The 57237-nt window shown below is 64.5% G+C and carries 50 protein-coding genes and 1 pseudogene (2 of these 51 cut by a window edge); 40 read left to right on the top strand and 11 right to left on the bottom strand.

Going from position 1 to position 57237, the window contains the following annotated elements:
* The 5 genes from ACYUME_RS25380 to gcvP all read left to right on the top strand — a co-directional run.
* A protein-coding gene (locus tag ACYUME_RS25380; RefSeq protein WP_460417487.1) for an extracellular solute-binding protein crosses the window boundary here: on the top strand, positions 1–305 show its 3' end. 697 nt of this gene lie to the left of the window's left edge; 305 of the gene's 1002 nt are visible here — the last part of the coding sequence; the start codon falls outside the window, past its left edge; its stop codon occupies positions 303–305.
* Positions 306–423: 118 nt separating this feature from the next.
* Entirely contained in the window at positions 424–2046 is a 1623-nt protein-coding gene (locus ACYUME_RS25375) for an ABC transporter permease (RefSeq protein ID WP_460417486.1), read from the top strand.
* Positions 2047–2170: 124 nt separating this feature from the next.
* The gene (gcvT, locus tag ACYUME_RS25370; protein WP_460417484.1) at positions 2171–3253 is read left to right on the top strand and encodes a glycine cleavage system aminomethyltransferase GcvT; all 1083 of its coding nucleotides are present in this window, start codon (positions 2171–2173) and stop codon (positions 3251–3253) included.
* 47 nt (positions 3254–3300) lie between these two features.
* Complete coding sequence (gene gcvH, locus ACYUME_RS25365; protein ID WP_460417482.1) at positions 3301–3684, top strand: glycine cleavage system protein GcvH; 384 nt, start codon at positions 3301–3303, stop codon at positions 3682–3684.
* 174 nt (positions 3685–3858) lie between these two features.
* The gene (gcvP, locus tag ACYUME_RS25360) at positions 3859–6732 is read left to right on the top strand and encodes an aminomethyl-transferring glycine dehydrogenase (RefSeq protein WP_460417480.1); all 2874 of its coding nucleotides are present in this window, start codon (positions 3859–3861) and stop codon (positions 6730–6732) included.
* A 127-nt stretch (positions 6733–6859) separates the two neighbouring features.
* Here gcvP and ACYUME_RS25355 read toward each other — a convergent pair whose 3' ends face one another.
* From ACYUME_RS25355 to ACYUME_RS25345, 3 genes are all read right to left on the bottom strand, one after another.
* Positions 6860–7174 (bottom strand): DUF2388 domain-containing protein, encoded by a 315-nt coding sequence (locus ACYUME_RS25355; protein WP_279883192.1) that lies wholly within the window; start codon positions 7172–7174, stop codon positions 6860–6862.
* 92 nt (positions 7175–7266) lie between these two features.
* Positions 7267–8949, bottom strand: a complete 1683-nt coding sequence (locus ACYUME_RS25350) for a GspE/PulE family protein (RefSeq protein ID WP_460417478.1) — start codon at positions 8947–8949, stop codon at positions 7267–7269.
* 98 nt (positions 8950–9047) lie between these two features.
* Positions 9048–9374 carry a hypothetical protein gene (locus ACYUME_RS25345; RefSeq protein ID WP_279883196.1) on the bottom strand — a complete coding sequence of 109 codons (327 nt, stop codon included), beginning with the start codon at positions 9372–9374 and terminating at the stop codon, positions 9048–9050.
* A gap of 126 nt (positions 9375–9500) precedes the next feature.
* Between ACYUME_RS25345 and ACYUME_RS25340 the strand changes: the two genes are divergently transcribed.
* Positions 9501–9971, top strand: a complete 471-nt coding sequence (locus ACYUME_RS25340; protein WP_279883198.1) for an Lrp/AsnC family transcriptional regulator — start codon at positions 9501–9503, stop codon at positions 9969–9971.
* Between the two features lie 57 nt (positions 9972–10028).
* On the opposite strand, the gene ACYUME_RS25335 is transcribed toward ACYUME_RS25340, so the two are convergent.
* Positions 10029–11408 carry a CYTH domain-containing protein gene (locus tag ACYUME_RS25335; protein WP_460417476.1) on the bottom strand — a complete coding sequence of 460 codons (1380 nt, stop codon included), beginning with the start codon at positions 11406–11408 and terminating at the stop codon, positions 10029–10031.
* Between the two features lie 218 nt (positions 11409–11626).
* On the opposite strand from ACYUME_RS25335, the gene argE reads away from it, so the two are divergent.
* Both argE and argA read left to right on the top strand, forming a co-directional pair.
* Positions 11627–12769, top strand: a complete 1143-nt coding sequence (gene argE, locus ACYUME_RS25330; protein WP_460417474.1) for an acetylornithine deacetylase — start codon at positions 11627–11629, stop codon at positions 12767–12769.
* 125 nt (positions 12770–12894) lie between these two features.
* Positions 12895–14193 carry an amino-acid N-acetyltransferase gene (gene argA / locus ACYUME_RS25325; RefSeq protein ID WP_279883204.1) on the top strand — a complete coding sequence of 433 codons (1299 nt, stop codon included), beginning with the start codon at positions 12895–12897 and terminating at the stop codon, positions 14191–14193.
* 151 nt (positions 14194–14344) lie between these two features.
* On the opposite strand, the gene ACYUME_RS25320 is transcribed toward argA, so the two are convergent.
* On the bottom strand, positions 14345–15721 hold the full coding sequence (locus ACYUME_RS25320) for a glutamine synthetase family protein (protein ID WP_279883206.1): 1377 nt from the start codon (positions 15719–15721) through the stop codon (positions 14345–14347).
* A 667-nt stretch (positions 15722–16388) separates the two neighbouring features.
* On the opposite strand from ACYUME_RS25320, the gene ACYUME_RS25315 reads away from it, so the two are divergent.
* From ACYUME_RS25315 to ACYUME_RS25285, 7 genes are all read left to right on the top strand, one after another.
* Positions 16389–17747 carry a glutamine synthetase family protein gene (locus ACYUME_RS25315; protein WP_279883208.1) on the top strand — a complete coding sequence of 453 codons (1359 nt, stop codon included), beginning with the start codon at positions 16389–16391 and terminating at the stop codon, positions 17745–17747.
* A 48-nt stretch (positions 17748–17795) separates the two neighbouring features.
* Positions 17796–19157, top strand: coding sequence for an aspartate aminotransferase family protein (locus ACYUME_RS25310; RefSeq protein WP_460417471.1), 1362 nt, complete (start codon positions 17796–17798; stop codon positions 19155–19157).
* A gap of 169 nt (positions 19158–19326) precedes the next feature.
* Entirely contained in the window at positions 19327–20424 is a 1098-nt protein-coding gene (locus tag ACYUME_RS25305) for a polyamine ABC transporter substrate-binding protein (protein WP_279883212.1), read from the top strand.
* Between the two features lie 161 nt (positions 20425–20585).
* Positions 20586–21680 carry a polyamine ABC transporter substrate-binding protein gene (locus tag ACYUME_RS25300; RefSeq protein WP_186712570.1) on the top strand — a complete coding sequence of 365 codons (1095 nt, stop codon included), beginning with the start codon at positions 20586–20588 and terminating at the stop codon, positions 21678–21680.
* Positions 21681–21737: 57 nt separating this feature from the next.
* Entirely contained in the window at positions 21738–22880 is a 1143-nt protein-coding gene (gene potA / locus ACYUME_RS25295; protein WP_279883215.1) for a polyamine ABC transporter ATP-binding protein, read from the top strand.
* The gene (locus tag ACYUME_RS25290; RefSeq protein WP_279883217.1) at positions 22877–23797 is read left to right on the top strand and encodes an ABC transporter permease subunit; all 921 of its coding nucleotides are present in this window, start codon (positions 22877–22879) and stop codon (positions 23795–23797) included. The genes potA and ACYUME_RS25290 overlap by 4 nt, the downstream gene beginning before the upstream one ends.
* Positions 23794–24687 (top strand): ABC transporter permease subunit, encoded by an 894-nt coding sequence (locus ACYUME_RS25285; RefSeq protein ID WP_279883219.1) that lies wholly within the window; start codon positions 23794–23796, stop codon positions 24685–24687. The genes ACYUME_RS25290 and ACYUME_RS25285 overlap by 4 nt, the downstream gene beginning before the upstream one ends.
* Positions 24688–24784: 97 nt before the next feature.
* On the opposite strand, the gene ACYUME_RS25280 is transcribed toward ACYUME_RS25285, so the two are convergent.
* Positions 24785–25240, bottom strand: a complete 456-nt coding sequence (locus ACYUME_RS25280) for an REP-associated tyrosine transposase (RefSeq protein ID WP_460417468.1) — start codon at positions 25238–25240, stop codon at positions 24785–24787.
* Positions 25241–25513: 273 nt separating this feature from the next.
* On the opposite strand from ACYUME_RS25280, the gene ACYUME_RS25275 reads away from it, so the two are divergent.
* The 18 genes from ACYUME_RS25275 (at position 25514) to ACYUME_RS25190 (ending at position 43784) form a co-directional block, all read left to right on the top strand.
* Positions 25514–26602 carry an efflux RND transporter periplasmic adaptor subunit gene (locus tag ACYUME_RS25275; RefSeq protein ID WP_279883223.1) on the top strand — a complete coding sequence of 363 codons (1089 nt, stop codon included), beginning with the start codon at positions 25514–25516 and terminating at the stop codon, positions 26600–26602.
* Positions 26599–27666 carry an efflux RND transporter periplasmic adaptor subunit gene (locus ACYUME_RS25270; RefSeq protein ID WP_460417466.1) on the top strand — a complete coding sequence of 356 codons (1068 nt, stop codon included), beginning with the start codon at positions 26599–26601 and terminating at the stop codon, positions 27664–27666. The genes ACYUME_RS25275 and ACYUME_RS25270 overlap by 4 nt, the downstream gene beginning before the upstream one ends.
* On the top strand, positions 27663–30728 hold the full coding sequence (locus ACYUME_RS25265) for an efflux RND transporter permease subunit (RefSeq protein WP_279883227.1): 3066 nt from the start codon (positions 27663–27665) through the stop codon (positions 30726–30728). Before ACYUME_RS25270 ends, ACYUME_RS25265 begins: the two co-directional genes overlap by 4 nt.
* A 186-nt stretch (positions 30729–30914) precedes the next feature.
* Positions 30915–31097, top strand: a complete 183-nt coding sequence (gene oscA, locus ACYUME_RS25260) for a sulfur starvation response protein OscA (protein ID WP_016489716.1) — start codon at positions 30915–30917, stop codon at positions 31095–31097.
* Positions 31098–31144: 47 nt separating this feature from the next.
* A complete protein-coding gene (locus ACYUME_RS25255) occupies positions 31145–32152 on the top strand; it encodes a sulfate ABC transporter substrate-binding protein (protein WP_279888942.1) in 1008 nt (335 codons plus the stop codon).
* 188 nt (positions 32153–32340) lie between these two features.
* A complete protein-coding gene (gene cysT, locus ACYUME_RS25250) occupies positions 32341–33159 on the top strand; it encodes a sulfate ABC transporter permease subunit CysT (RefSeq protein WP_279888941.1) in 819 nt (272 codons plus the stop codon).
* 13 nt (positions 33160–33172) lie between these two features.
* Positions 33173–34045 carry a sulfate ABC transporter permease subunit CysW gene (gene cysW, locus ACYUME_RS25245; protein ID WP_279888939.1) on the top strand — a complete coding sequence of 291 codons (873 nt, stop codon included), beginning with the start codon at positions 33173–33175 and terminating at the stop codon, positions 34043–34045.
* 3 nt (positions 34046–34048) lie between these two features.
* On the top strand, positions 34049–35038 hold the full coding sequence (locus ACYUME_RS25240) for a sulfate/molybdate ABC transporter ATP-binding protein (RefSeq protein WP_346615280.1): 990 nt from the start codon (positions 34049–34051) through the stop codon (positions 35036–35038).
* Positions 35039–35404: 366 nt separating this feature from the next.
* Positions 35405–36205 (top strand): energy transducer TonB, encoded by an 801-nt coding sequence (locus ACYUME_RS25235; protein WP_460417464.1) that lies wholly within the window; start codon positions 35405–35407, stop codon positions 36203–36205.
* A gap of 31 nt (positions 36206–36236) precedes the next feature.
* Entirely contained in the window at positions 36237–36959 is a 723-nt protein-coding gene (locus tag ACYUME_RS25230; protein WP_460417462.1) for a MotA/TolQ/ExbB proton channel family protein, read from the top strand.
* Between the two features lies 1 nt (position 36960).
* Positions 36961–37362, top strand: a complete 402-nt coding sequence (locus ACYUME_RS25225) for an ExbD/TolR family protein (protein WP_460417460.1) — start codon at positions 36961–36963, stop codon at positions 37360–37362.
* A 360-nt stretch (positions 37363–37722) separates the two neighbouring features.
* Positions 37723–38304 (top strand): alpha/beta hydrolase, encoded by a 582-nt coding sequence (locus tag ACYUME_RS25220; RefSeq protein ID WP_460417458.1) that lies wholly within the window; start codon positions 37723–37725, stop codon positions 38302–38304.
* Positions 38305–38366: 62 nt separating this feature from the next.
* Positions 38367–39314, top strand: coding sequence for a sigma 54-interacting transcriptional regulator (locus ACYUME_RS25215; protein ID WP_279885211.1), 948 nt, complete (start codon positions 38367–38369; stop codon positions 39312–39314).
* 180 nt (positions 39315–39494) lie between these two features.
* Complete coding sequence (locus ACYUME_RS25210) at positions 39495–40280, top strand: MetQ/NlpA family ABC transporter substrate-binding protein (RefSeq protein WP_460417456.1); 786 nt, start codon at positions 39495–39497, stop codon at positions 40278–40280.
* Between the two features lie 559 nt (positions 40281–40839).
* Entirely contained in the window at positions 40840–41505 is a 666-nt protein-coding gene (locus ACYUME_RS25205) for an amino acid ABC transporter permease (RefSeq protein ID WP_460417455.1), read from the top strand.
* Positions 41486–42145 carry an amino acid ABC transporter permease gene (locus ACYUME_RS25200; RefSeq protein ID WP_460417453.1) on the top strand — a complete coding sequence of 220 codons (660 nt, stop codon included), beginning with the start codon at positions 41486–41488 and terminating at the stop codon, positions 42143–42145. The genes ACYUME_RS25205 and ACYUME_RS25200 overlap by 20 nt, the downstream gene beginning before the upstream one ends.
* Positions 42142–42915 carry an amino acid ABC transporter ATP-binding protein gene (locus ACYUME_RS25195; RefSeq protein WP_460417451.1) on the top strand — a complete coding sequence of 258 codons (774 nt, stop codon included), beginning with the start codon at positions 42142–42144 and terminating at the stop codon, positions 42913–42915. The genes ACYUME_RS25200 and ACYUME_RS25195 overlap by 4 nt, the downstream gene beginning before the upstream one ends.
* Positions 42912–43784 (top strand): transporter substrate-binding domain-containing protein, encoded by an 873-nt coding sequence (locus ACYUME_RS25190; RefSeq protein WP_279885201.1) that lies wholly within the window; start codon positions 42912–42914, stop codon positions 43782–43784. Before ACYUME_RS25195 ends, ACYUME_RS25190 begins: the two co-directional genes overlap by 4 nt.
* A 41-nt stretch (positions 43785–43825) precedes the next feature.
* On the opposite strand, the gene ACYUME_RS25185 is transcribed toward ACYUME_RS25190, so the two are convergent.
* The 3 genes and pseudogenes from ACYUME_RS25185 to ACYUME_RS25175 all read right to left on the bottom strand — a co-directional run bounded on the left by ACYUME_RS25185 (position 43826) and on the right by ACYUME_RS25175 (position 46892).
* Complete coding sequence (locus ACYUME_RS25185) at positions 43826–44521, bottom strand: methyl-accepting chemotaxis protein (protein ID WP_460419451.1); 696 nt, start codon at positions 44519–44521, stop codon at positions 43826–43828.
* Between the two features lie 219 nt (positions 44522–44740).
* Positions 44741–45805: pseudogene (locus ACYUME_RS25180) on the bottom strand (Cache 3/Cache 2 fusion domain-containing protein); the annotation flags it as partial.
* A gap of 160 nt (positions 45806–45965) precedes the next feature.
* On the bottom strand, positions 45966–46892 hold the full coding sequence (locus tag ACYUME_RS25175; protein WP_279885195.1) for a LysR substrate-binding domain-containing protein: 927 nt from the start codon (positions 46890–46892) through the stop codon (positions 45966–45968).
* 155 nt (positions 46893–47047) lie between these two features.
* Here ACYUME_RS25175 and ACYUME_RS25170 point away from each other — a divergent pair, with 155 nt between their 5' ends.
* From ACYUME_RS25170 to ACYUME_RS25145, 6 genes are all read left to right on the top strand, one after another.
* Positions 47048–48436, top strand: a complete 1389-nt coding sequence (locus ACYUME_RS25170) for a NorM family multidrug efflux MATE transporter (protein WP_460417449.1) — start codon at positions 47048–47050, stop codon at positions 48434–48436.
* Between the two features lie 653 nt (positions 48437–49089).
* A complete protein-coding gene (locus ACYUME_RS25165) occupies positions 49090–49302 on the top strand; it encodes a DUF1127 domain-containing protein (protein ID WP_279885190.1) in 213 nt (70 codons plus the stop codon).
* 298 nt (positions 49303–49600) lie between these two features.
* Complete coding sequence (locus tag ACYUME_RS25160) at positions 49601–49918, top strand: DUF2388 domain-containing protein (protein WP_279885187.1); 318 nt, start codon at positions 49601–49603, stop codon at positions 49916–49918.
* An 89-nt stretch (positions 49919–50007) separates the two neighbouring features.
* Positions 50008–50301 (top strand): DUF2388 domain-containing protein, encoded by a 294-nt coding sequence (locus ACYUME_RS25155; RefSeq protein WP_460417447.1) that lies wholly within the window; start codon positions 50008–50010, stop codon positions 50299–50301.
* 36 nt (positions 50302–50337) lie between these two features.
* On the top strand, positions 50338–50658 hold the full coding sequence (locus tag ACYUME_RS25150) for a DUF2388 domain-containing protein (RefSeq protein ID WP_279885182.1): 321 nt from the start codon (positions 50338–50340) through the stop codon (positions 50656–50658).
* Complete coding sequence (locus ACYUME_RS25145; protein ID WP_460417445.1) at positions 50655–52613, top strand: DUF7844 domain-containing protein; 1959 nt, start codon at positions 50655–50657, stop codon at positions 52611–52613. Before ACYUME_RS25150 ends, ACYUME_RS25145 begins: the two co-directional genes overlap by 4 nt.
* A 163-nt stretch (positions 52614–52776) precedes the next feature.
* On the opposite strand, the gene ACYUME_RS25140 is transcribed toward ACYUME_RS25145, so the two are convergent.
* A complete protein-coding gene (locus ACYUME_RS25140; protein ID WP_460417443.1) occupies positions 52777–54867 on the bottom strand; it encodes a TonB-dependent receptor in 2091 nt (696 codons plus the stop codon).
* A 539-nt stretch (positions 54868–55406) separates the two neighbouring features.
* Between ACYUME_RS25140 and ACYUME_RS25135 the strand changes: the two genes are divergently transcribed.
* Positions 55407–56726 carry an OprD family porin gene (locus ACYUME_RS25135; protein WP_279885178.1) on the top strand — a complete coding sequence of 440 codons (1320 nt, stop codon included), beginning with the start codon at positions 55407–55409 and terminating at the stop codon, positions 56724–56726.
* Positions 56727–56756: 30 nt separating this feature from the next.
* On the opposite strand, the gene ACYUME_RS25130 is transcribed toward ACYUME_RS25135, so the two are convergent.
* A protein-coding gene (locus ACYUME_RS25130) for an FMN-binding glutamate synthase family protein (RefSeq protein WP_460417441.1) crosses the window boundary here: on the bottom strand, positions 56757–57237 show its final stretch. It continues 1190 nt past the right edge of the window; 481 of the gene's 1671 nt are visible here — the last part of the coding sequence; the start codon falls outside the window, past its right edge; it ends in the stop codon at positions 56757–56759.

Genomic DNA, 57237 nt, shown 5'->3' with positions numbered 1-57237 from the left:
CGGTGAAGCTGTTCTGGCCCAACCAGGGGGATCGTGGTGTGCATGTCAACCTCTCGGGCATCGGCCTGACCAAGCATGCGCCGCATCCGGAGGCGGCGAAGAAGCTGGTCGAGTGGATGACCGGCGAGGAGGCGCAGAAGCTGTTCGCCGACATCAACCAGGAGTTCCCGGCCAACCCGAAGGTCAAGCCTTCGGCGGAAGTGGCGGCCTGGGGCAGCTTCAAGGCTGACAGCATTGCGGTGGAAGTCGCCGGCAAGCGCCAGGCCGAGGCCATTCGCCTGATGGATCGGGCTGGCTGGAACTGAGCCTGTCTCTTATCCTTGAAGACCGATCGCGGGGCAAGCCCGCTCCCACTCCAGTCAGACTCGGCGTGGGAGCGGGCTTGCCCCGCGATGCTATCGCACAGCCATCGAGATTTTCGATTTGCCCCACACCCCCCAACGCCGCTGGTACTTCCCGGTTTTCCTGACCGCCGCCCTGGTGCTGCTGCCGCTGAGCGTCCTGCTGCTGTCCTGGCAGTCGATCGATGCCCAAATCTGGTCGCACCTGCTCGACACCCAGATGAGCCGCCTGCTGGGCAACACCCTGACCCTGGTGCTGGGCGTTGGCATCGGCGTGACCGTGCTGGGGGTGAGCCTGGCCTGGCTCACCAGCCTCTGCGAATTTCCCGGCCGGCGCTGGCTGGACTGGGCGCTGATGTTGCCATTCGCCATTCCGGCCTATGTGCTGGCGTTCGTCTTCGTTGGCCTGCTGGACTTCGCCGGCCCGGTGCAGACGGCGCTGCGCGAGGTGTTCGGCCCCATGCGCCTGCCCAGGGTGCGTTCTACCGGTGGTGTGATCACGGTACTGGTGCTGGTGTTCTACCCCTATGTCTACCTGCTGGCGCGCAACGCCTTCCTGGCCCAGGGCAAGGGCCTGATGGAAGCGGCGCGGGTGCTCGGGCTGTCGCCGCTGCAGGCGTTCTGGCGCGTGGCGCTGCCCGTGGCGCGACCCGCCATCGGCGCCGGCATCGCCCTGGCATTGATGGAGACGCTGGCAGATTTCGGCGCGGTGGCGGTGTTCAACTTCGACACCTTCACCACTGCCATCTACAAGACCTGGTACGGCTTCTTCAGCCTTTCCAGCGCGGCGCAACTGGCCAGCCTGCTGCTGCTGGCGGTGGTGCTGGTGCTGTACGGCGAGCGCCGTGCCCGGGGCGCCAACCACAGTGGCAACGAGCGGCCCCGAGGCCAGGCGCTCTATCACCTGCGCGGGATCAAGGCGCTGGCGGCCAGCGCCTGGTGCCTGCTGGTGTTCGCCTGCGCCTTCGTCATTCCCTTGCTGCAGCTGCTGGCGTGGTTCTGGCAGCGGGGGCGGCATGACCTGGACGAGCGCTACGTCGGGCTGGTCATGCATACCCTGTACCTGGGCGGCATGGCCGCGTTGATCACCGTCAGCGTGGCCATGCTGCTGGCCTTCGCCCGGCGCCAGGCGCCGACCCGCGGGATCCGTGCCGGCGTAGGGCTGGCCAACCTGGGGTACGCGCTGCCCGGCTCGGTGCTGGCCGTGTCGATCATGCTGGCGTTCAGCTACCTCGACAACCAGTGGGTGATCCCGATGTCCCAATGGTTCGGCGGGGCAGGGAAACCCCTGCTGCTGGGTAGCCTTTCGGCGTTGCTGCTGGCCTATCTGGTGCGCTTTATCGCTGTCGCCTATGGCCCGCTGGAAACCAGCCTGGAGCGCATCCGCCCATCGCTGCCGGAGGCGTCGCGCAGTCTCGGGGTCAGCGGACCAGGATTGTTTTTCAAGGTGTATCTGCCGTTGCTCGCCCCCGGCGCCCTGAGCGCTGCTTTGCTGGTGTTCGTCGATGTGCTCAAGGAGATGCCGGCGACCCTGCTGATGCGTCCCTTCGGCTGGGACACCCTTGCCGTGCGCGTGTTCGAGATGACCAGCGAAGGTGAATGGGCGCGGGCGTCGTTGCCGGCCTTGAGCCTGGTGCTGGTCGGGTTGCTGCCGGTGATCGGCCTGATCCGTCGTTCGGCACATCGTCCGGGACATCCGCGCTGAGGGTGCCACGCCGTCGCCTTGCCGCTACAATGCGCGGCATTCGCAGCGGCGGATCCTACAAGAACAGGTGATGGGTAAACATCGCCGACCGCCGCCGCCTCGCCACGCCCGGAAGGAGAAACCCATGGGACAGCGTACGCCTCTGTATGACCTGCACCTGGCGCTCGGCGCCAAGACGGTCGATTTCGGCGGATGGGACATGCCCCTGCATTACGGTTCGCAGGTCGAGGAGCACCACCAGGTGCGCAGTGACTGCGGGGTCTTCGATGTCTCCCACATGACCGTCATCGATGTCGACGGTTGCGCCGCCACGCCCTGGCTGCAACACCTGCTGGCCAATGACGTGACGCGCCTGGAAAACCCCGGCAAGGCGCTCTACAGCCCCCTGCTCAACGCCGATGGCGGGGTGATCGACGACCTGATCGCCTACCGCACCGAAGACGGCTACCGGCTGGTGGCCAACGCCGCCACCCGCGCCAAGGTACTGGCCTGGCTGCAAGCGCACAGTGACGGCTTCAAGATTGAATTCGAGCTGCGCCCGGACTTGGCTATCCTGGCGATCCAAGGCCCGCAGGCCCGTGAAAAGGTGGCCGCCCTGGTCAGCGTGTCGCGCGCCGCGCTCATTCGCGAACTGCGCCCGTTCGAAGGCCTGGCCGAGGGCGACTGGTTCATCGCTCGCACCGGCTACACAGGCGAGGACGGCCTGGAGATCATCCTCCCCGCCGAACAGGCCCCAGCGTTCTTCAACGATCTGGTCGGCGCTGGCATCGCCCCTAGCGGCCTGGGTGCCCGCGACACCCTGCGCCTGGAGGCCGGCATGAACCTGTACGGCCAGGACATCGACGAATCCCACACCCCACTGACTTCCAACCTGGGCTGGAGCGTCGCCTGGGAGCCGGCTGGCCGCGAGTTCATCGGCCGCGCCGGCCTGCTCGCGGAAATCGAGCAGGGCGTGAAGGAGAAACTGGTCGGCCTGGTGCTGGAGGAGCGTGGCGTGCTGCGCGCCCATCAGGTGGTCCGTGTATCCGGCATTGGCGAAGGGGAGATCACCAGTGGTAGTTTCTCGCCTACGCTGAGCAAGTCCATTGCCCTGGCACGCGTGCCCATGGCGACCGGCGACCGCGCCGAGGTGGAGATTCGCGGCAAGTGGTATCCGGTGCGGGTGGTCAAGCCGACCTTCGTGCGCCACGGCAAGATCCTGATCTGAACACTTAACGGCGGGCCGACCGCTGACCCAATCGAGGAAGACAAGACATGAGCAATATCCCCGCCGACCTGCGTTTTGCCGAAAGCCATGAGTGGGCTCGCCTGGAGGCCGACGGCACCGTGACTGTGGGTATCAGCGACCACGCCCAGGAAGCGTTGGGCGATGTGGTGTTCGTCGAGCTGGCCGAAGTCGGCAAGGTGTTCGCCGCGGGCGATGCTGCTGGCGTCGTGGAGTCGGTCAAGGCGGCTTCCGATATCTATGCCCCGATCAGCGGTGAAGTCATCCAGGTCAACGAAGAACTGGCCGACAGCCCTGAGCTGCTCAATGAAGGGCCTTACGACTCATGGATCTTCAAGCTCAAGCCGAGTAATCCAGCCGAGCTGGACAAGCTGCTGGATGCCGCTGGTTATGCAGCTCTGATCGGCGAGTGACAGGGCCGGCCTCATCGCGGGGCAAGCCCGCTCCCACGATGTGCTCCATGCGTGGGAGCGGGCTTGCCCCGCGATAAGGCCGGTATTGTAAAAGCAAGTTTTCCCGCAACATCGCCGATCCCTTCCTAGACTTGTAAGTCTCCATGAGTACTGGTCCAGGAAGAGATGATCGCCATGTCCCAGTCGCCGTCCCTGCGTCAGCTGCAAGAGACCAACCCGTTCCTGCGTCGCCACCTGGGCCCCGACGCCCTGGAGCAGCAGGCCATGCTCGAGGCCCTCGGCGTCGCCAGTCGCGGCGAGCTGATCGAGCAGACGGTGCCGCCTGGCATCCGCTTCAATCGCCCGCTCGACCTGCCACCGGCCCTCGACGAGCGAGCCGCGCTGGCCAGGCTCGCCGGCTACGCCGCGCAGAACCAGTTGTGGACCAGCCTGATCGGCATGGGTTACCACGCCACCATCACGCCCACCGTCATTCTGCGCAACGTGCTGGAAAACCCTGGCTGGTACACCGCCTACACGCCCTACCAGCCGGAGATCGCCCAAGGGCGCCTGGAGGCCTTGCTGAATTTCCAGCAGATGGTCATCGACCTCACCGGCCTTGGCCTTGCCAATGCCTCGCTGCTCGACGAAGCCACGGCCGCCGCCGAAGCCATGGCCCTGGCCCGGCGGGTGGCGCGCAGCAAGAGCAACGCGTTCTTCGCCGACGAGCACTGCCATCCGCAGACCCTGTCGGTGCTCAAGACCCGTGCCGAAGGCTTCGGCTTCGAGCTGATCGTCGACTCCGTGGACAACTTGAGCAAGCACTCGGTGTTCGGCGCGTTGCTCCAGTACCCGGATACCCATGGCGAGGTCCGCGACCTGCGTCCGCTGATCGAGCAGCTGCATGCCCAGCAGGCCCTGGCCTGCGTCGCCGCCGACATTCTCAGCCTGGTGGTGCTCACCCCGCCCGGCGAACTGGGCGCCGATGTGGTGCTCGGCTCCACGCAACGCTTCGGTGTGCCCATGGGCTACGGCGGGCCGCATGCGGCCTATTTCGCCTGTCGTGACGACTTCAAGCGGGCCATGCCCGGGCGCATCATCGGCGTGTCCCGCGATGCCCGTGGCAACACCGCCCTGCGCATGGCCCTGCAGACCCGCGAGCAGCACATACGCCGCGAGAAGGCCAACTCGAACATCTGCACGGCACAGGTGCTGCTGGCCAACATCGCCGGCTTCTACGCTGTCTACCATGGCCCCGAAGGTCTGCAGCGAATCGCCCAGCGCGTACACCGACTGACCTTCATCCTTGCCGCCGGCCTCGAAGCCAAGGGCATCAGACGCCTCAACCAGCACTTCTTCGATACCTTGACGCTGGATGTCGGCGGCACCCAGGCGGCGATCATCGAAAGCGCCGAGGATGCCCGTATCAACCTGCGCATCCTCGGACGCGGGCATCTGGGAGTAAGCCTGGACGAAACCTGCGATGAAGCCACGGTACTGAAACTGTTCGACATCTTCCTCGGCGTGGACCATGGCCTGGACATTGCCGCGCTCGACCAGCAGGCCCTGCCCGAAGGCATACCCGGCGCGCTGGTGCGTCGCACGCCGATCCTCCAGCACCCGGTGTTCAACCAGCATCACAGCGAAACCGAGATGCTGCGCTACCTCAAGCAGCTGGAGAACAAGGACCTGGCCCTGAACCAGTCGATGATCCCGCTGGGCTCCTGCACCATGAAACTCAACGCCACCAGCGAGATGATCCCCATCACCTGGCCTGGGTTCGCCGAGCCACACCCCTTTGCTCCCGCTGCCCAGGTGCAGGGTTACAAGGCGATGATCGATGAGTTGGAAAGCTGGTTGTGCGCCATCACCGGTTTCGATGCGATCTGCATGCAACCCAACTCCGGCGCCCAGGGCGAGTACGCCGGGCTGATGGCCATCACCCGTTACCACCGCAGCCGCCACCAGCCCGGTCGCACCTTGTGCCTGATCCCCGCGTCGGCCCACGGTACCAATCCGGCATCGGCGCAGATGGCCGGCATGGAGGTGGTGATCGTCGAGTGCGACGAGCAGGGCAACATCGACCTCGACGATCTCAAAGCCAAGGCCCAGGCCGCGGGCGAGCGGTTGTCGTGCCTGATGGTCACCTACCCGTCGACCCATGGGGTGTACGAGGAAGGCATCCGCGAGATCTGCGAGGTGATCCACCAGCACGGTGGCCAGGTCTACATGGATGGCGCCAACCTCAACGCCCAGGTGGGGCTGGCGCGGCCAGCGGACATCGGCGCCGACGTGTCGCACATGAACCTGCACAAGACCTTCTGCATCCCGCATGGCGGAGGCGGCCCGGGCATGGGGCCGATTGGCATCCGCGCCCACCTCAAGCCGTTCGTCGCCAGCCATCCGGTGGTCCCGGTGCCGGGCCTGGACCCGAACAACAGCGCCGTCAGCGCCGCGCCCTGGGGCAGCGCCAGCATCCTGCCGATCAGCTGGATGTACATCGCCATGATGGGGCCGCAGCTGGCCGATGCCAGCGAGGTGGCGATCCTCTCGGCCAACTACCTGGCCAGCCAGCTGCGTGACGCCTTCCCGGTGCTCTATCGCGGGCGCAACCAGCGGGTGGCCCACGAATGCATCCTCGACCTGCGCCCGCTCAAGGCACTGACCGGCATCACCGAGGAGGACGTGGCCAAGCGCTTGATGGACTACGGCTTCCATGCGCCGACCATGTCGTTCCCGGTGCCGGGCACCTTGATGGTCGAACCGACCGAAAGCGAGTCGAAGGCCGAGCTGGATCGCTTCGTCGAGGCGATGCTGGCGATCCGCGCGGAGATCGCCCAGGTGCAGGAAGGCAACTGGCCGGCCGAGGACAACCCACTCAAGCATGCGCCGCACACCCTGGCCGACGTGCTGGCGCCATGGAGCAGGCCCTACACCCTCGAACAGGGCATCGCCCCCAGTGCTCACGCGCGCCAGCACAAATACTGGCCGGCGGTGAACCGGGTCGACAACGTGTATGGGGACAGGAATCTGTTCTGCGCGTGCGTGCCGGTGGAGGCGTATCGCTGAGGCCGCGTCGGCTGGACTTTTTTGCGGGTAAATCCGCCCCCACAGGTGGACTATCCAGCCTTGCCAGGCGCGGTGATCTCTGTGGGAGCGGGTTTACCCGCGAAGCGGATGACGCAGTGGATAACGGTTACTCGGCAACGGCGTTCTTGGCCAGGATGGCGTTGGCCAGTTCCATGTCGCTGGCCTGCACGCCCGGGTTGTCCGCGCGCACCTGACGCATCGCTGCTTCCAGGAACGGTCCGCGGATGGCGCCTTCACTGGCGACGAAGCTGCCGGCGTCGTCCTGGGCGGCGACGATCAGCTTGTGATCCTTGAACGTCAGGTAGGTCGAGGCGGTGGTCGCACCGGAGGAGATGATATTGCGCCAGAACGTGTCGGCCATGGCGGAGCCAATGGGCAGCGAGAACAGGACGGTGGCTGCGATGGCAGTTTTGAAACGCATGATGAATCACCTCGGTCGATGAGGGCTGTTGAGATGCCGGTTTGATCGCTTTTGTCACTGCCAAGTTCCCGGCCAGGCAGGGGAATTCTTACTTATCCACAGACACGCAGTACCTCTTCGGCGCAGGTCAGACCCTGGTCGATCTTGTCCTGCGCGCAGCACCTCAGATCGCGCAGGCCATCCGCGCTGGCCTGCCGCCGCAGGGCGGCGAGATCCGTGGCCGGGGTGATTCGCTCGCGCAAGGAGGCGCTGACCCTGAGCAGCTCGAACAGCCCGGTGCGTCCATGAAAGCCCGTTCCCCGGCACTGGCGGCAGGCCTGGCGATCCTCCGCTGGGGTATCGCGACATTCCGGGCACAGGGTGCGTACCAGGCGCTGGGCCATGACGCCGATCAGGGTGGCCTTGATCAGGTAGTCGGCGACCCCGAGTTCTTGCAGGCGGGTGATCGCGCTGCAGGCGTCGTTGGTGTGCAGGGTCGAGAGCACCAGGTGTCCGGTGAGGGCTGCCTGCACCGCTACCTGGGCGGTTTCGCGGTCGCGGATCTCGCCGATCATGATGATGTCCGGGTCCTGGCGCAGCAAGGCGCGCACGCCATTGGCGAAGTCCAGGTCCAGGGCGGGCTGGACTTGCAACTGGTTGAACGAGGGCTCCAACCGTTCGATCGGGTCTTCGATGCTGCACAGGTTTACCTGGGGGGTGGCGAGGTGCCTGAGACTGGCGTACAGCGTGCTGGTCTTGCCCGAGCCGGTAGGGCCGGTCACCAGCACGATGCCCTGGCGTTGCCGCAGCAGTGCCTGCCATTGCGCCAGCAGTCTGCCGCCCAGGCCCAGGTGCTCGAGGGTTTCATGCCGTTGCTGCGGGTCGAACAGGCGCAGTACCAGCTTTTCACCGTAAGGGGTGGGTAGCGTGGAAAGGCGCAGTTCCACTTCGGCCCCACCGGGCAGCCGGGTCTTCAGGCGGCCATCCTGTGGCCGGCGCTTTTCCGCGACGTTCATCCGCCCCAGATGCTTCAAACGGCTGACCATCGCCAGGGCGACGCCGGCCGGAAACGCATACACCGCATGCAGCAGGCCATCGATACGCAGGCGCAGGTGCCCTTGTTCGCGGCGCGGTTCCAGATGGACATCGCTGGCGCGTTGTTCGATTGCGTACTGCAGCATCCAGTCGACGATATGCGCGATGTGGGCGTCGTCGGCACTGGCGTGGGCATGGCCGTCGCCCAGTTCGAGCAGGTGCTCCAGCTCGCCGAGAGGGGGCGTTGGCGCCGGTCCTGCGCCACGCACCGAGCGGGCCAGGCCGAAGAAGGTCGCGCTCAGTTGGCGGATCTGCCGAGGGCTGGCCAGTACCCGGTGTATGACCTTGCCCAGGCTGCGGCTCAGATCGGCCTCCCATTCGCGCTGATACGGCTGGGCGCTGGCCACGGTGATGCTGTTCTCGTCCAGGGCCACGGCAAGGATGCCGTGACGTTGGGCGAAGGCCGCGGACATCAGGTTGGCGACGCTTGGCAGGTCGACCTGCAGCGGGTCGATATCCAGGTAGGGCTGGCCAACCTGGGGCGCCAGCCAGCGGCACAGGGCATCGAGGTCGAGTGGCTGGCCGGATTGAAGCGGGTCCGGCAGGGCGAGCTCGGCGATCAGCTCGAGCGGGTGCTGGTCGGGGCGCGCCTTGGCCCGTGCGAGGGCCTTGAGGGCGTCGCTGGCGCTGATTCGCTGCTCGGTCAGCAGGGCCTGGAGCAGGCGGTTGAAGTCAAGATCATGGGAGGTGTTGGCGTACATGACGGCATCCTTGCCAGGTGAAGAGTCGCCTGGGCAAGGCTAGCCGCGGCGGGCCGATGGCAGCGGTACAAAGGGTTTCGGGATCTTGCCATGGCCCTTCAGCGGGTCGAGACCTCCGCCAGTTGCGGGGCATTGTCGAGGCGAACCCCGGTCACGCAGACCAGGTTGCGCAACTTCTGGGCGATTACTTCGGCGCGATGCCAGCTCAGGCCGGCGACGCCGATGGCCACGTCCAGCAGGTCGTCGTGCTGGCTCACCTGCACGCTGTGCGGGGTGAGGAACTGCAAGGCGAACAGGTTGAGTACCCGGCACAGGCTGTCTGGCTCGATCTCGGTCTGCAGGTGGTAGCGCACGCTGCTGTGGGCGGCGTTGGCGGCCCAGGCGTCGGTGCGGGGCGAGGGGAGGGGCCGTTCGAGTAGGTTCATGCTGGATCTCCGCGAAAGTGGGAAGATTCTTGCACGTCGTTCGCGGCATTTTTTCGCTATGATTCCGTTGATTAGCGCATTGTGCGAATTGTTCTATCTGAATTTCTCTTGATTAAGGAATTTTTTATGCGATCTGACTTGGATGCCTATGACCGACGCATCCTGGAGTTGCTGCAGGAGGACGCGTCACTGTCCAGCGCGCAGATCGCCGAACGCGTGGGGCTCTCGCAGTCACCTTGTTGGCGACGCATTCAGCGCTTGCGGGACGAGGGCGTGATTCGCGGGCAGGTGACCTTGCTGGACCGCAAGAAAGTGGGCCTGAACACGCAGATCTTCGCCGAAGTGAAGCTCAACGCCCACGGGCGCTCGAACTTCGCCGAGTTCACCGAGGCGATCCGCGGCTTTCCCGAGGTTCTGGAGTGCTATGTGCTGATGGGGGCGGTGGATTTCCTGCTGCGCATCGTCACCTCGGATATCGAGGCCTATGAGCGGTTCTTCTTCGAAAAGCTGTCGAACGTGCCGGGTATCCAGGAAGTGAACTCGATCGTGGCGCTTTCGGAGATCAAGTCGACCACGAGCTTGCCATTGAGACCCTGAAGCGTCGATCGCGGGGCAAGCCCGCTCCTGCGCAGTGCAGGAGCGGGCAGTGCAGGCTCAGGCCTTGAGCAGGTGTTTCCAGGCGCGGTTCTGCTCGATGGCGCGAGCCTGTTCGATGCGGGCTTCGAGCAGTTCTTCCTTGCCTTCTTCGACCAGCGGCAGCTCGGCCAGCTCGTGCAGCTTGTTCAGCTCGCCGTAGAGGCGGTCTTGCTGCGGCAGGTCCAGCACCTGGCGGGCGTGGTGCAGCCAGGTCTGGATGCCTTCGATGCGCGGCAACTGCTCGGCCAGGTCCTCGGGGCGCTGCACGTACAGCGGCAGCTTCAGGGCGCGGGACTCCTCGCCCAGCAGGTGCTGCAGCCAGCTGGCCAGCTGCGCCTTGCCCTGGCGCTCGCCACGGCCCTTGCGCTCGGCGGTCCAGGCGCGGGCGGTCAGCCAGCGTGCGGTCTCCAGGGAGAACTGGCCCCAACGCGGGTCTTCCAGCTCTTCGGCGAACTGCTCGGGAGCGGCGCGGCGAATGTCCTCGTCATCGTTGCCGGCCAGCACCAGCGGGCGCCAGTCTTCCAGCAGCGCGTCGAGGCTGGCGCGCAGGGCGCGGGTCGTCGGGCGCGGCGCGGCTTGGCCAAGGCTGGCGGTGAGGGCGCGCAGTTCGGCCAGGCAACGAACCCAGTCCTGCAGCAGGCGCCAGTGGCCGTTGTGGCGATACTGCTCGGCCAGGCGCTGGCTGCTGCCCAGCAGTTGCCAGGCGAGGGCGGCGTAGGCTTCGTCCAGCGGCATCTCGGCCTGCAGTTCGGTCACCGGCAGGCCCAGCTCGTAGCTGTCCGGATCGAGCAGGCGGTAGCCGCGCTCGGCCTTGCTGATGTCGCAGGGCATCAGCGCCAGTGTGGCGGCGAGCTCGGCGGCCAGCTCCAGCAGCGCCTCAGGGGTGCCTTCACGCAGTTCCAGCTCCAGCTCGCAGATCTCTTCCTTGCGCTTGCCGGCGATCACGAAGCCCTGGTCGAGGGCGGCCTCGATCACCACTTTGGCCTTGCCACGGCCCCAGGCGATCTCGGCGTACTCGCGGGTGAAATCGGTGGTGAACAGCGGCTTGATGGTCTTCTTGTCCAGCTCGGCCAGTTGCTCGGGCCAGCAGCTGGCATCGAGCTTCTTCAGGTCGAGCTTGACCTTGTCCAGGTACCACTCGTATTCGTTGCGCTCGGACAGCCCGGCCACGCTCTGCCCACGGCACTTCAGCGTCTGGATGATGACCTCGCCATCACGGCGCAGGCGCAGGGCGACGCGGGCGGCGGACAGGTCGCGCTCCGGGGTGTCGAAGTACTGGTTGAGCAGTTCGCGGGTCTGCCAGCCGGACTTGTTGCGCTTTTTCAGCAGGGGGTGCTCGCGCAGGGCGGCAAGGGTCTCGCGGCTGGCGCGGAGTTTGAGTTCGGTTTCTTTGTGCATCGCGGGCTCGGAAGGAGGGGCATCGTTGCTGGGCAGTCTACAGCACTTGCGCCATCGTAGTGGGAGCGGGCTCGCCCCGCGATGAGTGGCTGCCAGGCACCTGCCGGCGCCATCGCGGGGCAAGCCCGCTCCCACGAAGTTTTCGTCAACGGGTTTGCGGCTTGCCCAGCGATGCTTTCGCGTTGCTATGATGGGCCACGCTTCCGAGGAGTCCGCGCATGCCGTTGCCGTCGCTGAAAGAACAGTTCGCCGCCCTGATCGCCGCCCCCTCGGTCAGTTGCACCCAGGCGGCGCTTGACCAGTCCAACCGCCCGGTCATCGACCTGCTGGCCGGCTGGCTGGGCGATCTCGGTTTCGCCTGCGAGATCCAGCAGGTCAGCCCCGGCAAGTTCAACCTGCTGGCCAGCCGCGGCACCGGCCCCGGTGGCCTAGTGCTGGCCGGGCACAGCGACACCGTGCCGTACGACCCGCAGCTGTGGAGCAGCGACCCGCTGAAACTCACCGAAGTCGATGGCCGCTGGGTCGGCCTGGGCAGCTGCGACATGAAAGGCTTCTTCGCGCTGGTCATCGACGCGGTGATCCCGCTGCTCGAACACGACTTCAAGCAGCCGCTGCTGATCCTCGCCACCTGCGACGAGGAAAGCTCCATGTCCGGCGCCCGGGCCCTGGCCGAAGCCGGCCAGCCGCTCGGTCGGGCGGCGGTGATCGGCGAGCCCACCGGGCTCAAGCCGATCCGCATGCACAAGGGCATCCTCATGGATCGCATCGAGATCCTCGGACGCAGCGGCCATTCGTCGGATCCGAGCCTGGGGCACAGCGCCCTGGAGGCGATGCATGCGGTGATGGGCGAGTTGATGGCCTTGCGCCGTGGCTGGCAGGAAAAATATCGCAATCCGCAGTTCAGCGTGCCGGTCCCGACCCTGAACTTCGGCTGTATCCATGGTGGCGACAACCCCAATCGTATCTGCGGCCAGTGCGCCCTGGAGTTCGACCTGCGTCCGTTACCAGGCATGGACGTCGAGCCGCTGCGCGCGGCGATCCGCGCCAAGCTCGCGCCGCTGGCCGAGCGGCTGGAGGTGCGTATCGACTATGCGCCGCTGTTCCCCGAAGTGCCGCCATTCGAGCAAGCCGCCGACAGCGAGCTGGTGCGCCTGGCCGAGCGCCTGACCGGCCATCGCGCCGAAGCGGTGGCCTTCGGCACCGAAGCGCCTTATCTTCAGCAGCTCGGTTGCCAGACCATCGTGCTCGGCCCCGGCGACATCGCCTGTGCCCACCAGCCAGGCGAGTACCTTGAAATGTCACGTATCGAGCCTACCGTGCGTCTATTGCGTGACCTGATCCGGCACTACTGCCTGGATTAAACGTCCATCGACCTGATTCGTTTCTGCCTAGAGGAGACCGCGCGTGACCGCAAGCCTGTTCCGACGATGACTTTCGAACGTTGTGCGCCTTTTCGTTCTCCGTTCACTTATCCACAGGCCCTGTCATGCCCGATTACGTCAACTGGCTGCGCCATGCATCTCCCTACATCAACGCCCATCGCGATTGCACCTTCGTGGTCATGCTGCCTGGTGACGGCGTCGATCATCCCAATTTCGGCAACATCGTCCACGACCTGGTGCTGCTGCACAGCCTGGGTGTGCGCCTGGTGCTGGTCCACGGCTCGCGTCCGCAGATCGAAAGCCGTCTGGCCGACCGTGGCCTGACCCCGCACTACCACCGTGGCATGCGCATCACCGACGCGGCCACCCTGGATTGCGTGATCGACGCGGTCGGCGCGCTGCGCCTGACCATCGAGGCCCGCCTGTCGATGGACATGGCCGCTTCACCCATGCAGGGCTCGCGCCTGCGGGTGGCGTCCGGCAACCTGGTCACCGCACGGCCGATCGGCGTGCTCGAAGGGGTCGACTACCACCATACCGGCGAAGTGCGCCGGGTCGACCGCAAGGGCATCAATCGCCTGCTGGACGAGCGCTCCATCGTGCTGCTGTCGCCGCTGGGCTATTCGCCCACCGGGGAGATCTTCAACCTCGCCTGCGAGGACGTCGCCACCCGCGCCGCCATCGAGCTGGGCGCCGACAAGCTGCTGCTGTTCGGCGCCGAGCCGGGCCTGCTGGACGAGCATGGGCAACTGGTGCGCGAGTTGCGCCCGCAGCACATCACCCCGCACCTGCAGCGCCTGGGCAGCGACTACCAGGCCGAGCTGCTCGATGCCGCCGCCGAGGCGTGCAAGGGCGGCGTGGCGCGCAGCCATATCGTCAGCTACGCCGAGGACGGCGCGCTGCTGACCGAGCTGTTCACTCGCGGCGGTGGCGGCACGCTGGTGTCCCAGGAGCAGTTCGAGGTGGTGCGCGAGGCGACCATCGACGACGTCGGCGGCTTGCTGGAACTGATCAGCCCGCTGGAAGAGCAGGGTATCCTGGTGCGTCGTTCGCGCGAGGTGCTGGAGCGTGAGATCGAGCAGTTCAGCGTGGTCGAGCGCGAGGGCATGATCATCGCCTGCGCGGCGTTGTACCCGATTGCCGACTCGGAGGCGGGGGAGCTGGCGTGCCTGGCGGTGAATCCGGAGTATCGGCACGGCGGTCGCGGTGACGAGCTGCTCGAGCGCATCGAGTCGCGGGCGCGCCAGCTGGGGCTCAAGACCCTGTTCGTGCTGACGACCCGGACCGCGCACTGGTTCCGTGAGCGTGGCTTCGCGCCTTGTGGCGTCGAACAGCTGCCGGCGGCGAGGGCTTCGCTGTACAACTACCAGCGCAACTCGAAGATCTTCGAGAAACCGTTGTAAACCTGTTCCGGCCTATTCGCGGGTAAACCCGCTCCCACAGGCATCACGCAGGCCTGAAAGGCAGCGCAGAACCTGTGGGAGCGGGCTTGCCCGCGAAGCAGGCGACACCGAACTGAATGAAAAACGCCGCCCCTGAGGGCGGCGTTTTCGTTTACACGGTATGCAGGTACCAGTTGTACTCGAGGTCGGAGATCGAGTGTTCGAACTCCTCCAGCTCGCTTTCCTTGCACGCGACGAAGATGTCGATGTACTTCGGATCGATGTACTTGTTGAGGATCTCGCTGTCGTCCAGCTCGCGCAGGGCATCGCGCAGGTTGTTCGGCAGGCTCTGCTCCAGCTGTTCGTAGGCGTTGCCTTCGATCGGCGTGCCAGGCTCGACCTTGTTGGTCAGGCCGTGGTGCACACCGGCCAGCACGGCCGCCATCATCAGGTACGGGTTGGCATCGGCGCCGGCGACGCGGTGCTCGATGCGCACCGCGTCCGGCGAGCCAGTCGGTACGCGTAGCGCCACGGTACGGTTGTCCAGGCCCCAGCTCGGTGCGTTCGGCACGTAGAACTGAGCGCCGAAACGACGGTACGAGTTGACGTTGGGGCAGAGGAACGCCATCGAGGCGGGCAGGGTCTCGAGCACACCGCCGACAGCGTGACGTAGCGCGGCGTTCTGCTCGGGATCCTCGCTGGTGAAGATGTTGTTGCCATCCTTGTCCAGCACGGAGATGTGTACGTGCAGGCCGTTGCCTGCCTGGCCCGGGTAGGGCTTGGCCATGAAGGTGGTGTCCATTTCATGGTCGTAGGCGATGTTCTTGATCAGGCGCTTGAGCAGCACCGCGTAGTCACAGGCCTTGAGCGGGTCGGCGACGTGGTGCAGGTTGACCTCGAACTGCGCCGGGGCGCTTTCCTTGACGATCGCGTCGGCTGGAATGCCTTGTTCCTTGGCGCCTTCGAGAATGTCCTGCAGGCAGTCGGCATATTCGTCGAGATCGTCGATCAGGTAGACCTGGGTCGATTGCGGGCGCTTGCCCGAGATCGGCGAGCGTGGCGGCTGCGGGCGGCCGTTCACGTTCTCCTGGTCGATCAGGTAGAACTCGAGTTCGAACGCAGCGCAGATGGTCAGGCCCAGGTCGGTGAACTTGCTCACCACTTGGCGCAGCACTTCACGCGGGTCGGCGAAGAACGGCTCGCCCTCGATTTCGTGCATGGTCATCAGCAGTTGCGCGGTCGGGCGCTTCTGCCAGGGTTCGTTGGAGAGGGTGCCGGGGATGGGGTAGCAGATGCGGTCGGCATCGCCGATGTCCAGGCCAAGGCCTGTGCTTTCGACGGTCGAACCGTTGATATCCAGGGCGAAGAGGGAGGCAGGCAGGTTGATGCCTTTCTCGTAAACCTTGTGGAGGCTGGTGCGCTCGATGCGCTTGCCGCGCACCACACCATTCATATCTGCAATCAGAAGGTCAACGTAGAGAACCTCAGGATGTTCCTTAAGGAACGCGTTCGCTTCGTTAAGCTGAACGGCACGCGGGGGTACCGACATGATGCAACACCTTTGTTGTTAAAAATATCAATCAAGGGGGGCTTGCAACCCCAGTCAATCGGAAAGACCTGGTGAAGTCAAGCCAGCCCCATGATGCCCTTAAATGGCACATCCACGGCAGATTTGCCGCATATCGGGGCGTGCCATTATCCGCTATTTTCGTGCTGAAGGGTTATTTCGAGCGGGGCGTGTTTTATTTTTTACGGAGGAGTTGTGTAAAAAAATGAACGAGGCTAAGCTCGGTCGCAACCCAGAACACAATAATACGAGGGTCACATGGTCCGCCTGTCGAGACCTGCCAGCGCCGCATGCACGGTGCGTTCAGGTACATCTCCCGGTTGCCGTCCGGTCATCGCGCGCCTGCGTCAGCAGGGGGCCGCGCTGGCCGCAATAATTGACGGTCTTGCTGAAAAGGCCATACCTCGTAACGCTTTAGCGCAACATTTCCTTTCCTTCTGCCCTTCGCTTTCATCACGGACACGCTCTTTTGCAGTGTATCCACTGTCGTCCTGCGCGGGGGTTTTTGCTTTAGCCATGCACAGCATCCAGAATCAAGGCGCGGGCCTGTCCAGGCCCCTCGGCGCCGTGTGCGCCGACTTTGCCCGACGCCTGGCGTCAGCGGCTGGCGGTTGCCGCCAACCGCGCCACATTGCCTCCTGAGGTATTTATGAGTAACAACCTCGACCAGCTCACCGATTGGTTGAAAGAGCACAAGATCACCGAAGTGGAATGCCTGATCAGCGACCTGACCGGCATCACCCGCGGCAAGATCTCGCCTACCAACAAGTTCATCGCCGAGAAGGGCATGCGCCTGCCCGAGAGCGTGCTGCTGCAGACCGTGACCGGCGACTATGTCGACGACGACATCTATTACGAACTGCTCGACCCGGCCGACATCGACATGATCTGCCGCCCCGACGAGAAAGCGGTGTTCCTCGTGCCATGGGCCATCGAGCCGACCGCCCAGGTGATCCACGACACCTACGACAAGAAGGGCAATCCGGTCGAACTGTCGCCGCGCAACGTGCTCAAGAAAGTGCTGCAACTCTACGCCGACAAAGGCTGGCAGCCGATCGTCGCGCCGGAGATGGAGTTCTACCTGACCAAGCGCAGCGAAGACCCGGACTTCCCGCTGCAGCCGCCGGTGGGGCGCTCCGGTCGCCCGGAAACTGGCCGCCAGTCGTTCTCCATCGAGGCCGCCAACGAATTCGACCCGCTGTTCGAGGATGTCTACGACTGGTGCGAACTGCAGCAGCTGGACCTCGACACGCTGATCCACGAGGACGGCACGGCGCAGATGGAGATCAATTTCCGTCACGGCGACGCGCTGCACCTGGCCGACCAGATCCTGGTGTTCAAGCGCACCATGCGCGAGGCCGCGCTCAAGCACAACGTGGCCGCCACCTTCATGGCCAAGCCGATGACCGGCGAGCCGGGCAGCGCCATGCACCTGCACCAGAGCGTGGTCGACGTGGCCACCGGCAAGAACATCTTCTCCAATGCCGACGGCAGCATGAGCGAGCTGTTCCTCAACCACATCGGCGGCCTGCAGAAGTTCATCCCCGAAGCGCTGCCGCTGTTCGCGCCCAACGTCAACTCGTTCCGCCGCTTCCTGCCCGACACCTCGGCACCGGTGAACGTCGAGTGGGGTGAGGAAAACCGTACCGTCGGCCTGCGCGTGCCGGATGCCGGCCCGCAGAACCGTCGCGTCGAGAACCGTCTGCCGGGCGCCGACGCCAACCCGTACCTGGCCATCGCCGCGAGCCTGCTGTGTGGCTACATCGGCATGGTCGAAGGCATCGAAGCCAGCGCCCCGGTCCAGGGCCGTGGCTACGAACGGCGCAACCTGCGCTTGCCGCTGACCATCGAGGACGCCCTGGAGCGCATGGAGAACAGCCGCGCGCTGGTGCAGTACCTGGGCAAGAAATTCATCGCCGGCTACGTTGCCACCAAGCGCGCCGAGCATGAAAACTTCAAGCGCGTCATCAGTTCCTGGGAGCGTGAGTTCCTGCTGTTTGCAGTGTGATCAACCCTGAGGCCGCCTATGGGCGGCCACCGGAAAATGGAGAGGCACATGAGCGTCAACAACCCGCAAACCCGTGAATGGCAAACCCTGAGCGGCGAGCACCACCTTGCACCTTTCAGCGACTACAAGCAGCTGAAGGAGAAGGGGCCGCGCATCATCACCAAGGCGCAGGGCGTGCATTTGTGGGACAGCGAGGGGCACAAGATCCTCGACGGCATGGCCGGCCTGTGGTGCGTGGCGGTCGGCTATGGCCGCGAAGAACTGGTGCAGGCGGCAGAAAAGCAGATGCGCGAACTGCCGTACTACAACCTGTTCTTCCAGACCGCCCACCCGCCGGCGCTGGAGCTGGCCAAGGCGATCACCGACGTGGCGCCAGAGGGCATGACCCATGTGTTCTTCACCGGCTCCGGTTCCGAGGGCAACGACACCGTGCTGCGCATGGTCCGTCACTACTGGGCGCTCAAGGGCAAGCCGAACAAGCAGACCATCATCGGTCGCATCAACGGCTATCACGGCTCCACCGTGGCCGGCGCCAGCCTGGGCGGCATGAGCGGCATGCACGAGCAGGGCGGCCTGCCGATCCCGGGCATCGTGCACATCCCGCAGCCGTACTGGTTCGGCGAAGGTGGCGACATGACCCCGGATGAGTTCGGCGTGTGGGCGGCCGAGCAGTTGGAGAAGAAGATTCTCGAAGTCGGCGAGGACAACGTCGCCGCCTTCATCGCCGAGCCGATCCAGGGCGCCGGCGGCGTGATCATCCCGCCAGAGACCTACTGGCCGAAGGTCAAGGAGATCCTTGCCAAGTACGACATCCTGTTCGTCGCCGACGAAGTGATCTGCGGTTTCGGCCGTACCGGCCAGTGGTTCGGCTCTGACTACTACGACCTTGCGCCCGACCTGATGACCATCGCCAAGGGCCTGACCTCCGGTTACATCCCCATGGGCGGTGTGATCGTGCGTGACAGCGTGGCCCAGGTACTCAGCGAAGGCGGCGATTTCAACCACGGCTTCACCTACTCCGGCCACCCGGTGGCGGCGGCGGTGGGCCTGGAAAACCTGCGCATCCTGCGCGACGAGAAGATCGTCGAGAAGGTGCGCACGGAAGTGGCACCCTACTTGCAAAAACGTCTGCGTGAGCTGCAGGACCATCCACTGGTGGGCGAGGTGCGCGGCCTGGGCCTGCTCGGCGCGATCGAGCTGGTCAAGGACAAGGCCACCCGCAGCCGTTACGAGGGCAAGGGCGTGGGCATGATCTGCCGTACCCACTGCTTCGAGAACGGCCTGATCATGCGTGCCGTGGGTGACACCATGATCATCGCGCCGCCGCTGGTGATCAGCCGCGAAGAGGTGGACGAGCTGGTGGAAAAGGCGCGCAAGTGCCTGGATTTGACCTACGAAGCGATCAAATGACGGTCTGCTAGGCTGGCGAGGTGACATTAAAGTCGTTGCAAGGCCCTGCTTCTGTTGAAACAGCGCCTTGTAACTTGCCAGACTAACGGCTGTTTAGTCGCCCAGCGCGTGATCCGTGGGACCTGGCTGCTGAACAGATGGCTTGATAATAAATTCTGGAGCATAACGCATGAAGAAATTGGGCAAGACGCTGCTGGCCGCCGCCCTGATGGGTGCCATGGCCACCGCTGTTCAGGCTGAAGACAAGGTGTTGAACGTCTACAACTGGTCGGACTACATCGCGCCGGACACCATCGCCAAGTTCGAAAAGCAGAGCGGCATCAAGGTCAAGTACGACGTCTTCGACAGCAACGAGACCCTCGAAGCCAAGCTGCTGGCCGGCAAGTCGGGCTACGACATCGTCGTGCCGTCCAACAACTTCCTGGCCAAGCAGATCAAGGCAGGCGTCTACGAAGAACTGGACCGCTCCAAGCTGCCCAACTGGAAGAACCTCGACGAAGACCTGCTCAAGGCCGTCGGCGACGCCAGCGACCCGGGCAACAAGCATGCCTTCCCGTACATGTGGGGCTCCATCGGCATCGGCTACAACCCGGAGAAGGTCAAGGCCGCGCTGGGCGTGGACAAGATCGACTCGTGGGACGCCGTGTTCAAGCCCGAGAACATTGCCAAGCTCAAGAGCTGCGGCGTGAGCTTCCTCGATGCGCCGACCGAAATGCTCCCGGCCGCGCTGCACTACCTGGGCTTGCCCAGCAACTCCACCAAGTCCGATGACCTGAAGAAGGCCGAGGCGCTGTTCCTGAGCATCCGCCCATCGATCACCTACTTCCACTCGTCCAAGTACATCGGCGACCTGGCCAACGGCAACATCTGCGTGGCCGTCGGCTACTCCGGCGACCTGGAACAGTCCAAGGCCCGCGCCCACGAGGCCGGCGACAAGGTCAAGCTGGACTACATCATTCCGAAAGAAGGCGCCGGTACCTTCTACGACATGGTCGCCATCCCCAAGGATGCCGAGCACAAGGAAGCCGCCTACAAGTTCATGGACTTCCTGATGCAGCCTGAAGTCATGGCCGAGATCACCAATGCCGTGCGCTTCCCGAACGGCAACAAGGCCGCCACCCCGTTCGTGGACAAGGACATCACCAGCGACCCGAGCATCTATCCGCCTGCCGATGTGAAGAAACAGCTGTACGCGATCGCCGCGCCTGAAGCGGCGGCCCAGCGTGTCATCACCCGCAGCTGGACCAAGATCAAGTCGGGCAAGTAAGCCCGTCGCGGAACCCTCTGGGCCGGAGTTTCCCGGCCCAGAGGCCAGTAGAGGCAAATAAGTTTGCGGCAGCGAAGCCGTGAAGGTAAGTTGCGCGCCGGTTTTGCGTGTGCGGCCGAGATTTTCCGCCGGCAAAGGCACTGATTGTGAGGACCACCCACTTGTCTATTTCTGTTTTTCGCAAGGCCTTGATGGCTGGAGCGGGTCTGACGCTGGCTTGCAGCGTCCAAGCGGCGCCCACGGTGCATATCTACAACTGGTCCGACTATGTCGGCCCGAATACCCTCGCCGATTTCCAGAAGGAAACCGGCATCACCCCCAAGTACGACGTCTTCGACAGCAACGAGACGCTGGAAGGCAAGCTGCTGGCCGGGCGTACCGGCTACGACGTGGTCGTGCCGTCCAACCATTTCCTCGGCAAGCAGATCAAGGCGGGCGCGTTCCAGAAGCTCGACCGTGACCTGCTGCCCAACTACGCGAACCTCGACCCGGCGCTGATGAAGCGTCTGGAGAAGAACGACCCGGGCAACCAGTACGCCGTCCCCTACCTGTGGGGCACCAACGGCATCGGCTACAACGTCGAGAAGGTCAAGGCGGCGCTGGGCACCGACAAGATCGATTCCTGGGCGGTGCTGTTCGAGCCCGAGAACATGAAGAAGCTCAGCAAGTGCGGCGTGGCCTTCCTCGACTCGGCCGACGAGATGCTGCCGGCGGTGCTCAACTACATGGGGCTGGACCCCAACAGCAGCAACCCCAAGGACTACCAGAAGGCGGAAGAGAAACTGCTGGCCGTGCGCCCGTACGTGACCTACTTCCACTCCTCCAAGTACATCACCGATCTCGCCAACGGCGACATCTGCGTGGCCGCCGGCTTCTCCGGCGACATTTTCCAGGCCAAGGCTCGCGCCGAAGAGGCGAAGAAGGGCGTGAAGCTGGCCTACGCCATCCCCAAGGAAGGCGGCAACCTCTGGTTCGATGTGCTGGCGATTCCCAAGGATGCCAGCAACGTCAAGGAGGCCCATGCCTTCATCAACTATTTGCTGAAACCTGAGGTGATCGCCCAGGTCAGTGATTACGTCGGTTACGCCAACCCGAACCCCAAGGCTGGCGACCTGATGGACCAGGCCGTGAGGACTGACGCTGCGGTTTACCCACCGCAGGAAGTACTGGACAAGATGTTCGTCAACGCCGAGTTGCCACCCAAGGTGCAACGTTTGATGACCCGCAGCTGGACCAAGGTCAAGTCGGGCAAGTAAAAATCCAGGCCCGCCAGCGCAGCGGCGGGCACATAAATCTTGTTGGGAGTTTCACTCATGGCAGTTGCCTCCGGTGCCTATAAGAAAGCCCTCGAGGGTGGCCAGCAACCCAAGCAGGTGCTGGTCAAGATCGATCGGGTCACAAAAAAATTCGACGAAACGGTAGCGGTGGACGACGTGTCCCTGGAAATCCGCAAGGGTGAGATCTTCGCCCTGCTGGGTGGCTCCGGTTCCGGCAAGTCGACCTTGCTGCGCATGCTGGCCGGCTTCGAGCGTCCGACCGAAGGGCGGATCTTCCTCGACGGCGTCGACATCACCGACATGCCGCCCTATGAGCGGCCGATCAACATGATGTTCCAGTCCTACGCGCTGTTCCCGCACATGACCGTGGCGCAGAACATCGCCTTCGGCCTGCAGCAGGACAAGATGCCCAAGGCCGAGATCGAAGCCCGCGTGGCCGAGATGCTCAAGCTGGTGCACATGACCCAGTATGCCAAGCGCAAGCCGCACCAGCTGTCCGGTGGCCAGCGCCAGCGCGTGGCCCTGGCCCGCTCCCTGGCCAAGCGCCCCAAGCTGCTGCTGCTCGATGAGCCGATGGGCGCGCTGGACAAGAAACTGCGCTCGCAGATGCAGCTGGAACTGGTGGAGATCATCGAGCGCGTGGGCGTGACCTGCGTGATGGTGACCCACGACCAGGAAGAGGCCATGACCATGGCCCAGCGCATCGCCATCATGCACCTGGGCTGGATCGCCCAGATCGGCAGCCCGATCGACGTCTACGAGACCCCGACCAGCCGTCTGGTCTGCGAGTTCATCGGCAACGTCAACCTGTTCGAGGGCGAGGTGGTCGACGACGCCGAAGGCCACGCGATCATTGCCAGCCCGGAACTGGAGCGCAAGATCTACGTCGGCCACGGCGTCACCACTTCGGTCGAGGACAAGCACATCACCTACGCCCTGCGTCCGGAGAAGCTGCTGGTCACCACCGAGCAGCCGACCTGCGAGCACAACTGGTCGCGCGGCAAGGTCCACGACATCGCCTACCTGGGCGGCCACTCGGTGTTCTACGTCGAACTGCCCACCGGCAAGATCGTCCAGTCGTTCGTCGCCAACGCCGAGCGCCAGGGCACCCGCCCGACCTGGGACGACGAAGTCTACGTGTGGTGGGAAGACGACAGCGGCGTGGTACTGCGCTCATGAAACTTCGCAAGCTCAAGCGAGCCTTCCAGCGCATAACCCCAGAGGGACGGCACCTGGTGATCGGCGTGCCGTTCATCTGGCTGTTCCTGTTCTTCATGCTGCCGTTCTTCATCGTGCTGAAGATCAGCTTCGCCGAAGCCGACGTGGCGATCCCGCCGTACACCGAGATCTACACCTATCTCGAAGGCAAGGTGCAGCTGGTGCTGAACCTGGCCAACTATGGGCTGCTGACCGAGGACGAGCTGTATATCTCGGCCTACCTCGGGTCGCTCAAGGTCGCCTTCTTCAGCACCCTGCTGTGCCTGCTGATCGGCTACCCGATGGCCTACGCCATCTCCAAGGCCAACAAGGAGTCGCAGACGGTCCTGCTGCTGCTGATCATGATGCCGACCTGGACCGCGATCCTGATCCGCGTGTACGCCTGGATGGGCATTCTCAGCAACAACGGCTTGCTCAACAGCTTCCTGATGTGGATCGGCCTGATCGACCAACCGCTGCAGATCCTCAACACCAACCTGGCGGTGTATATCGGCGTGGTCTACTCGTACCTGCCGTTCATGATCCTGCCGCTGTACGCCAACCTGGTGAAGCACGACCAGAGCCTGCTCGAAGCCGCATCGGACCTGGGTTCGAGCACCTTCAACAGCTTCTGGAAGATCACCGTGCCGCTGTCGAAGAACGGCATCATCGCCGGCTGCATGCTGGTGTTCATCCCGGTGGTGGGCGAGTTCGTCATTCCCGAGCTGCTCGGCGGCCCGGAAACCCTGATGATCGGCAAGGTGCTGTGGCAGGAGTTCTTCAACAACCGTGACTGGCCGGTGGCGTCCGCGCTGGCGGTGGTGATGCTGGTGATCCTGATCGTGCCCATCCTGCTGTTCAACCGCAGCCAGGCCAAAGAAATGGAGGGCCGCGCATGAAACGCTTCAGTTTCTCCAAGCTGATGCTGGTGCTCGGCTTGCTGTTCATCTACCTGCCGATGCTGATCCTGGTGATCTACTCGTTCAACGCCTCGAAGCTGGTGACGGTATGGGGCGGTTGGTCGGTGAAGTGGTACGTCGGCCTGCTCGACAACACCCAACTGATGGGGTCGGTGATGCGCTCGCTGGAGATCGCCTGCTACACGGCGATCGCCGCCGTGGCGCTGGGCACCCTGGCGGCCTTCGTGCTGACCCGGGTCACCCGCTTCAAGGGCCGCACCCTGTTCGGTGGCCTGGTCACCGCGCCGCTGGTGATGCCCGAGGTGATCACCGGTCTGTCGCTGTTGCTGCTGTTCGTGGCCATGGCGCAGATGATCGGCTGGCCCCAGGAGCGTGGCATCGTCACCATCTGGATCGCCCACACCACGTTCTGCGCCGCCTATGTGGCGGTGGTGGTGTCGGCGCGCCTGCGCGAGCTGGACCTGTCCATCGAAGAGGCGGCCATGGACCTGGGCGCCAAGCCGTGGAAGGTGTTCTTCCTGATCACCATCCCGATGATCGCGCCGTCGCTGGCGGCGGGCGGCATGATGTCGTTCGCCCTGTCGCTGGATGACCTGGTGCTGGCCAGCTTCGTTTCCGGTCCGGGTTCGACCACCTTGCCGATGGAAGTGTTCTCGGCCGTGCGCCTGGGCGTGAAGCCGGAGATCAACGCCGTGGCCAGCCTGATCCTGCTGTCGGTGTCGCTGGTGACCTTCCTGGTCTGGTACTTCAGCCGCCAGGCCGAAGAACGCCGCCGCCGGGCGATCCAGCAGGCGATCGAAGAGGGCGCCGCGGCGAACGTCTCGCAGCCGCAGGTCCGCCGTCCGGCCCGAGCCGCCGCGCAGGCCTGATCCATTCGCGGGCAAAGCGCACCGCCGCTCCCACAGGACCTGTATGCAGCAAGGTCCCTGTGGGAGCGGGTTCACCCGCGAAGGCTCCCCCACCGGATCAAAGCCAGACCGCATCCCAATGCGGATATTCCCTGACGTTATTGACCAGCCTCGCCCGTAGCGGATTGGCAACGATGTACCTGGCGATGTGGATCGCATTTTCTTCCCGGCGCAACGCGTGGTCTTGATAGCCGGCCTGCCAAATCGGGTGATGCCCGACGCCAGCCTTGTGCAATTCAAGACTGGAACGGGACTTGAACCGGCGCATCAACGTGCAGAGTGTTGCCAGCCTCAACTCTATCAACCAGTGCAGATGATCCGGCATTACGACCCAGGCCAGTGATCGGCAGGCTTGTTCTTGATCTGACCGACGCAATTGCTCGACGACCAGACGCGCATGCTGGAAATCGCCGAACAACGGTTTGCGTTGATGGGTGATGGTGGTCAGCAGGTAGAGCCTTCCTGGCTCGGAAAAGCGGCCACGGCGCAGCAGGTGGGATTGAGCGGCAGGCATTGGAATCGCCCTTTGAAATGAGTCTCTGCTGAACGGTAGCGGTTGGAACGAAGTGGCTGGCTGTGGATGGTTTCTGGATATGGCAGAGAACGGCGCTGGCCCCTTCGCGGGTAAACCCGCTCCCACAGGGGCCAAGGTGCATTCGATATCTGTGGGAGCGGGTTTACCCGCGAAGAGGCCAGTCCGGCTAATACAAATTCCAGCCCAGTACCCTTTTCCAATCCCTGATCTACGCTTTCAACGCATCCCCTCTCGTTGAAGCAAGGAGCCCGCATGACGGTCGCACGTCCGCCGATGGTGGTTTGCCTGGGGCTGCTGTTCATGCTGTCTGGCTGTGGCAAGGAAGAAACCGTCCAGGTGCTGCCCAGGGTCGCGGTGCAACAGGTGCAGCCCGCCGATTTCGCCGCTCGGGTGACCCTGACCGGTGACGTGCAGGCGCGGGTGCAGACCGACCTGTCGTTTCGCGTGGGCGGCAAGATCGTCTCGCGCAGCGTCGATGTGGGCGACCACGTCAAGGCCAACCAGGTGCTCGCGCGCCTGGATCCCAAGGACCTGCAGAACAACGTCGACTCGGCCAAGGCCGAGGTGTTCGCCGAGCAGGCGCGGGTCACCCAGACCAGCGCCGCGTTCGTGCGCCAGCAGAAACTCCTGCCCAAGGGCTACACCAGCCAGAGCGAATACGACTCCGCCGAAGCTGCCCTGCGCAGCAGCCAGAGCGCGCTCAAGGCCGCCCAGGCGCAACTGGCCAACGCCAATGAACAACTGAGCTACACGGCGCTGGTGTCCGAGGCCGCCGGGGTGATTACCGCGCGCCAGGCCGAGGTCGGCCAGGTGGTGCAGGCGACCATGCCGATCTTCAGCCTGGCCGTCGATGGCGATCGCGACGCGGTGTTCAATGTCTACGAGTCGTTGCTGGTGAACCCGAGCGACGAGAAGAACGTCACCGTCAGCCTGATCGACGATCCCAGCATCAAGGCCAGCGGCCAGGTGCGCGAAATCACCCCGACGGTCTCGGCGCAGAGCGGCACCGTGCAGGTCAAGGTGGCCCTGCGCGACGTGCCGGCGGGCATGCCGCTGGGGTCGCCGGTCACCGCCTCGGCCAGTGCTCGCGGCAAGCCCAGCGTCGAGCTGCCCTGGTCGGCGCTGACCAAGGCCTTGAGCGAGCCGGCGGTATGGGTGGTGGGCGAGGGCGACAAGGCGCAGCTGCGCAAGGTCCAGGTGGCGCGCTATCTCACCGGCAAGGTGGTGATCAGCGATGGCCTGGAGGCCGGCGAGGTGGTGGTGGTTGGCGGCGGACAGTTGCTCAATCCGGGCGTCCAGGTGGAAAAGGTCGATGCCAGCAATGGAGGAGTCGGACCATGAAACCGCTGCCATTGATGCTGTGCGCCAGCCTGCTGCTGGCGGCCTGTGGCGGCGAGACGGAGCAGGCCGAGCCGGTGCGCCCGGTGCTGTCGACGGTGGTGCAGCCGCAGGTGCAGGCGCAACTGGGGCGCTTCGCCGGGAATATCCAGGCGCGCTTCGAGAGCACCCTGGGCTTCCGGGTGTCCGGCCGTATCGCCCGGCGCTGGCTGGATGTCGGCGCCCAGGTGCGGCCTGGCGATACCCTGGCCACCCTCGATCCGACCGATCAGCAGAACCAGCTGCGTGCCGCCGAGGGCGACCTGGCGCGGGTCCAGGCGCAGTGGATCAACGCCCAGGCCGATGCCCGCCGCCAGCAACAGCTGTATGACCGTGGCGTCGGCGCCCAGGCCCAGCTGGACATCGCCCAGACCAACCTGAAGACCACCGGAGCGTCCCTGGAACAGGCGCGTTCGGCCGTCAACCAGGCGCGCGATCAACTCGACTACAGCACCCTGCGCAGCGATCACGCCGCCGTGGTCACGGCCTGGCAGGCGGAGGCCGGGCAGACCGTCAGCGCTGGCCAGGCCGTGGTGACGCTGGCCCGTCCGGACGTGAAGGAGGCGGTGATCGACCTGCCGATCTACCTGGCCGAACAGCTGGGACGCAACCTCACCTTCACCGTCGCCTCGCAGCTCGACCCCAGCATCAACACCACCGCCACCCTGCGCGAACTGGAGCCCCAGGCCGACGCCACCACCCGCACCCGGCGCGCCCGGCTGACCCTGGCCAGCACGCCCGGCGCCTTCCACCTCGGCACCGCCATCAGCGTCACCTTGACCTCGGCGGTGGCGCCGCGCAGCGAGCTGCCGCGCAGTGCCTTGCTCGAGCGCGACGGCAAGACCCAGGTGTGGGTGGTCGACCCGCAGCAGAAGACCGTGGCGACCCGCGACATCACCCTGGCAGAGCGCAACGCCGACAGCATCGTCCTGACGGCCGGCGTGCAGCCCGGCGAGCGCGTGGTCACCGCCGGGGTGAACAGCCTCAAGCCTGGCCAGCAGGTCACCTTCGACGAGGATGCGCGATGAAAGGAAGCTTCAACCTGTCCGAGTGGGCGCTCAAGCACCAGTCCTTCGTCTGGTACCTGATGTTCGTCGGCCTGCTGATGGGGGTGTTCTCGTACTTCAACCTGGGCCGCGAGGAAGATCCGTCCTTCACCATCAAGACCATGGTGATCCAGACCCGCTGGCCGGGGGCGACCCAGGACGAGACGCTGTACCAGATCACCGACCGGATCGAGAAGAAGCTCGAGGAACTCGACTCGCTCGACTACGTGAAAAGCTACACCCGCCCTGGCGAATCGACGGTGTATGTCTACCTGCTCGATACCACCAAGGCCAAGGACATTCCACAGATCTGGTACCAGGTGCGCAAGAAGATCCAGGACATCCGCGGGCAGTTTCCCCAGGGCGTCCAGGGCCCGGGGTTCAACGACGAGTTCGGCGACGTGTTCGGCTCGATCTACGCGTTCACCTCCGACGGCCTGAACCTGCGCCAGTTGCGCGACTACGTCGAGCAGGCCCGCGCCGAGGTGCGCGAGGTGCACAACATCGGCAAGGTCGAGCTGATCGGTACCCAGGACGAAGTGCTCTACCTGAACTTCTCGACCCGCAAGCTGGCGGCCCTGGGCATCGACCAGGGCCAGGTCATGCAGGCCTTGCAGGCGCAGAACACGGTGACCCCGGCCGGGGTGATCGAGGCCGGACCCGAGCGCATCTCGGTGCGCACCACCGGGCAGTTCGCCTCGGAAAAGGACCTGGAAACGGTCAACCTGCGCATCAACGACCGCTTCTTCCGCCTGGCCGATATCGCCGATATCGAGCGCGGCTACGTCGACCCGCCGTCGCCGATCTTCCGCTACAACGGCCAGCCCGCGATCGGCCTGGCCATCGGCATGAAGGCTGGCGGCAACATCGAGGTGTTCGGCGCGGCCCTGAAAAAGAAGATGGACAGCATCGTCAGCGAACTGCCGGTCGGTGTCGGCGTGCATACCGTGTCCGACCAGGCGGTGGTGGTCAAGCAGGCGGTTGGCGGCTTTACCAGCGCGCTGTTCGAGGCGGTGGTGATCGTGCTGGTGGTGAGCTTCGTCAGCCTCGGCATCCGCGCCGGGCTGGTGGTGGCCTGCTCGATTCCGCTGGTGCTGGCCATGGTCTTCGTGTTCATGGAGTACAGCGGCATCACCATGCAGCGCATTTCGCTCGGTGCGCTGATCATCGCCCTGGGCCTGCTGGTGGATGATGCGATGATCACCGTGGAGGTGATGGTCACCCGCCTGGAGATGGGCGAGACCAAGGAGCAGGCGGCGACCTTCGCCTACACCTCGACGGCCTTCCCCATGCTCACCGGCACGTTGGTGACGGTGGCCGGCTTCGTGCCCATCGGCCTCAATGCCAGCTCCGCGGGCGAGTACACCTACACCCTGTTCGCGGTGATCGCCGTGGCCTTGCTGGTGTCCTGGGTGGTGGCGGTGTTCTTCGCCCCGGTGCTGGGCGTGCATATTCTCAGCAGCGAGAAGCTCAAGCCCCACGAGGCGGAGCCCGGGCGGGTCGGCAAGGCCTTCGAGCACAGCCTTTTGTGGTGCATGCGCCACCGCTGGGTGACGGTGATCGGCACCCTCGTGCTGTTCGTGCTTTCGGTGCTGGGCATGCGCTTCGTGCAGAACCAGTTCTTCCCGTCCTCGGACCGGCCCGAGATCCTGGTCGACCTGGACCTGCCACAGAACGCCTCGATCGAGCAGACGCGCAAGGTGGTCGACCGCCTCGAAGCCAGGATCAAGGACGATCCCGACCTGGTGCGCTGGAGCACCTACATCGGCCAGGGCGCGATCCGCTTCTACCTGCCCCTCGACCAGCAACTGCAGAACCCTTACTACGCCCAGCTGGTGATCGTCAGCAAAGGCTTCGAAGAGCGCCAGGGCATGATCGAGCGCCTGCAGAAACTGCTGCGCGAGGAGTTCGTCGGCATCGGCAGCAACGTCCAGTCGCTGGAAATGGGCCCGCCGGTGGGACGGCCGATCCAGTATCGGGTGAGCGGCAAGGACATCGACCAGGTGCGCCGCTACGCCATCGAGCTGGCCACGGTGCTCGATGGCAACGAGCATATCGGCGACATGATGTACGACTGGAACGAGCCCGGTAAGGTGCTGCGCATCGAGATCGCCCAGGACAAGGCACGTCAGCTGGGGCTGTCGTCCGAGGACGTGGCCAACGTGATGAACAGCATCGTCAGTGGCGTGCCGATCACCCAGGTCAACGACAACATCTACCTGGTCGATGTCATCGCCCGCGCCGAGGACAGCGAACGCGGCTCGCCCGATACCTTGCAGAACCTGCAGATCGTCAACCCCAGTGGCGTGTCCATTCCCCTGCTGGCGTTCGCCACCGTGCGCTACGAGCTGGAGCAGCCGCTGGTGTGGCGGCGCGACCGCAAGCCGACCATCACCATCAAGGCCTCGGTGGTTGGCGATATCCAGCCGACCAACCTGGTCGAGCAGCTCAAGCCGAAGATCGATGAGTTCGCCGCCAAGCTGCCGCCTGGCTACGGCGTGGCCACCGGCGGCACGGTGGAGGAAAGCGGCAAGGCCCAGGGGCCGATCGCCGACGTGATCCCGCTGATGCTGTTCCTCATGGCGACCTTCCTGATGATCCAGTTGCACAGCGTGCAGAAGCTGTTCCTGGTGGTCAGCGTCGCGCCCCTGGGGCTGATCGGCGTGGTGCTGGCGCTGGTGCCCACGGGCACGCCGATGGGCTTCGTGGCGATTCTCGGCATCCTGGCCCTGGCCGGGATCATCATCCGCAACTCGGTGATCCTGGTGACCCAGATCGATGAATTCGAGGAACAGGGCTACGCCCCCTGGGATGCGGTGGTGGAGGCGACCAACCACCGCCGCCGGCCGATCCTGCTGACCGCGGCGGCGGCGAGCCTGGGCATGATTCCGATCGCGCGGGAGGTGTTCTGGGGGCCGATGGCCTACGCCATGATCGGCGGCATCATCAGCGCAACGCTGCTGACGCTGTTGTTCCTGCCGGCGCTGTATGTGGCCTGGTACAAGATCCGCGAGCCGGAGAACACCTCCAAAGCCCAACACTGAACCCTTGTAGGAGCGGCCTTGTGTCGCGAAAGGCCGCTCCTACAGAGTGCCTACCTAAAGTTGGTTATATAAACATTCTTAAACAGTATTTTTAAGAATATCCGCGCCTCACTAGTATTGCCCTCAAGCCAGGCGCAAATCCCCTTCAAAACTCTGCCCGGCACCCTTACTCACAGGAGAACGAGCATGAGTGCATCTCTGCGCAGCATCGACGGTCAGGACGAAGCCACCATTCTGCGTGAAATCCAGAGCGCCCTGCGCGACCTGCGCTTCGGCGCGGTGGAGATCACCGTGCACAACGCCCAGGTGGTGCAGATCGAACGCAAGGAGAAGTTCCGCCTGCAGCAGCCCGGCAACAAGTCCGGCTGATACCGCATCACTTCAAAACTAGAAAAATGCCAATCGGGAGCTTCACCATGTCCATCCGCCGTTATGCGCTTGCCGCCCTGGCCAGTGCCGTTTTTGCCGGTTCCGCGATCGCCAAGGACTACGAACTGCTGAACGTGTCCTATGACCCGACCCGCGAGCTGTACCAGCAGTACAACGCCGAGTTCATCAAGCATTGGCAAGCCGCCCACCCGGGCGACAAGGTGAAGATCCAGCAGTCCCACGGCGGTTCGGGCAAGCAGGGACGCGCGGTCATCGACGGCCTGCGCGCCGACGTGGTGACCCTGGCCCTGGCCGGCGATATCGACGAGATCGCCAAGCTCGGCAAGACCCTGCCCGAGGACTGGCAGAAGCGCCTGCCGGACGCGAGCACGCCGTACACCTCGACCATCGTGTTCCTGGTGCGCAAGGGCAACCCGAAAGGCATCAAGGACTGGGGCGACCTGATCAAGAAGGACGTCTCGGTCATCACCCCCAACCCGAAGACTTCCGGTGGCGCCCGCTGGAACTTCCTCGCCGCCTGGGCCTACGGCCTGAAGGCTGGCGGCAGCGAAGAGAAGGCCAAGCAATACGTGCAGGAGCTGTTCAAGCACGTGCCGGTGCTCGATACCGGCGCCCGCGGCTCGACCATCACCTTCGTCAACAACGGCCAGGGCGACGTGTTGCTGGCCTGGGAGAACGAGGCTTTCCTGGCGCTGAAGGAAGACGGCGGCAGCGACAAGTTCGAGATCGTCGTGCCTTCGCTGTCGATCCTCGCCGAGCCACCGGTGGCGGTGGTCGACAAGAACGCCGAGAAGAAGGGCAACGAAAAGATCGCCGAGGAGTACCTCAAGCACCTGTACAGCCCGGCTGGCCAGCAGATCGCCGCGCAGAACTTCTACCGCCCGCGTGACGCCAAGGTTGCCGCCGAATTCGGCAAGCAGTTCCCGAAACTGGACCTGGTGACCATCGACAAGGACTTCGGTGGCTGGAAGACTGCGCAGCCGAAGTTCTTCAATGATGGCGGTGTGTTCGACCAGATTTATCAGGCACAGTGATCGGCAATGGAAAGAGCGGGGGCCGCTTTGCGGCCCTTTCGCGACACAAGGCCGTTCCTACAGAAAAGCGCGATCCCCTGTAGGAGCGGCCTTGTGTCGCGATGGGCTGCAAAGCAGCCCCAGGATTTCAGAAGCTAGCACCAGCCCGGGAGCCTTTCCGGGCTTCGTGCGTTCAACCAGGGACCTTTATGTCACGTCGCATTTCCCCCGTCATACCCGGCTTCGGGCTGACGCTGGGCTACACCTTGGTGTACCTCAGCCTGATCGTGCTGATACCGCTGGCCGCCATGTTCGTGCATGCCGCGCAGCTCACCTGGGAGCAGTTCTGGGCCATCATCAGCGCGCCCCGAGTGCTGGCCGCGCTGAAACTGAGTTTCGGCACCGCCCTGTTCGCCGCCCTCATCAACGGTGTAATCGGCACCCTGCTGGCCTGGGTGCTGGTGCGCTACACCTTCCCCGGGCGCAAGATCATCGATGCGATGATCGACCTGCCGTTCGCCCTGCCCACAGCCGTGGCCGGTATCGCCCTGACCGCCCTGTACGCCCCGGCGGGCTGGGTCGGCCAGTTCGCCACCGACCTGGGCTTCAAGATTGCCTACACCCCGCTGGGCATCACCCTGGCGCTGACCTTCGTCACCTTGCCGTTCGTGGTGCGCACGGTACAGCCGGTGCTGGCCGACATTCCGCGTGAAGTGGAAGAGGCCGCCGCCTGCCTGGGCGCGAAGCCCTTGCAGGTGTTCCGTCATGTGCTGGCGCCGGCCTTGCTGCCGGCCTGGCTGACCGGCTTCGCCCTGGCCTTTGCCCGGGGTGTGGGCGAGTACGGTTCGGTGATCTTCATCGCCGGCAACATGCCGATGAAGACCGAGATCCTGCCGCTGCTGATCATGGTCAAGCTCGACCAGTACGACTACACCGGCGCCACCGCCATCGGCGTGCTGATGCTGGTGGTTTCCTTCATCCTGCTGCTGCTGATCAACCTGTTGCAGCGCCGTATCGAAACCCCTTGAAGGAGGCCCGGTAATGTCTACGTCTTCCCTTGGCGCGACCGCCGCCGCCAATGCCGCCCGAAGGGGCAGCGCCACCTCGCGCCGGGTGCTGATCACCCTGGCCTGGATCGTCTTCGCGCTGTTCCTTGCCCTGCCGCTGGTGATCGTGGTGTCGCAGGCGCTGAAGAACGGTTTCGGTACCTTCTTCGAGGCGATCTTCGAGCCTGATGCGCTGGCCGCGCTCAAGCTCACGCTGCTGGCGGTGCTGATCTCGGTGCCGCTGAACCTGGTGTTCGGGGTGTGCGCCGCCTGGTGCGTGAGCAAGTACAGCTTCCGTGGCAAGAGCGTGCTGGTGACCCTGATCGACCTGCCGTTCTCGGTGTCGCCGGTGATCGCCGGCCTGGTCTACGTGCTGATGTTCGGCGCCCAAGGTCTGTTGGGCCCGTGGCTGCAGGATCACGATATCCAGATCGTCTTCGCCCTGCCGGGCATCGTCCTGGCGACCATCTTCGTCACCGTGCCGTTCGTCGCCCGTGAACTGATCCCACTGATGCAGGAGCAGGGCACCCAGGAAGAGGAAGCCGCGCGCCTGCTTGGCGCCAACGGCTGGCAGATGTTCTGGCATGTGACCTTGCCGAACATCAAGTGGGGCCTGATCTATGGCGTGGTGCTGTGTACCGCCCGGGCCATGGGCGAGTTCGGCGCGGTGTCGGTGGTCTCCGGCCATATCCGTGGCGTCACCAACACCTTGCCGCTGCACGTGGAGATCCTCTACAACGAGTACAACCATGTCGCGGCCTTCAGCGTGGCCAGCCTGCTGCTGATCCTGGCGCTCTTCATCCTGCTGCTCAAGCAGTGGAGCGAGAACCGTATTAACCGACTGCGCCACGGCGCGGCGGAGGAATGATTCATGTCGATCGAAGTTCGTAACGTCAGCAAGCGCTTCAACAGCTTCCAGGCCCTGGACAACATCAACCTGGATATCCACAGCGGCGAGCTGGTGGCCCTGCTTGGCCCGTCCGGCTGCGGCAAGACCACCCTGCTGCGCATCATCGCCGGCCTGGAAACGCCGGATGACGGCAGCATCGTGTTCCATGGCGAGGACGTGTCCGGCCATGACGTGCGTGATCGCAACGTCGGGTTCGTGTTTCAGCACTACGCGCTGTTCCGCCACATGAGCGTGTTCGACAACGTCGCCTTCGGCCTGCGCATGAAGCCCAAGGGCGAGCGCCCGAGCGAAAGCAAGATCGCCGAGAAGGTCCATGAATTGCTGAACATGGTCCAGCTCGACTGGCTGTCCGATCGCTACCCCGAGCAGCTGTCCGGCGGCCAGCGCCAGCGTATCGCCCTGGCCCGCGCCCTGGCGGTGGAGCCCAAGGTGCTGCTGCTCGACGAGCCGTTCGGGGCGCTGGATGCCAAGGTGCGCAAGGAGCTGCGCCGCTGGCTGGCGCGGCTGCACGAGGACATCAACCTGACCTCGGTATTCGTCACCCACGATCAGGAAGAGGCCATGGAAGTGGCCGACCGCATCGTGGTGATGAACAAGGGCGTGATCGAGCAGATCGGCTCGCCGGGCGAGGTCTACGAGAAGCCGGCCAACGACTTCGTCTACCACTTCCTCGGCGACTCCAACAGGCTGGCGCTGAGCGAAGGCAACCACGTGCTGTTCCGTCCGCACGAGGTGTCGCTTTCGCGGCATGAGACCGAGGGGCACCATGCCGCCGAGGTTCGTGATATCCGCCCGCTGGGCGCGACCACGCGGGTGACGCTGAAGGTGGAAGGGCAGAGCGAGCTGATCGAGGCCGAGGTGGTCAAGGATCACGACAGCCTGACCGGGCTGGCGCGCGGGGAGACGCTGTTCTTCCGGCCGAAGGTGTGGCAGAAGGTGGCGGATATCTGAGCTGCCTGCATGAATGAGAAACCCGGGCATGGTCCCGGGTTTTTTATTGCCTGCGCCATCGTATTCGCGGGTAAACCCGCTCCCACAGGGGCCGGCGCCGAGCCCTGTGGGAGCGGGTTTACCCGCGAATAAGGGCGCCGCCCTCGCGAGAATTTGATGCCTTGCGCGAATATTTAATATGCCGGTAAAGCATCATCCAAACGCGCTGACGCCACAGCCCGCGAAACCTGCGGCCTAGAGCCAAGCGCTCAAATTAAATATTCCCAAAAGATCTAACATTAACTTCAAACATTGCTTTATGACCTAAGCCTCTGGCCCCGATGATTCAGCCACACACCTGAATCAAGAACCCCAGGAGTTTTAGCAATGGGCAATGTCCAGACGGCCGTCAGGGCCTTTGAGCAGCCATGGCGCCCGGCACCGGGTGACCTGGTCGAGCTCGGACGCACACTGCGCCTGCCGCTGGGCCAGTTGCGCCTGCAACGCACACCGGTCAGTGGCCTCAAGCGCCGCGACAAGCTGGCGCTGGGCCTGCTGGTGCTGGTGCTGCATGGTGTCGCGGCGTACTGGGTCAGTCACCAGCCGACACCGGAACTGCCGGTCATCCCGCCGAAGATTCCACCCATGACCATCGAGTTCGCCGCGCCGGCGCCGCCTGTGGTCGAGCCTCCACCTCCGGCGCCTGTGGTCGCGCCGCCCCCTCCGCCGCCGCCAGTGGTGGACGAACTGGCTGCCAAGCCCGCGCCGAAACCGGTGCCCAAAACCAAGCCTGCGCCAAAGCCGGTGGCCAAACCGCAGCCCAAGCCGGTCGAGGCACCGCCACCTGCCCCGGTGGCCGCTCCGGCGCCTCCACCCCCGGCGCCCGCGCCACCGGTTCAGGCGCCGGTCACCCCGGCCTCGGCCAATGCCGCGTACCTGAAGAACCCGGCGCCGGAGTATCCGCAGATGGCCCAGCGCCGGGGCTGGGAGGGCACCGTGCTGCTGCGCGTGGAGGTGCTGCCCAGCGGCAAGCCTGGGCAGATCCAGATCCAGAAAAGCAGTGGCCGCGACGCCCTCGACGCCGCCGCGCTGGCCGCGGTGAAGCGCTGGAGTTTCGTCCCGGCCAAGCAGGGCGACGTGGCCCAGGTGGGCTGGGTCAGCGTACCGATCGATTTCAAGCTTCGTTAACTCGCGACCGAACAAAAGGAAGGACTACATCATGAGCCTGTTGGCATCCCCCCTCGAATCCGTTGAAAGCGCGGTCATCTGGCTGCTGGTCGGTTTCTCCGTCGCCACCTGGGCGTTGGCCCTGGTCAAGGTCGTGCAGTTCGTGCGCCTGAAAAACCAGGACAAGCGCTTCCACCAGCAGTTCTGGGCAGCGTCCAGCCTCGATTCGGCCGCCGAGCCGAGCCACGACCTGCCAGGCCCCGCCGCCCGCGTGGCCCAGGCCGGTTTCGCCGCCATCGCCGTGGGCGAGCCGGGCCAGGCCAATGACCTGAGCCACGCCATCAACCATCAGGACCGCCTGGAACGTGCCCTGCGCCAGCAGATCGTGCGTGAGCGCCGTTCGCTGGAAACCGGCCTGGCGGTGGTCGCCAGTATCGGCAGCACCTCGCCCTTCATCGGCCTGTTCGGCACCGTGTGGGGCATCATGGAGGCGCTCAAGGGCATCAGCGCGGCGGGCTCGGCGAGCCTGGAGACCGTGGCCGGGCCGATCGGCGCGGCGCTGGTGGCCACCGGCGTGGGGATCGCCGTCGCGGTGCCGGCAGTGCTGGTCTACAACTATTTCCTGCGTCGCCTCAAGCTGACCGCCGCCGACCTCGACGACTTCGCCCACGACTTCTACAGCCTGGCGCAGAAGAGTGCCTTCCGCGTGCTGGTGCACCCAGCGGCGCACAGGCCGCAGGGCGGTTTCACCCAGCCGGTGAAGGAGGCGTCCTGACATGGCTTTCTCGACCCAGGACAGCGATGAAGTGTTGAGTGAAATCAACGTCACGCCGTTGGTGGACGTCATGCTGGTGCTGCTGGTGGTGTTCATCGTCACCGCGCCGCTGCTGACCAACGCCATCCCGATCAACCTGCCCAAGACCGAGGCCGTGGCCCCGGTGGAGCAGAAGGACCCGCTGGTGGTGAGCATCGATGGCAGCGGCAAGCTGTTCATCAACAAGGACCAGATCCAGCCCGAGCTGCTGGAGACCAACCTCAAGGCTGCCAGGGACAAGGACGCCGAGCTGCGTGTGCAGCTGCAGGCCGACGATGGTGTGAACTACGGCGAAGTCGCCCGCGCGATGGCGGCGATCGAACGTGCCGGGATCAGCAAACTGGCGGTGATCACCGCGCGCTGACCGGCGATACCGTCTTCAGGCAAGTGCTTCGGGGCCATTTTCCTTGGCAGGGGATGGCCCTTTTTTTATGGGACGCGAATTTGAAGTCATTCACGATTTCTGTAGGAGCGGCCTTGTGTCGCGAAAGGGCTGCGAAGCGGCCCCAGGATCTCAGCGTTTATGCGCCAATCGCCGGGGCCGCTTTGCGGCCCTTTCGCGACACAAGGCCGCTCCTACAAGGGTAGGCGTAGGGCTCGAACACTGTGCAAGACAGTTGCTTTACTGTGTTTTGGTTATTAATAAATAGCTTCTTATTCCTTTACTGATATAACCCCCTCCCTATACTTGCACCCAAGCACGCAAACTTCCGGAGGCGTCCCCATGCGCAACGAGTCGATTCGCTACCTGATTGTGCCGGGCTGGCAAGGATCGCCAGACAACCACTGGCAGAGTCACTGGCAGCGCAGCCTGCCCAACAGCGCCCGGGTCGAGCAGCGCGACTGGCTGACCCCGCAACGGCGCGACTGGGTGCAGGCGCTGGAGCAGGCGATCGCCGCCGAACGCTCGCCGGTGATTCTCATCGCCCACAGCCTGGGCTGCATCACCGTCGCCCACTGGGCCGCCCAGGCCAGCCCGAGCCTGCTGCGCCGGGTACGCGGCGCGCTGCTGGTGGCGCCAGCGGATGTCGAGCGTCCGACCTGCGCGCCGGTCCTGCGCAACTTTGCGCCGATCCCGTCGCAGGCGCTGCCGTTTCCCAGCCAGGTGGTCAGCTCCGACAACGATCCGGCGGTGAGCGTGCCGCGCGCGCTGTATCTGGCGCGGGCCTGGGGCGCGGAAGCGGGGCTGCTGGCCGATGCCGGTCACATCAACGTCAAGTCCGGTCACGAGCGCTGGGAGCAGGGTTTCGCCTACCTGTACCGGCTGCAGGCTCGTGTCGATCAGCGCGCCTTGCGCCGCGCCTGATACCGGTTTCCTATCGAACACGCTGAATCCCCGGCCGCGCGCGGTCGGGGCGGGAGTCTGCCATGACCTTACACGCGCCTTTCGGCCAGCCCCTGCTGACCTTCCCCGAACTGGACAAGAGCCCGCTGAGCATCCGCGCCAAGGCGCTGGTGTTCGTCGACCCTCGCTCCCAGGCGCTGCGCCTGGACCTCGAGCGCCTGGCGCCGCAACCCCTGCCGGTGCTGATCCGTGGCGAGACCGGAACCGGCAAGGAACTGCTGGCCCGGCAGATCCACCGCGCCAGTGATCGTGCCGGGCTGTTCGTCTCGGTCAACTGCGCGGCCATCAGCCCAACCTATGCCGACGCCGAACTGTTCGGCTACAGCGCCGGTACCCAGGGTGGTACCGCCAGCAGCCGGGCCGGCTGGTTCGGCTCGGCCAACGGCGGCACGTTGTATCTCGACGAGATCGCCGACCTGCCCCTGGCGATCCAGGGCAAGCTGCTGGCCGCCCTGGAAAATCGCGAGGTGACCCGGGTCGGTGCCACGCAGCCGCAGGCGGTCGATGTGCGGCTGGTGGCCGCCTCCAGTATCGATCTGGCCCAGGCGGTGCGCGCCGGGCGCTTCAACGAGCGGCTCTATCACTACCTGCACGAGGGCGAACTCGAATTGCCGGCACTGCGCGACCGGATCGGCGATATCCTGCCGTTGGCCGAGTACTTCGTCGGCATCTACAGCGTGCGCCTGGATCGGCCGGTGCCGCTCATCAGCGAGGCGGCCCAGCAGGCGCTGGAGGCTCATGCCTGGCCGGGCAACACGCGTGAGCTGGAGAACGTCATCCATTTCGCCCTGCTGGTCAGCGACGGCGCGGAAATCCTCCCCGCGCACCTCGACCTTCCGGATACCGCCCCCCTGGCCAGCCTGGCCCGCCAACTCGCGCAACTGGGCGGCAGCCGGGAGCCGGGTACCTTGGCTGAACTGCGTCAACTGCTGAGCGCGGCCTTGGGGCAACTGGGCAAATCCGCGCCGTAGAGAGGCACGCAGCCACTCATAAGCAAAGGCCGTGGTGGCGATTTGTTTTTGGAATAAGCAGCTAATCAAAAGATATTGTTACGGAATAAAAAATCTCGGTATCGTCCGCTCACGCCCCCCCGAATGGATGGGCACCCGACTCGCCATCTGCGATGGCCCAGCTCCAGAACAAGGATCACCATGAAAAAGACCCTGCTGACCACCGCCCTGGCCGCCGCCCTGTCGTTCACTGGCCTGGCCAATGCCGCCGAGAAACTGGTGGTGGCCGCCACGCCCGTGCCGCATGCGGAAATCCTCGAACTGATCAAGCCGACCCTGGCCAAGGAAGGTGTGGATCTTGAGATCAAGGTCTTCACCGACTACGTCCAGCCCAACGTGCAGGTCGACCAGAAACGCCTGGACGCCAACTACTTCCAGACCCTGCCATACCTGAAGAACTTCAACGAAGGCAAGGGCACTCACCTGGAAACCGTGATTGGCGTGCACGTCGAGCCGTTCGGTGGCTACTCGAAGAAGGTCAAGAGCCTGGCCGAGCTGAAGGAAGGCGCCACCGTCGCCATCCCCAACGAAGGCAGCAACAGCGGCCGCGCCCTGCTCCTGCTGCAGAAGGCTGGGCTGATCACCCTGAAGGATCCGAAGAACGCCCTGGCCACGCCGAAGGACATCGCCGAGAACCCGAAGAAGCTCAAGTTCCGCGAGCTGGAATCGGCCATGCTGCCGCGCGTGCTGGATCAGGTCGACCTGGACATGATCAACACCAACTACGCCTTGGAGGCCGGCCTGAACCCGGCCAAGGACGCCCTGGTGATCGAGGGCAGCGACTCGCCGTACGTGAACTTCCTGGTCGCCCGTCCGGACAACAAGGACAGCGCGGCCATCCAGAAGCTGGCCAAGGCGCTGACCAGTCCAGAAGTGAAGGCGTTCATCGAGAAGAAATACAGCGGTGCGGTACTGCCGGCGTTCTGATACGCGACCTGGTACGAAAAACGCCGACGCATTTTGCGTCGGCGTTTTTGTTTGTGCCGGCTTGATGAAAGACAGGCCGGTCTGGCCTATCGAGGGGCGAATCGCATCGGCGCACCGTCGCTCCCACAGGGTTAGCGCCAGATTGGGCTTCTGGACAAGACGGATGCTTCCATATGACTCGAGGTCAGCGCTGATTGGCCAGTGCCCGGCGCAGTGCCAGGAGCCACAGCAGTTGTTCGTTCGAAGCAGGCGAGCAGGGGCTGTTCATCGTTGTCGTCCTGATGGGGTGACGGGCCTTGCAAGCCACAGTCTGAAACCCCTTGGAGGGGGATTTCCTCAGAAAGATTCCGCGCATGGCGACGGAAATTTCTGAGGACGACAGAGCGTGATATCGATATGCAATTTGGGTATTTCTGGAAATATTTTTATACCTTTAAAGTCTGTTCATCGTGCTTACCGGCACAGTGCCACTCCCCGTGAATCGACGCCGAGCGACCCTCGTGCCGACCCTGGAACCTCTCATGCCGTACCTTCACGCCCCTGCGCCGAGGCTCCTGTCATGAGCTTCGACACCGCCTTTCTGCTCAGCACGTTGCCGACCTTCTTCAAGGCCGTGGGGGTCACACTGCAAGTTGGGTTGATTGCCATCGCCACGTCACTGCTGGTGGCACTGGTCAACGCAACGATCCTGGTGTTTCGCACCCCCTACCTGTGGCGCCTGGTCCAGGGCTACGTGGAACTGGCGCGCAACACACCGCTGCTGATCCAGCTGTTTTTCGTCTACTTCGCGCTGCCGAGCCTGGGCGTGAAGGTGTCGGGCTTCGCCGCGGCGATCATCACCATGACCTTCATGGGTGGCGCCTACCTCACCGAGGTGCTGCGTGCGGGCGTCGAGGCGGTGCCACGGGCGCAACTGGAGTCCGGGCGCTCCATTGGCCTTTCCGAAGGCCAGTTACTGCGTCACGTGATCCTGCCCCAGGCCGGCATCCTCAGCCTGCCGGCGCTGTTCGCCAATTTCGTCTTCCTGCTCAAGGAGACCACCGTGGTCTCGGCGGTGGCGGTGCCGGAGATCCTCTACACCACCAAGAACTACATCGCCCTGTACTACAAGACCTACGAAATGCTCGCCGTGCTGACCCTGCTCTGCGTGCTGATCTTCCTGCCGCTGTCGCTGCTGCTGCGCTATCTGGAACGGAGGCTGCAACATGGCCAGTTCGGGCATTGAGCTGCTGCTGGTTTCGCTGCCCCAGTTGGCTACCGGCGCCGGGCAGACCCTGGCGATCTCGGCGCTGGGCATCCTGTTCGCCACCGTGGGCGGTGTGCTCTATGGCGTGCTGGCGACCCTGGGCAACCGGCTGCTGAACCTCCTGCTGCAGGTCTATCTGGAGCTGTTCCGGGCCATTCCGGTGCTGGTGTGGCTGTACCTGGTGTTCTTCGGGCTGCCGATCTTCTTCGGCCTGAGCATTCCCAGCTTCTGGTGCGCGGTACTGGTATTGGGCCTCTGGGGCGCCAGCGAAGTCGGTGAGGTGGTGCGTGGCGCCTTGCAGTCGCTGCCTCGCGGGCAGCGCGAGGCGGGGCTGTCGATCGGCCTGGCAGGCTGGCAGCTGTATGGTTATGTGCTGCTGCCCCAGGCGCTCAAGCGCATGACGCCGCCGACCATCAACATCTATACGCGCATCGTCAAGACCAGCTCGTTGGCCGTGCTGATCGGCGTGGTCGAGGTGATCAAGGCCGGCCAGCAGATCATCGAGCGCACCTACGAGTCGGTGCTGATCTATGGCGCGTTGTTCCTGTTCTTCTTCTTCGTCTGTTATCCGCTGTCCGCCGCCTCGCGCGTGCTGGAGCGGCGCTGGGCCCACGCATGAATCCATTGATCGAATTCCAAGGCTTCAACAAGTTCTTCGGCTCGCAGCAGGTGCTCAAGGACATCGACCTTCAGGTCCAGGCCGGCGAGGTACTGGTGATCCTCGGCCCCAGCGGCTGCGGCAAGAGCACCTTGCTGCGCTGCCTCAACGGCCTGGAAGCGGCCCAGGGCGGCAGCCTGCGCCTCGACGGCCAGGAGCTGCTCGGCCTCGACACCGACTGGCGACAGGTGCGCCAGCGGGTGGGCATGGTATTCCAGAGCTACCACCTGTTCGGCCACATGAGCGTGCTCGACAACCTGCTGCTGGGGCCGCTGAAGGTGCAGAAGCGCGAACGTCGCGAAGCCCAGGCCCAGGCCGAGGCGCTGCTGGCCCGGGTGGGACTGCTGGACAAGCGCGATGCCTTTCCCCGTCAGCTTTCCGGTGGCCAGCAGCAACGCATCGCCATCGTCCGCTCGCTGTGCATGAACCCGCAGGTGATGCTGTTCGATGAAGTCACCGCCGCCCTCGACCCGGAGATGGTCAAGGAAGTGCTGCAGGTGATCCAGGGCCTGGCCCGCGAAGGCATGACCCTGCTCATCGTCACCCACGAAATGGCCTTCGCCCGCGCGGTGGCCGACCGCATCGTGTTCATGGAGGCCGGCAGGATCCTTGAACAGAACCACCCCGAGCGCTTCTTCACCCAACCGCAGACCGCACGCGCGCAGCAGTTCCTGGAGAAATTCTCTTTCGTCGAAAGCCTGCCCAAGACATTGCACAAGGAACTGTCATGAAGATCGCCCCATTCGCCAAACTGTTCGCGCCACTGCTTGGCCTGGCCCTGCTGGCCGGCTGCGACAAGGCCGAGGAGCCGGCCAAGCCCGCAGCCGCTTCGCCGGCCACCAGCTACCTGGAGACCATCAAGGCCCGCGACAAGCTGATCGTCGGCGTGTTCACCGACAAGCCGCCGTTCGGCTTCGTCGATGAAAGCGGCCGCTACGTGGGCTTCGATACCGATATCGGCCGGCGCTTCGCCAAGGACCTGCTGGGCGACGAGAACAAGGTCGAGTTCGTCGCCGTCGAGCCCGCCAGCCGCATCCCGTTCCTGCAGAGCGACAAGGTCGACCTGATCCTCGCCAACATGACCGTCACCCCGGAGCGCAAGGAAGCGGTGGACTTCACCAACCCCAACCTGCGCGTGGCGGTGCAGGCGATCGTCGCCGACGCAAGCCCGGTGCAGAAGCTCGATGACCTGGCCGACAAGACCATCATCGTCACCACCGGCACCACCGCCGATATCTGGCTGACCAAGACCCACCCGGACTGGAAACTGCTCAAGTTCGAGAAGAACACCGAGTCGCTGGCCGCGCTGGCCAATGGCCGTGGCGACGCCTATGCCCAGGACAACCTGATCCTGTTCAGCTGGGCCAAGCAGAATCCGGGCTACCGTGTGCTGCCGCAGTTGCTGGGCGATGAAGCACCGATCGCCCCGGCGGTGAAGAAGGGCAACACCGAGCTGCGCGACTGGGTGAATGCCGAGCTGGCCAGGCTGGGCGAGGAAAAGTTCCTGCTCAAGCTGTACGACCAGTACGTGCGCAAGGAACTGAGCGATGACACCAAACCGGAAAGCGTGATCGTCGAAGGCGGCAAGTGGCAGGGTTGAGCGTTTGAAGGAGGCCTGCCCCGTGGGGCAGGCCCGATGCCTTAGCGGTGGGTCCGGAAACGATCCACTTCCTGGCGCAACTGCCCCGCCAGTCCTTCCAGTTCCCGCGCCGTCATGGCCAGTTCGTTGGCCACGTCGCGCTGCTCGCTGTTGGCCTGGGCAATGCTTTGCAGGTTGCGGCTGAGCACCGTCGCGGTGCTGCTCTGCTCCTGCGTCGCGGTGCTGATCACGGCGAAGCGTTCGCCCGCCGCCCGGCTCTGTTCGTCGATGCGTGCCAGCGCCTCGGCCACCTTGTCGTTGCGCGCCAGGCCCTCCTGCATCAGCTGGTTGCCTTGCTCGAGGGTGTGGATGGCGTGCCCGGTCTGCTGCTGGATGCTGGCGATCATCCCGGAGATTTCGTCGGTGGCCTGGCGGGTGCGCGCGGCCAGGCCCCGGACCTCGTCGGCGACCACGGCGAAGCCACGGCCCTGCTCGCCGGCGCGGGCGGCCTCGATGGCGGCGTTGAGCGCCAGCAGGTTGGTCTGCTCGGCAATCGCGGTGATCACCCCGACGATCCCGCCGATTTCCTGCGAGCGGGCGCCCAGGGTGTCCATCACGGTCGCGGTGCCGCCCAGGGCGTCGGCGATCTGGCGCAGGGACGTCGAGGCCTCATCCATCGCGGTGCGGCCAATGCGGGTCTGCTGGGCGTTGTCGCGCGCCATGCGCTCGGTGCCGGCCATGTTGTCGGCGATGTTCATCGAGGTGGCGCTGAACTCCTCCACGGCGCCGGCCATGCTGGTGATCTCGCCAGATTGCTGATCCATGCCCTCGCAGGCGCCGGAGGACAGGCCCGACAGCGAACGGGCGCGACCACTGACCTGTTCCGAGGCGCCGCGAATATGCTCGACCATGGTCGCCAGGGCTTCACCCATCTGGTTGAAGCTGCGGGCCAGCTGGCCGATCTCGTCCTGACTGGTGACGTTCAGGCGTGCATTGAGGTCGCCAGCGCCAAGGGCTTCGGCCTGGCGCACCAGGTCGCCCAGCGGACGCAGCTTGCGCCGCAACAGCCAGAGCGTGGCGGCCACGGCCAGCAGCATCGCCAGCAGGCTGCCGATGGCCAGGCGCAGGCCGACGCTCCAGGTCACCGCGCGGATCTCGTCGGCGGGCATGCTCGCCACCACGGTCCATGGGCCTTCGGCGAAGGGCTCGGTGACGCTGAACAGTTGTTCGCCGGCGTTCGACCAGAACTGTCCCGCTCCCGGCGCGATCGCCTTGACCGCCAGGGCGGCCGCCTCGGCCTCGCGCACCTGCGCCGGGGGCACCAGCCACTTGCCCTGTTCGTCCAGCAACGCCAGCGAACCGGTCTGGCCGATGCGGAAGCGCTTGAGGTTGGCGAACTGGGCGTTCTGCGCGTCGGTATAGTCGAAGCCGACGAACAGCACCGCGATCACCCGGCCAGCGCCATCGCGAACCGGCACGTAGCGGGTCATGTAGTTGCGGTCGAACAGTACGGCACGGCCGACGTAGGTCTGTCCGGCCATCAGTTTCGAATAGGCCGGGTGCTGGCGGTCGAGTTGGGTGCCGATGGCGCGGCTGCCGTCCTGCTTGGTCAGGCTGGTGCTGATGCGCACGAAGTCGTCGCCGCTGCGCACGAACAAGGTCGCGACGCCAGCGGTCATCTGCTGGAACTCGTCGACTTGCTGGAAATCGTTGTTCAGCAAGTGATCACCCAGGTACAGCGCTGGGGTGGCGGTGCCGGCGACGCTGACGGTTTCCCCCGCATGCACGGCCAGCCCCGAGGCAAACCGGCGCTCGAACAGGCCGCTCAGACGCTGGGTGTTGTCCTTGAGCGATCCGTGGAAGGTATCGAGCTGGTCGGCCAGCAGCCGCGCTTCGCTGGCCAGGTGCGCCTGGCGGGTGGTGAGGTTGGCGTCGTCCAGCGAACGCAGGGCGAACAAGGTACTGCCGGTGATCACCAGCGCCAGCACGATGGCGAGGGCGATCCCGAGCTGCGAGGCGATTCGGGCACGCGGTTTGGACATGGCAAGGCTCCTGGCAAGAGACCGGGATCGTCCTGATCGCGCCGACCGCTCGCTGCATATCGTCGGAGAGGGGCGTCCTCTTCCGGGACGCTGATGCAGTTTGATCGGCGTCGCGGAGCAATACTTGAGTGTCGGACCTGGGTATTCGCAAACCTTTGCTTCATGGCGCCGACAGGATCTCTACATCCGGCAGATCCATCGCCGCCGCCTCTTCCTGAAGAAACACGCTCAACCGCCGCAACCGCTCCCCACCCGGCCGGGTCCTGGGCCACACCAGGTAGTAGTGCATGCCACTGGCCACGGCGGTCGGCCAAGGTAGGCTCAAGCGTTTCTGGGCGACATCTTCGGCGACCATCAACAGGTCGCCCATGGAAATCCCGTAGCCCCTTGCCGCCGCGATCATGCCCAGCTCCAGGGTGTCGAACACTTGTCCGCCCTTGAGCGACACCTTGTCGGTCAGCCCCATGCGCGCCAGCCAGGCGCGCCAGTCGCGCTTGTCCGGGGTAGGGTGCAGCAGCTCGATGCCGGCCAGGCGGCGTTCATCCCAGGGCGCGCCCTCGAGCAGGTCCGGCGCGCCCACCGGGATCAACAGCTCGGAAAACAGCCGACGCACCTCCCAGTCCGCCGGGAAATTGCCGTCGCCGAGCAGCACCGCGCAGTCGAACGGTTCCTGGTTGAAGTCGACATGATCGACATCCATCCAGGCGCTGGTCAGCTGCACCTCGTTGCCCGGCTGCAGATGCCGGAAGCGGCTCAGCCGCGCCAGCAGCCAGCGCATGGTCAGGGTCGAGGGCGCCTTCATGCGCAGCATGTCATCTTCGCCGCGCAAGGCGTCGCAAGCCCGCTCCAGCGCGGCGAAGCCGTCCCGCACTCCGGGCAGCAGCATGCGCGCGGCTTCGGTCAGTTGCAGGCTGCGGCCGTTGCGTGCGAACAGGCGGCAGGCGAAGTGCTGTTCGAGCGTGCGGATATGCCGGCTCACCGCGCTCTGGGTGATCGACAACTCCTCGCCGGCACGGGTGAAGGAACTCAGCCGGGCGGCGGCTTCGAATGCGCGCAGTGCATAGAGCGGAGGAAGTTGGCGAGACATGAGGCACCTGTCATACGGGGGCAAGCGAGATGCTCCGGATCATACATCCATGAGTCAGACTCATGGCAGTGATCGCTTTTATCCTTTTGTGCAAAGCTGACCGAAGCCTCAGAATCGACCGCTCGCACTCTCGAATCATCCAGAAGGACCTCCCCATGCATGTCGCGCCCACCACAGAACTCAAGGCTTTGCTGCGCCTGGCCGGGCCGTTGATCGCCTCGCAGCTGGCGCACATGCTGATGGTGCTGACCGACACCCTGATGATGGCCCGCATCAGCCCGCAGGCGCTGGCCGGTGGTGGCCTGGGCGCGGCCAGCTATTCGTTCGTGTCGATCTTCTGCCTGGGGGTGATCGCCGCGGTCGGTACGCTGGTGGCCATTCGCAAGGGCGCCAACGACATCGAGGGCGCCACCCGCCTGGCCCAGGCCGGCCTGTGGCTGGCCTGGGGCCTGGCGTTGGTGGCGGCGCTGGTGCTGTGGAACCTCAAGCCCGCGTTGCTGTTGTTCGGACAGAAGCCGGAGAACGTCGATTCGGCGATGCAGTTCCTCACCCTGCTGCCGCTTGCCCTGCCTGGCTACATGACCTTCATGGCCCTGCGAGGCTTCACCAGCGCGCTCGGGCGTTCGACCCCGGTGATGGTCATCAGCCTGGCCGGCACGGTGTTCAACTATCTGTTCAACCACATGCTGATCGAGGGCATGTTCGGCCTGCCCAAGCTCGGGCTGATGGGCATCGGCCTGGTCACCGCGGTGGTGACCCTGGGCATGGCGATCGCGTTGGCCCTCTATATCCGTTGGCACGAGGCATATGCCGCCTACCCACTGTGCAAGGGGCTATCGCGGCCTTCGCTGCCTGCGCTGCGTGAGCTGTGGCGGCTGGGGCTGCCGATCGGCGGCACCTACATGGTCGAGGTCGGCCTGTTCGCCTTCGCCGCGCTGTGCATGGGCGTGCTGGGCAGCACGGAGCTTGCGGCCCACCAGATCGCCCTGCAGATCGTTTCTACCGCGTTCATGGTGCCGACCGGGTTGTCGTACGCGGTGACCATGCGGGTCGGTCTCTACTATGGCGCCGGCCAGTTGCTGGCGGCGCGCAGTGCCGGACGTGTGGGGATGGGGTTTGGCGCCGTGCTGATGCTGGGGTTCGCGTTGTTGTTCCTGCTGCTGCCCAATGAGCTGGTGGGGTTGCTGGTGAACCGCGACGACCCGGCGTTCGCGCCGATCTTCCAGTTGGCGGTGCAGTTGGTGATGGTGGCGGCGTGGTTCGAGCTGTTCGATGGCGTGCAGACCATCGCCATGGGTTCGATACGGGGGTTGAAGGATGCCCGCACCACTTTCCTCATCGGTGCGGTGTGCTACTGGATCGTGGGCGCGCCCAGCGCCTGGCTGTTCGCGTTCACCCTCGAAGGCGGTGCGCCGGGGATCTGGTGGGGGTTGGCGTTGGGGTTGGCCTGTGCCTCGGTGGCGCTGACGTTCGGGTTCGAGTGGCGGATGAAGCGGTTGCTGGGCAAGGCCGAGCGGACGCGGGGGGCGGCGGTATCGGCGTGAGGTGAGGGTGCGGGGGATCGCGTGTTGGCGGGTGGGGTTGGCGGGTGGAGATTGCGTGTTGGCGGGTAGGGTTGGCGATACAGTTGTAGCGTCTGCGAGATCGAGCGCCGCCCGCGCGGCGCATCGCGACGCAAGGCCGCTCCTACATTTGTTTCGGGCCAGTCTCTCCTGTGCCATTACCTGGTCCGCCTTGTCGGCACGACGCGGTTTCAGCGTGGTCACCACTGCCGCCCCACCTGTCTTGAGACATGCGCCAAGGCGGACAGCGGTACTTTCACAGGACTCATTGGCCCGAAACAGATGTAGGAGCGGCCTTGCGTCGCGATGCGCCGCGCGGGCGGCGCTCGATCTGATAGGCGCTGCAACTGTCTTGTCGAACACCTTGAAGCCAGAAAATATCTAAAACTGTACTACTGTACCGCCTCTCATCCCATCCATTGGCCCCAATCCTTGGGCCTCAGCATCAATTTCGCACCAAACCTGTGCACACCGGTACAGTTCCCTCAGTATCGACCACAACAGTCGCTCTCAACAGTTAACTGGCTCATCACAATACACTTGAACTGTACCTACTGTTCTGGACGAGAGAGGAGGAAGATGGGCACCAGTTAAATCACTCCCTAATGCCGCCACAAGCGGAAGGATGACACATCATGGAACGTACCCTCAGTTCCGACCTGGCTTTCGAAAACGCCCAAGCTTCCAACGTTTCCCTGCCTCTGCGCGCCCTGTCCACCCTGCTCCTGTGGCAGCGTCGCATGTCCAGCCGCCGTCAGCTGGCCCGCCTGGACTCCCGCCTGCTGGCCGATGCCGGCATCAGCGAGTCGCAGCGCTACGAAGAGCTGAGCAAGCCTTTCTGGCGCTAAGCGCCGGACGCCGGCCCAGGCCGGCACCGCGAATTCACGAGAACCCGCCACAGGAAACTGTGGCGGGTTCTTTGTTTCGAGCCCCTGAAATAGAGCGCTTGCGATCAAGACAGTAACAGTTACAAAAAAATCAAAATAAGCAGGTACAGTTACTTTTTGTGATCTTTTGCCGGCGCAGGCGTTAAAACGTCCGCGTGTTACGCTTGTCTTACGCGCCTGGCAGAAAAAGTACCGCGACGAGCCACGCAAGCGTCCGACAACCAGAACCATCCAGTCCCTGTGCAGGAGTCTTCCGACCATGACCCGTTCTTACCTGTTTGGCGCCGCCTTGCTGCTCTCGCTCAGCGGCGCGGCCAATGCCACCAGCTTCATCGTCACCACCGATGCCGTCGTTGGCGCCGTAGCCGCTTCCACCGATGCCACCTCCGATGTCTCGTCCTCGTTCCGTGACGACAAGATCGTCCAGGCGGCCCGTGACGACGCCGCCAGCTTCGTTGGCAGCGAAGGCCAGATCCGTGGCGCCAAGCTGGAAAGCGCCTTCGTGCATATCCGCCAGCAGATGCCGGCCTTGCAGGCCAGCGACGCGCAACTGGCGCGCGCGATCCTCGCGCTCTGACGCCCTGCCTGTTCACCCGGATTCACTGGCCTTGGCCGGTGCATCCGGGATAGCCTTCGCTGCCCGAGACCACTGCCTTCACGAAGCCCATGCGTTACCTGTTGCCTTCACTGTTCGCCCTGGCCTGCATGAGCAGCGCCCAGGCCATGGACATCACGACCCAGAGCCTGGTCATCACCGGCTACGTCACCAGCCAGGTGACCGCCGCGCCGTTCGACCGCAAGCTGGTCGCCGCCGCGCGTGACGATGCCGCGGCATTCGTCGCCAGCGATGGCCTGATCCGTGGCGCGCGCCTGCAGGCGGCGCTCGACGCTTTGCACCAGAACATTGCCCGGCACTCTGTCGGCGACCGTGAACTGGCCGAAGCAATTCTCGTCCAATGACTACACACGACTCCCTTGCATTCCCGGAGATGCTCCATGCGTAAACCGCTGATCGCCGCCACCCTCGGCATGCTGCTGCTCGCCGACCTGGCCCAGGCACAAACCCTGGTGGCCACCAGCAACATCATCGTCCGCGCCTTTGGCCGTTCGATCGATTTCACCTCCGATACCACCACCTCGATCCGCGACTCGAAGGTGGTTCGCGAAGCCCATGACGACGCGGCCAGCTTCGTCGCCAGCCATGGCGATATCCGTGGCGCCCAGCTGGAAGCCGCCTTCGACACCCTGCGCGCGCGCGTCCCGGAGGCCCGTGACGCCAGCGACCAGGTGCTGGCCGAAGCCATCCTCGCCCTGTGAAGCGCGTGCGTGCCTGGCTGCTGGGCTGCGCCCTGACGCTGCTCGGCACGCCCGCCCTGGCCGACCTGCAACTGGTGTTGCAGGCCGATGGCCTGGCCCCGTCCGAGCGGCAAGCCACCCAGACCTTGCTGGATGAGGCCATGGCCAAGCTGCCACCGCGCTTCAAACAGCAACTCGACCGGCAGATCCTGGTTGGCTGGACCGCACGCATGCCCGAGGACGCCTATGGCCAAGCCTCGCCGGTCGCCAGTCTGGACCTCAACCGGCGCCTGTTGCCAGGGCTGGTGGACGGCAGCGCGGCCCGCGAAAAGACCAACCGCCCGCATGGCACGGTTCGCGAAGAACTGCTGGCCACCGTGCTGCACGAACTCACTCATATCTATGACCGCGCCCGCCTTTGGCCGACCGCCGAGCGCCAGCTGATCACCCGCTGCAAACGCCAGCAGGGCGCGCTGGGCAAGGTCGGACTGCCTCAGGACTGCCGTGGCCAGGGCGAACGCCGCTTCACCCTGAGCGATGATCCGCGCCTGCTGGACCTGGCCGGCTGGCCGCAGTACGTCGGTCGTCGCGGCGAGCGCGAGCAGCACAACGGCCAGCTGGTTCGCAGCCCGGACGCCTACGAGCTGAGCAGCCCGAAAGAGTTCGTCGCGGTCAACATGGAGTATTTCCTGCTCGACCCGAGCTACGGCTGCCGACGCCCGGCACTGAACCAGTACCTGCGTGACCACTTCGGTTGGGCGCCGCCGCAGGACGCTTGCGTGAAGGGCCTGCCGTTCCTCAACGCCGGCAACGACTTCGCCCGCCAGCCCCTGGGTGAAATCGACCCCGAGCGGGTCTACGAGGTGGACTACCTGCTGGCCGAAGCCAACCAGAACTGGGTCAGCCGCTGGGGCCACAGCATGCTGCGCCTGGTGATCTGCGCTCCCGGTCGCCCACGCGGGCCGGCCTGCCGCCTGGACCTCGACCAGAGCCTGGTGCTGTCGTACCGCGCCTTCGTCAACGACGTGCAATTGTCCAGCTGGGACGGCCTGACCGGCGCCTATCCGTCACGGCTGTTCGTGCTGCCGCTGGGGCAGGTGATCGACGAATACACCAAGACCGAGCTGCGCAGCCTGGCCTCGGTGCCGCTCAAGCTCAGCCGTGGCGAGATCGAGAACCTGGTGCGCCAGGCCGCCGAGATGCACTGGAGCTATGACGGCAGCTACTACTTCCTGTCCAACAACTGTGCGGTGGAGTCGCTCAAGCTGTTGCGCAGCGGCACTGGCAATCCAGGCTTGAACGACCTCGACGCGATCATGCCCAACGGCCTCCTTGAGGTGCTCAAGGGCCGTGGCCTGGCTGACACCAGCGTGCTGGACGATCCGCGCGAGGCCCTGCGCCTGGGCTATCGCTTCGACTCCTACCGCGACCGCTACCAGGCGATGTTCGAGGTGCTGCGCAAGCAGTTGCCGATCCGCCAGGCGACCGTCGAGGACTGGCTGGCGCTGGACGCCGAGCAGCGCCGTCAGTGGTTCGACCGCGCCGACCTGCGTACCAGCGCGGCCTTGCTGCTGCTCGAGCAAGCCGGCCTGCGGCGTCAACTGTTGCTGGCCCAGGATGAGGTCAAGCAGCGCTATTTGAGCGGACGCCAGCGCAACGACGGCAGCTTCGACAAGGCCAACGAAACCTTGCAGGCGATGTTGGCCAACAGCGGATTCCTCAGCCGTCCGGCGGAGTTGCTAGGGGCTGGGGGCTATGGCCTGCCGCAGCCGGCGGAGCGCAAGCAGCTGGAGCAGGTGAGCAGCGAACGCCAGGCACAACTGCTGCGGCTGAGCACCGACCTGGACCAGCAGGTGAGGGCGCTGCTGGGGCCGGAACGGGGCAGGGAGATCAAGGCGGTGGAGGCCAACATCAAGCAGGTTGGCGAACACCTGAGGGCGTTGCACAAGGCGGCTGGGGGGCTGCAGCTGCCCTGATCCAAGCACTGCCTGCGGGAGCAGCTGGCTTGTTCAGGTGCTTCCATTTGCGGTGATCCCCCGTGGGGCTTCAGCCGGTGCAAAGCACCGCGTTGCTTGCTTGGCGGCGGCTCGGCGCCCCGATGAACCCGCTACCACACCGGTTGCGCCGCCCTCAAATCACTCAGAAGCTGTAGGTCCCGGTCACCACCAGGCTACGTGGGTCGCCGATCTGGATCTGCCCGGCGCTGGTCGCCGAGCTGTAATAGGTCTTGTCGGCGATGTTGCTCAGCGCCGCGCGCACGTCCCAGTCATGGGTGCGGTAGCCCGCCAGGGCGTCCCAGCGGCCGTAGCCCGGCAGTTTCACGGTGTTTTGCGTATCGGCGAAGCGGTCGCCGACCAACGTCAGGCCGGTTTCGGCATACCAGCCCAGCTCAGGTTTCCACGTCACGAAGAGACTGGCATTGCGTTTGGCGACGTCGTTGATGCGATTGCCTTCCTGGCCGTTGTTGTCCTTGACGATAGTCGCATCCTGCAGACCGATACCGCCACGTACGTACCAGTTGCCAACCACATTGCCGGTCGCCGTCAGTTCGATACCTTTCGAGCGCTGCAAGCCTGTCAGCAGAATGGTTTCTCGGTCGAGCGGGTCGCGGGTACGACGGTTGTACAGCTCGATTTCATACACGGCGAGGGTGGTGCTCAGGCGCTCGTCGAACCATTCGCTCTTGACCCCGATCTCCTTCTGGCGAGTCTGCTCGGGATCGGTATGGTTGGTATTGCCGGCCGCCTGCGGCGTGACACCGATCAGGCCACCGCCCACAGGGGCATAGCTTCTGCTCCAGGAGGCATAGAACGAATGGTCTCGCCATGGGGTGTAGACCACGCCCACCCGCGGGCTGACGCTGTTGTCTTCGACCTTTTCCGACAGGTTGCTGAGCTTGCTGGTCGTTTCCACTTCGAAGCGGTCGAAGCGCACCCCGGCCAACAGTTGCCATTGATCGTTCAGGCGAATCTGGTCCTGCAGGTACAGGCCAGCGCTGTCGACGTTGGTCAGGTTGTTGCTGGAGGTGCGCATCAGGCCATTGTGCTGGTAACGCTCGGTGGCACCGCTCAGTGGTACCGAGAGCACATTGACGCCCTGCTCCAGCACCGAGTGGCGACGCTGCTCGCCCACCTCCACGCCCACCAGCAGCGTGTGTTCGAGACCGTAGGTCTCTACGCGACCTTCAAGCTCCACGGTGTTGTAGATGTTGCGGGTGTGCAGGTCCTGCTGCCAGCGCTGGCGGCCGACCAGGCCGGTGGCCGGGGTGTAGCCGGTCAGGTAGGTGTTGTCGAAATCGCTGTCCAGCTCGAACAGGCTGAAGGTGTGGCGCAGTTGCCACTGCTCGTTCAGCTCGTAGTTCAGTCGCGAGCGCAGCGATTGGGCGCGGTCGTCGATGTAGTCGCGCTCGGTGTCGCCATAGGTGGTCTTGCGGCTGACGTCGGCCGGGCGCCCGGTCAGCGGATTGCCGGGGATGCCGCGATCGGGGGTGCGGTTGTAGCGGCTGTATTCGTACTGCACCAGCCAGTTCAGGTCAGGGGTGAGCTGCCAGCTCATGGACGGGGCGAACAGTTGGCGGTGGTTGCCATCGATGCCGTCGCGGAAGCTGTTCTTGTCTTCGTTGCCCAGGTTCAGGCGCAGGCTGAGGGTATCGCTCGGATCGGCGCTGAGGTCGGCGTACAGGCTGCGCAGGTCCTGGCTGCCGCCCTGGGCTTCGATGGTCGAGCGGCGGCCATGCTCCGGCGCCTTGCTCACCCGGTTGACGATGCCGCCTTGGCTGCCTCGGCCATAAAGCACGGCGGCCGGCCCCTTGAGCACCTCGACCCGTTCGATGTTGTGCAGGTCGCGGGTGTACTGGCTGTCGTCGCGGATGCCGTCCAGGTAGAAGTCGTTGCTGGCGTCGAAGCCTCGAATGCGCAGGCTGTCGAAGCGGGTGTCGGCGCCGCTGCTGACGTTGGGGATGCCTTCCAGTGCCTTGCCCAGATCGCTGCTGCCGTAGTCCAGCACGTTGCGCGTCTTCACCGAGTCGATGGCCTGGGGGACGTAGCGGGCAGGCGTCGAGGTGCGGGTCGCGGTGGTCACGTCCTTGACCCGCGGATTGTCTTCTTCGCGGGTACTGTCGGCGGTCACCGAGGTTTCCGGCAGGGTGGTGGTGGCGGCAGTGGCGAGGCCGGCGCTGCACAGCAGCGACAGACCCAGGGTCAAGGGCGAAAGGCGGCAGGGGGCAAGCATCAGAGGCGTCCGATTAAGGAGTGAGAAATTGGGCGCGAATGGTAATGCTTGTTATTTGCTGTTGCTTGCCTATTCGTAAAGGCTTGTCTTTACATTTGTATCAAGATGTTGCTATTCGTTTGGATCCATTTTTGTTTTAAGAAAGTCCGAGTGAGTGATTTTCGCGGGCTCGTTTGCGTGAGTCTGGTCGCGATGCGGCGCCCATCGATATGACAGTTTTACGTCTGTCGCTCGATTTGCATAAAAGAGACAAATTTGCGCTGACCCAGGGCAGATATGCATGGAAATGCACCAGTGTGGACCTCGTTTTTGGTTATATCGACCTGCATTTCACGATTTTTTGACATGTATAAGCAGGCAGGGCTAGGATTCGGCGTCTACGCCTGCTGGCCATGACCTGGCCATGCGGCTGAAAGACCCGTTGCAGAGCAACCACGGGCCTTTCGGCTTGGATCCGCATAGCGTCGAACCTACGAAGGGGCGTTGGTTCTGGGCGTTCGAATGCAGAGCGTTTTTGATTACGAAATAAGGAAAATAAAATGTTGAAAACCAGGATCAGCCTGGTCGCCCTGGCGATGATCGCCGCGACCCAGGCACAGGCCAATGAGCAGGCCGAAAGCAAGGGCTTCATCGAGGACAGCCACGCCAACGTCCTGCTGCGCAACGCTTTCATCAACCGTGACAAGAAGCACGGCACCAACGACCAGTCCCAGTGGGGCCAGGGCGTCATCGCCAACTTCTCCTCCGGCTTCACCCAGGGCACCGTCGGTGTTGGCGTCGACGCCTTCGGCCTGTACGCCGTGCGTCTGGATGGCGGCAAGGGCCGCAACGGCGGCGGCGGTATCGACTTCTTCAAGCGCCACAACACCGTCGATGCCGACGAGCAGAGCAGCTCCGAGCACGACATCGCACGTGGCGGCGCGGCCGTGAAGTTCCGTATCTCCAACACCGTGCTCAAGTACGGTGACCAGATGCCGGCCCTGCCGGTCCTGCAGTACGACGACGCACGTCTGCTGCCAGAGAGCTTCACCGGCACCATGATCACCTCCAAGGAGATCAAGGGTCTGGAAATCAACGCCGGCCGCTTCACCCAGGAAGCGCGCAAGAGTGCCGAACGCCGTGATGGTGGCGGCCTGAAGTCGATCAACGTGCTCGGCGGCAGCTACAAGTTCACCGACAACTTCACCGCGTCGCTGTACACCGCCGACAACGAAGACGTGATGAAGAAGCACTACCTGGGCCTGAACTACGTCTTCCCGATCGCCAGCGACCAGTCCCTGACCCTGGACTTCAACGGCTACAAGTCGGACATCGACAGCAAGTACGTGCGTGCGGCCAAGCTCAACGGCGACTCCAACACCATCTGGAGCCTGGCGGCCACCTACGCCTACGGCCCGCACTCGTTCACCCTGGCGCACCAGCGCAGCACCGGCAGCACTGGCTACAACTACGGCTGGTACCAGAACGACGGTGGCGTGGGTGACGGTGGTTCGACCATCTACCTGGCCAACTCCTACTGGTCCGACTTCAACGCCGAGGACGAGCGCTCCTGGCAGCTGGGCTACGGCCTGGACTTCGGTGCCTTCGGCGTACCGGGTCTGACCTACAAGCTGGCCTACGTGGTGGGTGACAACATCAACACCCGCAACGCGAAGAACCCGCAAGGCTTCGGCGAAGGTAAAGAGCGCGAGATCTTCAGCCAGGTACGCTACGTGGTGCAGGAAGGTCCGGCCAAGGACCTGTCGGTCAAGCTGCGTGGTTCGTTCCTGCGAACCAACAACGCTGTCCAGCAGAACGGCTACAACGACGACGGCAACGAAGTCCGCGTATTCGTCGAGTACCCGATCAGCATCTTCTGATCCTGATCCAGCGTCACCCGCAGCCCCGGCCTATGCCGGGGCTGTTTCTTTGCGGCGCACGGCAAGCTCGGCCGGCGCCACCTCGATTTCCCCCGTCTGCGGCGCAAAGCTGTCACTGCGCGCCATCCGCCACATCCGTGCATAGAACTCGCTATCGATCGCGCCGCTGAGCAGCTCGCCCGGCTTGAGGAAGGTATGCAGCTGCGAGAACAGGCTGATCTCGCTCGGGCTGATGCGCCGGGCCAGGTGCTTGGGCTTGAGCTCGTTGGGATGGTCCAGGCCGGCAGCGGCAAGCATCTCGGCCAGGGCATGCAGGGTGTTGCGGTGGAAGCTGGCGACCCGCTCGGCTTTCTCTGGCACCACCAGCGCCCGCTGGCGCAGCGGATCCTGGGTCGCAACGCCGGTCGGGCATTTGTTGGTGTGGCAGCTCTGTGACTGGATGCAGCCGATGGCGAACATGAAGCCGCGCGCCGAGTTGACCCAGTCGGCGCCGATGGCCAGCACGCTGGCG

It is taken from the genome of Pseudomonas sp. microsymbiont 2 (genome assembly GCF_054788395.1).
This window is presented reverse-complemented; position numbering and strand designations above follow the sequence as displayed.

Coding starts and splice junctions, on each gene's coding strand:
- gcvT (WP_460417484.1), top strand. CDS start 2,171: ATGGGACAGCGTACGCCTCTGTATGACCTGCACCTGGCGCTCGGCGCC.
- argA (WP_279883204.1), top strand. CDS start 12,895: ATGCCCGATTACGTCAACTGGCTGCGCCATGCATCTCCCTACATCAAC.
- ACYUME_RS25315 (WP_279883208.1), top strand. CDS start 16,389: ATGAGTAACAACCTCGACCAGCTCACCGATTGGTTGAAAGAGCACAAG.
- potA (WP_279883215.1), top strand. CDS start 21,738: ATGGCAGTTGCCTCCGGTGCCTATAAGAAAGCCCTCGAGGGTGGCCAG.
- ACYUME_RS25165 (WP_279885190.1), top strand. CDS start 49,090: ATGGAACGTACCCTCAGTTCCGACCTGGCTTTCGAAAACGCCCAAGCT.
- ACYUME_RS25345 (WP_279883196.1), bottom strand. CDS start 9,374: ATGAACCTACTCGAACGGCCCCTCCCCTCGCCCCGCACCGACGCCTGG.
- ACYUME_RS25340 (WP_279883198.1), top strand. CDS start 9,501: ATGCGATCTGACTTGGATGCCTATGACCGACGCATCCTGGAGTTGCTG.
- ACYUME_RS25350 (WP_460417478.1), bottom strand. CDS start 8,949: ATGTACGCCAACACCTCCCATGATCTTGACTTCAACCGCCTGCTCCAG.
- ACYUME_RS25265 (WP_279883227.1), top strand. CDS start 27,663: ATGAAAGGAAGCTTCAACCTGTCCGAGTGGGCGCTCAAGCACCAGTCC.
- ACYUME_RS25230 (WP_460417462.1), top strand. CDS start 36,237: ATGAGCCTGTTGGCATCCCCCCTCGAATCCGTTGAAAGCGCGGTCATC.
- ACYUME_RS25150 (WP_279885182.1), top strand. CDS start 50,338: ATGCGTAAACCGCTGATCGCCGCCACCCTCGGCATGCTGCTGCTCGCC.
- ACYUME_RS25155 (WP_460417447.1), top strand. CDS start 50,008: ATGCGTTACCTGTTGCCTTCACTGTTCGCCCTGGCCTGCATGAGCAGC.
- ACYUME_RS25240 (WP_346615280.1), top strand. CDS start 34,049: ATGTCGATCGAAGTTCGTAACGTCAGCAAGCGCTTCAACAGCTTCCAG.
- ACYUME_RS25140 (WP_460417443.1), bottom strand. CDS start 54,867: ATGCTTGCCCCCTGCCGCCTTTCGCCCTTGACCCTGGGTCTGTCGCTG.
- ACYUME_RS25160 (WP_279885187.1), top strand. CDS start 49,601: ATGACCCGTTCTTACCTGTTTGGCGCCGCCTTGCTGCTCTCGCTCAGC.
- ACYUME_RS25175 (WP_279885195.1), bottom strand. CDS start 46,892: ATGTCTCGCCAACTTCCTCCGCTCTATGCACTGCGCGCATTCGAAGCC.
- ACYUME_RS25170 (WP_460417449.1), top strand. CDS start 47,048: ATGCATGTCGCGCCCACCACAGAACTCAAGGCTTTGCTGCGCCTGGCC.
- ACYUME_RS25200 (WP_460417453.1), top strand. CDS start 41,486: ATGGCCAGTTCGGGCATTGAGCTGCTGCTGGTTTCGCTGCCCCAGTTG.
- ACYUME_RS25320 (WP_279883206.1), bottom strand. CDS start 15,721: ATGTCGGTACCCCCGCGTGCCGTTCAGCTTAACGAAGCGAACGCGTTC.
- gcvP (WP_460417480.1), top strand. CDS start 3,859: ATGTCCCAGTCGCCGTCCCTGCGTCAGCTGCAAGAGACCAACCCGTTC.
- ACYUME_RS25285 (WP_279883219.1), top strand. CDS start 23,794: ATGAAACGCTTCAGTTTCTCCAAGCTGATGCTGGTGCTCGGCTTGCTG.
- gcvH (WP_460417482.1), top strand. CDS start 3,301: ATGAGCAATATCCCCGCCGACCTGCGTTTTGCCGAAAGCCATGAGTGG.
- ACYUME_RS25270 (WP_460417466.1), top strand. CDS start 26,599: ATGAAACCGCTGCCATTGATGCTGTGCGCCAGCCTGCTGCTGGCGGCC.
- ACYUME_RS25310 (WP_460417471.1), top strand. CDS start 17,796: ATGAGCGTCAACAACCCGCAAACCCGTGAATGGCAAACCCTGAGCGGC.
- oscA (WP_016489716.1), top strand. CDS start 30,915: ATGAGTGCATCTCTGCGCAGCATCGACGGTCAGGACGAAGCCACCATT.
- ACYUME_RS25220 (WP_460417458.1), top strand. CDS start 37,723: ATGCGCAACGAGTCGATTCGCTACCTGATTGTGCCGGGCTGGCAAGGA.
- ACYUME_RS25355 (WP_279883192.1), bottom strand. CDS start 7,174: ATGCGTTTCAAAACTGCCATCGCAGCCACCGTCCTGTTCTCGCTGCCC.
- cysW (WP_279888939.1), top strand. CDS start 33,173: ATGTCTACGTCTTCCCTTGGCGCGACCGCCGCCGCCAATGCCGCCCGA.
- argE (WP_460417474.1), top strand. CDS start 11,627: ATGCCGTTGCCGTCGCTGAAAGAACAGTTCGCCGCCCTGATCGCCGCC.
- ACYUME_RS25195 (WP_460417451.1), top strand. CDS start 42,142: ATGAATCCATTGATCGAATTCCAAGGCTTCAACAAGTTCTTCGGCTCG.
- ACYUME_RS25305 (WP_279883212.1), top strand. CDS start 19,327: ATGAAGAAATTGGGCAAGACGCTGCTGGCCGCCGCCCTGATGGGTGCC.
- ACYUME_RS25235 (WP_460417464.1), top strand. CDS start 35,405: ATGGGCAATGTCCAGACGGCCGTCAGGGCCTTTGAGCAGCCATGGCGC.
- cysT (WP_279888941.1), top strand. CDS start 32,341: ATGTCACGTCGCATTTCCCCCGTCATACCCGGCTTCGGGCTGACGCTG.
- ACYUME_RS25215 (WP_279885211.1), top strand. CDS start 38,367: ATGACCTTACACGCGCCTTTCGGCCAGCCCCTGCTGACCTTCCCCGAA.
- ACYUME_RS25280 (WP_460417468.1), bottom strand. CDS start 25,240: ATGCCTGCCGCTCAATCCCACCTGCTGCGCCGTGGCCGCTTTTCCGAG.
- ACYUME_RS25255 (WP_279888942.1), top strand. CDS start 31,145: ATGTCCATCCGCCGTTATGCGCTTGCCGCCCTGGCCAGTGCCGTTTTT.
- ACYUME_RS25275 (WP_279883223.1), top strand. CDS start 25,514: ATGACGGTCGCACGTCCGCCGATGGTGGTTTGCCTGGGGCTGCTGTTC.
- ACYUME_RS25335 (WP_460417476.1), bottom strand. CDS start 11,408: ATGCACAAAGAAACCGAACTCAAACTCCGCGCCAGCCGCGAGACCCTT.
- ACYUME_RS25185 (WP_460419451.1), bottom strand. CDS start 44,521: ATGAACATCGCCGACAACATGGCCGGCACCGAGCGCATGGCGCGCGAC.
- ACYUME_RS25290 (WP_279883217.1), top strand. CDS start 22,877: ATGAAACTTCGCAAGCTCAAGCGAGCCTTCCAGCGCATAACCCCAGAG.
- ACYUME_RS25135 (WP_279885178.1), top strand. CDS start 55,407: ATGTTGAAAACCAGGATCAGCCTGGTCGCCCTGGCGATGATCGCCGCG.
- ACYUME_RS25205 (WP_460417455.1), top strand. CDS start 40,840: ATGAGCTTCGACACCGCCTTTCTGCTCAGCACGTTGCCGACCTTCTTC.
- ACYUME_RS25210 (WP_460417456.1), top strand. CDS start 39,495: ATGAAAAAGACCCTGCTGACCACCGCCCTGGCCGCCGCCCTGTCGTTC.
- ACYUME_RS25225 (WP_460417460.1), top strand. CDS start 36,961: ATGGCTTTCTCGACCCAGGACAGCGATGAAGTGTTGAGTGAAATCAAC.
- ACYUME_RS25190 (WP_279885201.1), top strand. CDS start 42,912: ATGAAGATCGCCCCATTCGCCAAACTGTTCGCGCCACTGCTTGGCCTG.